Annotated in this window: 39 protein-coding genes and 1 tRNA gene; 11 read left to right on the plus strand and 29 right to left on the minus strand. The window is 45.4% G+C overall.

The annotated features are described in order from the left end of the window. Nucleotides 1–633 precede the first annotated feature (633 nt). The 5 genes from QUB51_RS08850 (at nucleotide 634) to QUB51_RS08870 (ending at nucleotide 11,589) form a co-directional block, all read left to right on the plus strand. Nucleotides 634–999 carry a response regulator gene (locus QUB51_RS08850; protein ID WP_333231571.1) on the plus strand — a complete coding sequence of 122 codons (366 nt, stop codon included), beginning with the start codon at nucleotides 634–636 and terminating at the stop codon, nucleotides 997–999. 256 nt (nucleotides 1,000–1,255) lie between these two features. Further along, on the plus strand, nucleotides 1,256–1,759 hold the full coding sequence (locus QUB51_RS08855) for a chemotaxis protein CheW (protein WP_333058426.1): 504 nt from the start codon (nucleotides 1,256–1,258) through the stop codon (nucleotides 1,757–1,759). Between the two features lie 90 nt (nucleotides 1,760–1,849). Beyond that, nucleotides 1,850–7,642 (plus strand): PAS domain S-box protein, encoded by a 5,793-nt coding sequence (locus QUB51_RS08860; protein ID WP_333260825.1) that lies wholly within the window; start codon nucleotides 1,850–1,852, stop codon nucleotides 7,640–7,642. A gap of 373 nt (nucleotides 7,643–8,015) precedes the next feature. Then, nucleotides 8,016–10,931: a hybrid sensor histidine kinase/response regulator gene (locus tag QUB51_RS08865; protein WP_333260821.1), complete on the plus strand. Its 2,916-nt coding sequence runs from the start codon at nucleotides 8,016–8,018 to the stop codon at nucleotides 10,929–10,931. 178 nt (nucleotides 10,932–11,109) lie between these two features. Then, nucleotides 11,110–11,589: a chemotaxis protein CheW gene (locus QUB51_RS08870; RefSeq protein WP_333058420.1), complete on the plus strand. Its 480-nt coding sequence runs from the start codon at nucleotides 11,110–11,112 to the stop codon at nucleotides 11,587–11,589. Between the two features lie 65 nt (nucleotides 11,590–11,654). Here the strand turns inward: QUB51_RS08870 and QUB51_RS08875 are convergent, their stop codons facing one another. The 5 genes from QUB51_RS08875 to QUB51_RS08895 form a co-directional block, all read right to left on the minus strand. Further along, nucleotides 11,655–12,902, minus strand: coding sequence for an adenylate/guanylate cyclase domain-containing protein (locus tag QUB51_RS08875; RefSeq protein WP_333058419.1), 1,248 nt, complete (start codon nucleotides 12,900–12,902; stop codon nucleotides 11,655–11,657). 234 nt (nucleotides 12,903–13,136) lie between these two features. Further along, complete coding sequence (locus QUB51_RS08880; RefSeq protein ID WP_333260818.1) at nucleotides 13,137–13,721, minus strand: PepSY domain-containing protein; 585 nt, start codon at nucleotides 13,719–13,721, stop codon at nucleotides 13,137–13,139. Between the two features lie 316 nt (nucleotides 13,722–14,037). After that, nucleotides 14,038–14,535, minus strand: coding sequence for a Fe2+-dependent dioxygenase (locus tag QUB51_RS08885; RefSeq protein WP_333055592.1), 498 nt, complete (start codon nucleotides 14,533–14,535; stop codon nucleotides 14,038–14,040). A gap of 46 nt (nucleotides 14,536–14,581) precedes the next feature. Next, nucleotides 14,582–15,979 (minus strand): HAMP domain-containing sensor histidine kinase, encoded by a 1,398-nt coding sequence (locus QUB51_RS08890; protein WP_333210694.1) that lies wholly within the window; start codon nucleotides 15,977–15,979, stop codon nucleotides 14,582–14,584. Next, complete coding sequence (locus QUB51_RS08895; protein ID WP_333055594.1) at nucleotides 15,945–16,622, minus strand: response regulator transcription factor; 678 nt, start codon at nucleotides 16,620–16,622, stop codon at nucleotides 15,945–15,947. The genes QUB51_RS08890 and QUB51_RS08895 overlap by 35 nt, the downstream gene beginning before the upstream one ends. Before the next feature lie 185 nt (nucleotides 16,623–16,807). On the opposite strand from QUB51_RS08895, the gene QUB51_RS08900 reads away from it, so the two are divergent. After that, entirely contained in the window at nucleotides 16,808–17,530 is a 723-nt protein-coding gene (locus QUB51_RS08900; RefSeq protein WP_333055595.1) for a pentapeptide repeat-containing protein, read from the plus strand. Nucleotides 17,531–17,738: 208 nt separating this feature from the next. Here QUB51_RS08900 and urtE read toward each other — a convergent pair whose 3' ends face one another. The 19 genes from urtE to QUB51_RS08995 form a co-directional block, all read right to left on the minus strand. Next, nucleotides 17,739–18,437, minus strand: a complete 699-nt coding sequence (gene urtE, locus QUB51_RS08905; protein WP_333055596.1) for an urea ABC transporter ATP-binding subunit UrtE — start codon at nucleotides 18,435–18,437, stop codon at nucleotides 17,739–17,741. Between the two features lie 211 nt (nucleotides 18,438–18,648). After that, complete coding sequence (gene urtD, locus QUB51_RS08910; RefSeq protein WP_333055597.1) at nucleotides 18,649–19,395, minus strand: urea ABC transporter ATP-binding protein UrtD; 747 nt, start codon at nucleotides 19,393–19,395, stop codon at nucleotides 18,649–18,651. Between the two features lie 179 nt (nucleotides 19,396–19,574). Next, nucleotides 19,575–20,303 carry a TIGR00266 family protein gene (locus tag QUB51_RS08915; protein ID WP_333055598.1) on the minus strand — a complete coding sequence of 243 codons (729 nt, stop codon included), beginning with the start codon at nucleotides 20,301–20,303 and terminating at the stop codon, nucleotides 19,575–19,577. Nucleotides 20,304–20,489: 186 nt separating this feature from the next. Beyond that, complete coding sequence (gene urtC / locus QUB51_RS08920; RefSeq protein WP_333055599.1) at nucleotides 20,490–21,632, minus strand: urea ABC transporter permease subunit UrtC; 1,143 nt, start codon at nucleotides 21,630–21,632, stop codon at nucleotides 20,490–20,492. Between the two features lie 27 nt (nucleotides 21,633–21,659). Next, on the minus strand, nucleotides 21,660–22,814 hold the full coding sequence (locus QUB51_RS08925; protein ID WP_333055600.1) for an ABC transporter permease subunit: 1,155 nt from the start codon (nucleotides 22,812–22,814) through the stop codon (nucleotides 21,660–21,662). Between the two features lie 487 nt (nucleotides 22,815–23,301). Continuing rightward, nucleotides 23,302–24,621, minus strand: coding sequence for an urea ABC transporter substrate-binding protein (urtA, locus tag QUB51_RS08930; RefSeq protein ID WP_333055601.1), 1,320 nt, complete (start codon nucleotides 24,619–24,621; stop codon nucleotides 23,302–23,304). 539 nt (nucleotides 24,622–25,160) lie between these two features. After that, nucleotides 25,161–25,233, minus strand: a tRNA-Ala gene (locus QUB51_RS08935). A 120-nt stretch (nucleotides 25,234–25,353) separates the two neighbouring features. Next, nucleotides 25,354–26,082 carry an HAD family phosphatase gene (locus QUB51_RS08940; protein ID WP_333260814.1) on the minus strand — a complete coding sequence of 243 codons (729 nt, stop codon included), beginning with the start codon at nucleotides 26,080–26,082 and terminating at the stop codon, nucleotides 25,354–25,356. Nucleotides 26,083–26,211: 129 nt separating this feature from the next. After that, the gene (locus tag QUB51_RS08945) at nucleotides 26,212–27,111 is read right to left on the minus strand and encodes a class I SAM-dependent methyltransferase (protein ID WP_333210705.1); all 900 of its coding nucleotides are present in this window, start codon (nucleotides 27,109–27,111) and stop codon (nucleotides 26,212–26,214) included. Between the two features lie 252 nt (nucleotides 27,112–27,363). Then, nucleotides 27,364–29,928, minus strand: coding sequence for an ATP-binding protein (locus QUB51_RS08950; RefSeq protein ID WP_333055604.1), 2,565 nt, complete (start codon nucleotides 29,926–29,928; stop codon nucleotides 27,364–27,366). Between the two features lie 295 nt (nucleotides 29,929–30,223). Beyond that, a complete protein-coding gene (locus tag QUB51_RS08955; RefSeq protein WP_333055605.1) occupies nucleotides 30,224–30,949 on the minus strand; it encodes a TVP38/TMEM64 family protein in 726 nt (241 codons plus the stop codon). Between the two features lie 99 nt (nucleotides 30,950–31,048). Further along, nucleotides 31,049–32,035: an arsenosugar biosynthesis radical SAM (seleno)protein ArsS gene (gene arsS, locus QUB51_RS08960; RefSeq protein ID WP_333260810.1), complete on the minus strand. Its 987-nt coding sequence runs from the start codon at nucleotides 32,033–32,035 to the stop codon at nucleotides 31,049–31,051. Nucleotides 32,036–32,266: 231 nt separating this feature from the next. After that, nucleotides 32,267–32,662, minus strand: a complete 396-nt coding sequence (gene arsC / locus QUB51_RS08965) for an arsenate reductase, glutathione/glutaredoxin type (protein ID WP_190732266.1) — start codon at nucleotides 32,660–32,662, stop codon at nucleotides 32,267–32,269. A gap of 36 nt (nucleotides 32,663–32,698) precedes the next feature. Beyond that, on the minus strand, nucleotides 32,699–33,355 hold the full coding sequence (gene arsH / locus QUB51_RS08970; RefSeq protein ID WP_333055608.1) for an arsenical resistance protein ArsH: 657 nt from the start codon (nucleotides 33,353–33,355) through the stop codon (nucleotides 32,699–32,701). A 6-nt stretch (nucleotides 33,356–33,361) separates the two neighbouring features. Further along, nucleotides 33,362–34,513 carry an ACR3 family arsenite efflux transporter gene (gene arsB, locus QUB51_RS08975; RefSeq protein WP_333055609.1) on the minus strand — a complete coding sequence of 384 codons (1,152 nt, stop codon included), beginning with the start codon at nucleotides 34,511–34,513 and terminating at the stop codon, nucleotides 33,362–33,364. 36 nt (nucleotides 34,514–34,549) lie between these two features. Beyond that, on the minus strand, nucleotides 34,550–35,578 hold the full coding sequence (locus QUB51_RS08980; RefSeq protein WP_333260806.1) for a PstS family phosphate ABC transporter substrate-binding protein: 1,029 nt from the start codon (nucleotides 35,576–35,578) through the stop codon (nucleotides 34,550–34,552). A 116-nt stretch (nucleotides 35,579–35,694) separates the two neighbouring features. After that, nucleotides 35,695–36,054 carry a metalloregulator ArsR/SmtB family transcription factor gene (locus tag QUB51_RS08985; RefSeq protein WP_333055611.1) on the minus strand — a complete coding sequence of 120 codons (360 nt, stop codon included), beginning with the start codon at nucleotides 36,052–36,054 and terminating at the stop codon, nucleotides 35,695–35,697. 97 nt (nucleotides 36,055–36,151) lie between these two features. Continuing rightward, on the minus strand, nucleotides 36,152–36,406 hold the full coding sequence (locus tag QUB51_RS08990; RefSeq protein WP_172188171.1) for a hypothetical protein: 255 nt from the start codon (nucleotides 36,404–36,406) through the stop codon (nucleotides 36,152–36,154). A gap of 177 nt (nucleotides 36,407–36,583) precedes the next feature. Continuing rightward, nucleotides 36,584–37,258, minus strand: coding sequence for a HEAT repeat domain-containing protein (locus QUB51_RS08995; RefSeq protein ID WP_333055612.1), 675 nt, complete (start codon nucleotides 37,256–37,258; stop codon nucleotides 36,584–36,586). Between the two features lie 289 nt (nucleotides 37,259–37,547). Between QUB51_RS08995 and QUB51_RS09000 the strand changes: the two genes are divergently transcribed. Beyond that, nucleotides 37,548–38,801: a transposase gene (locus QUB51_RS09000; RefSeq protein ID WP_333055613.1), complete on the plus strand. Its 1,254-nt coding sequence runs from the start codon at nucleotides 37,548–37,550 to the stop codon at nucleotides 38,799–38,801. A gap of 94 nt (nucleotides 38,802–38,895) precedes the next feature. Beyond that, nucleotides 38,896–41,355 (plus strand): CBS domain-containing protein, encoded by a 2,460-nt coding sequence (locus QUB51_RS09005; RefSeq protein ID WP_333055614.1) that lies wholly within the window; start codon nucleotides 38,896–38,898, stop codon nucleotides 41,353–41,355. Between the two features lie 373 nt (nucleotides 41,356–41,728). Here QUB51_RS09005 and QUB51_RS09010 read toward each other — a convergent pair whose 3' ends face one another. The 5 genes from QUB51_RS09010 to QUB51_RS09030 form a co-directional block, all read right to left on the minus strand. Continuing rightward, nucleotides 41,729–44,086 (minus strand): polysaccharide biosynthesis tyrosine autokinase, encoded by a 2,358-nt coding sequence (locus QUB51_RS09010; protein ID WP_333055615.1) that lies wholly within the window; start codon nucleotides 44,084–44,086, stop codon nucleotides 41,729–41,731. 328 nt (nucleotides 44,087–44,414) lie between these two features. Further along, entirely contained in the window at nucleotides 44,415–44,588 is a 174-nt protein-coding gene (locus QUB51_RS09015; protein ID WP_333055616.1) for a hypothetical protein, read from the minus strand. Between the two features lie 536 nt (nucleotides 44,589–45,124). After that, entirely contained in the window at nucleotides 45,125–46,555 is a 1,431-nt protein-coding gene (locus QUB51_RS09020; RefSeq protein WP_333055617.1) for an MFS transporter, read from the minus strand. Between the two features lie 393 nt (nucleotides 46,556–46,948). Then, a complete protein-coding gene (locus QUB51_RS09025; RefSeq protein WP_333055618.1) occupies nucleotides 46,949–47,500 on the minus strand; it encodes a hypothetical protein in 552 nt (183 codons plus the stop codon). Between the two features lie 210 nt (nucleotides 47,501–47,710). Continuing rightward, nucleotides 47,711–48,388 carry an ATP-dependent Zn protease gene (locus QUB51_RS09030; RefSeq protein ID WP_333260803.1) on the minus strand — a complete coding sequence of 226 codons (678 nt, stop codon included), beginning with the start codon at nucleotides 48,386–48,388 and terminating at the stop codon, nucleotides 47,711–47,713. A gap of 57 nt (nucleotides 48,389–48,445) precedes the next feature. Between QUB51_RS09030 and QUB51_RS09035 the strand changes: the two genes are divergently transcribed. The 3 genes from QUB51_RS09035 (at nucleotide 48,446) to nth (ending at nucleotide 50,700) form a co-directional block, all read left to right on the plus strand. After that, nucleotides 48,446–48,607, plus strand: a complete 162-nt coding sequence (locus QUB51_RS09035; RefSeq protein ID WP_333055620.1) for a hypothetical protein — start codon at nucleotides 48,446–48,448, stop codon at nucleotides 48,605–48,607. Nucleotides 48,608–48,642: 35 nt separating this feature from the next. Then, the gene (gene rseP / locus QUB51_RS09040; RefSeq protein WP_333260800.1) at nucleotides 48,643–49,737 is read left to right on the plus strand and encodes an RIP metalloprotease RseP; all 1,095 of its coding nucleotides are present in this window, start codon (nucleotides 48,643–48,645) and stop codon (nucleotides 49,735–49,737) included. 300 nt (nucleotides 49,738–50,037) lie between these two features. After that, on the plus strand, nucleotides 50,038–50,700 hold the full coding sequence (nth, locus tag QUB51_RS09045) for an endonuclease III (protein ID WP_333231660.1): 663 nt from the start codon (nucleotides 50,038–50,040) through the stop codon (nucleotides 50,698–50,700). The last annotated feature ends 190 nt before the right edge of the window (nucleotides 50,701–50,890 follow it).

The following is a 50,890-nucleotide window of genomic DNA, read 5'->3' on the forward strand; positions in this document are numbered from 1 at the left end:
CTCGTCTAATTAATTAAATAAGGATCGCTAATTAAATAACTTACAATTTTATTTGTTATTGTGGGTTGGGCGTCCCGCCCGTCCTTTTTGGACGGGCGGGACGCCCATCCCACTTTCAAAAGTGGAAGTTATTTAATTCTCATTCCTAATAGCGACTGCTCAGGGAGATTGTGCTGTATTTTAACAAGAAAAACTTATTTGAATACCTGTAGTAATCTCGCTATGGCTCCTTTTAAATTGCTATTAATTCCGATACTTAAATATTTTAGCACCCTCATTTAGGCACTGTCCACAACTAGATTATTGGGAATCAAGCTAAAAAAAATACGTAGAATATCCGGCTTTTGTCTGCTTAGGGAGCTTTCTACTGAGAGTAGTTGGTTTCAAAACAGCGAATTACCACGAATCAATTACTAATTGCCGATTAATTTATTCAGAGCGATTCTGTTAGTCAAGTAAATTTTTATCGTTTTTTATCGCTGACAGCTAACCTTCAGCCCTAGGATCGGCTATATAATGTATTTGGAAGTACATTAATTTGTCCGCAAAGCGGTATAGTCCCATCGCCGCCGATCGCGTCAGCTTCTAAATAAACATAGTCCGCTGTCAATAACAGCAAGGAAGTGGGGAATCATGTCCAAAATTTTAGTAGTGGACGACGTTAAGAGCGAACTAGAAATCATCTGCCGCATTCTTCAAGATGCCGGATTGGATGTGATCCGGGCAGGTGACGGCGAAGAAGCGATCGCCATGATCCGCAAAACCCGTCCGGCTTTGGTCGTTTTAGACGTAGTGATGCCGCGAATGAACGGGTTTGAAGTGATCAGAGAATTGCGGGGCGATCGCACAACTGCCAAATTGCCCGTAGTATTTTGTACTCATAAAAACACCGAGATCGATAAAGCTTGGGGAACTGATTTAGGGGCCGACGCTTACGTCAGTAAACCCTTTGAACCTCAACAACTCGTCCACATAGTGCAGCGCCTGCTTTCAGCGTAAACCGAATATAAAGCGATCGGCCGCTTCCCAAAAAACATTATACCGACAAACCCCGTTTTTTTTAATAAACTGGGTTTTTGAATTCCATAAAAGTTTATGTTTAATGATAAAAACCTGCTTATTTGCCCAACCGCGATTTATTTAACGGAAACATTTGAGGCACCCAAAGTGATGCTGAAAAACTCGATGGGCGATCGGCTTTAGGGTCAAAGCAACACTCTAATTTGTAAGCTACACTAGAAACTAAAAATAAGCCATGAAAATAACGGCTCCCCCCGCTGGGGGGAATCAGACAAGTGCAACAAAGCAATTTCTCCTGTTCGGTCAAGGAGGCAGTCTGTTCGGCATAGAATTAGAGGCAGTGCGGGAAGTCCTTTCCCTCAAGGAACAACCGATTTCCCTGGTTCCCAATACCCAGCCATTTTTGCTGGGATTAACCAACTTGCGGGGCGAAATCTTAGCAGCGGCAGACTTTGGACTGTTTGTAGGTATTGAGTCGGTTGACACCTACCACCCAAACAGCCGCATCTTAGTGGTAGAAGCGCCCGATCCACGAGACGTGAGATTGTTGTCGAAAATGCGCCTGGGATTAGCCGTCTCCCGCGTCGAAGGAGTTTTACCTCTCAATCCCGATCGCATTGTCTCAGCACTAGATGTCAGTCCTGACCTAGCTCCATTCTTAAAAGGTCTGTACAATTCCGAAGGACGCTTGCTAATGATTGTCGATGTAGAAGCGATCGCCCATTCCGAACGCTGGTAAAAATCAACAATACAGATAAGTCTGCAACGGCTGTGCATGAATAAATTTAACTAACGATCGCCCGCATCCGATTTGCCCATCCTTAATCTTATGATCGAAATTCTCTATACCTGGATCGCAACGACTTTGACTCTGACATTGCCTGACTTTTCCCAATCGGTGGTAATTGGAGCTGCTAATTGCATCATTTGTGTGTGTTACTTTGCCATCGCCTGGATAATCAGCTTAGGTTTGTGGCGAAACCGTCAATTCGGGTTCGACATCTTCGCCACAGCCACAGCAGGCATATTTTGGAGCTGCGCTTTCGGCCACAGCGGCCACGCCGCCGAATACCTAGGGCTGCCCCACTCTCAGGTGGCACAAAGTGTGTTCGATTGGATAACTGTAATGGTGGCGCTCGTTTTTTTGAGTTTGTCCAACCGTTACGGATTCTTAGTAGGTTCCAAGCAAATCTTGAGCTCTAAAAAAGAAACAGAACAAGCACTGAGCGAAACTACCCAGCGATTTCACGCAATCTTCGACCAAGCTTTTCAAGCGATCGCAGTATTAGATCCAGACGGTACTCTGATCGAAGCAAATCAGACAGCGCTAGAATTGGGCGATTTCCAAGCATCAGAAGTGCTGGGGCTGAAATTTTGGCTGACACCAGGGTGGGCATCATCTCCAACCAACCAGCAGCGCCTAAAAACGAACATTAAACAAGTCTCGGCAGGCAAGTTTGTCCGGGAAGAATACGAAATCACTGGCCCCAACAACCATGTGACAGTAATTGATGTGTCCTTTAAGCCCCTGTTAAATGAAACAGGAGAAGTATTTCAAATCCTCGCCGAAGGCCGCGACATTACCCAGCGCAAACAGACAGAAGCGACCTTGCAGCAGCTAACGGCAGAACTAGAGCAGCGAGTGAATGAAAGAACCGAGCAGCTCCTGCAAACTAATGCACAATTGGAACAGGAAATTCGCGATCGCACCACAGTACAAGAGCAATTAAAAGCCTCAGAAAAATTTTTAAACAACATCCTTAACAGCATCCCCGACCCGATTTACGTCAAAGACAAACAGCACCGCTGGTTAATATTAAACGATGCTTTTTGTCAACACCTAGGTCACAGCAGAGAAGAACTAATTGGCAAATCCTACGACCAGTTTTTGCCCAAACAGGAAGCAGAGACATATCGAAAAAAAGACGAATTAGTTTTTTTGACAAATACCAGCACCGAAATCCAAAAAACTATCACAGACCAAGCAGGAAACACCCGCTTTGTCTCCGCCAAAAAATCTACCTTTGTAGATGCCGACGGTAGACAATTTCTCGTTTGCGCGATTAGAGATATCACCAATCGCGTGCAAATGGAAGAACAACTGCGGCAGACACTGGCAGAAGTAGAAAGCTCCCAAAACTTGCTGCGAACAGTCATTGACGCTACGCCAGACTGCATTTTTGTCAAAGATCGAAACTTGCGCTACACCCTAGTCAATGCAGGTTTCGCCGCCGCCTTCGGCAAAACCCAAGCAGAAATTATCGGCAAAGACGACGCAGAAATTGGTATATCGGTCGATCGCATCTTCGCCAACTTCCAGGCCGAAACCGATTCCGAGAACCAAATCCAAAACTTCCGGGCCGGCAACCACCTCGCGCCCGCCTCCAACGACTTAGCCACCTTAGCCGACGGCAAAGTACACACCTTCGACACCCAGAAATTGCCCCTCAAAGATGCAGAAGGCAACATTTTAGGAATGGTCGGCTTCGCGCGCGACATCACACAGCGCCGGAAATCTGAACAAGAACTCTTGCGATTCAAAGCAATTTTAGAAACCACAACAGACTGGGTAGGCATAGCCGACACCCAACAGCGCACCATTTATATCAACCGCGCAGCCAGAGAAATGTTGGGAGTTGGCGAGGACGCCGATTTAACCGGAATCCGCATTTCTGACCTGACATCCCCCAAAAGTATCGACACTCTTGTGAACGTCGGCATCCCCGCAGCTTGCCGGGACGGGGTGTGGAGCGGCGAGACAGTTTGGCAGAGTTTAGACGGCGAAGAAATACCAGTTTCTCAAGTAATTGTTGCCCACAAATCCGAGAATTCAGAAGTTGAATTTATCTCAACGATCGCCCGCAACATTACAGAACGCAAGCGCACAGAAGAAGCCTTGCAGCAGAACTTGCAAATGCTCGATCTTGCCAGCGATGGCTTGATCGTTCGGGATATGGACGGCACCATTAATTATTGGAGTCAGGGAGCCGAACGGATGTACGGCTGGACAAAAAAAGCCGCCATGGGGAAAGTCACCCATACTCTATTGCACACCATTTATCCCCAGCCTTTAGCCGCTATTTCGGCACAGTTAGAAGAGCAGGATTATTGGGAAGGAGAAGTAATTCACACCACCAATTATGCTACCAAAATTACCGTATTCAGTCGCTGGAATTTGCAGCGAGATGAACAGGGAAAACCGAAAGCAATTTTAGAAACTAACAACGACATCACGGAGCGCAAGCAAGCAGAAATCGAAAAGCAAAGATTGATTTCGCTCGTAGAAAGCAGCTCGGATTTTATCGGCACTGCCACCATGGAGGGAGAGGCAACATACCTGAATGTCGCGGGAATGAAACTAGCAGGATTGCCAAATATTGAAGAAGTCAAAAGCAAAAGTATGTATGACTTCTTCTCAGTAGAAAATGGTAAGATTTTCCAAGAAGAAATCGTGCCGGCTACTGTGCGAGACGGTTTTTGGCAGGGTGAATTCCGGTTGAGGAACTTTCAAACCGGCGAAGACTTTCCGGTTGACTTCACCCTATTTACGGTCAAAAACCCAGAAACCGGCGAGCCGATCGGGTTGGCAACAGTTAGTCGCGACATCACCGATCGCAAACGCGCAGAAGAGATGCTGCGCGATCGCGAAAGACTGTTCCGAGCCATTTTTGACCAATCGTTTCAATTAGTGGGGCTGCTCAAACCAGACGGAACCGTTTTGGAAGCCAACCAAACAGCCCTCGACATCGCCGGAATGGAGCGCGAAGACTTCGTAGGCACGCAGTTTGCAGATAATTTGTGGTGGCAAATTTCCCCAGAAGCCAAGCAAAAAGTGCAAGCTGCGATCGTAAAAGCCGCCGCCGGCGAGGTAGTCCGCTACGAAGCCGACGTGCTCGTTGCTGGGGGTGCTGTGATAACTGTGGACTTCTCCCTCAAGCCGATCGTAGACGACAGCGGCAAAGTCGTGCTGCTGATTCCCGAAGCTCGCGACATCACCGATCGCAAAGCCCTAGAACGAGAATTAGTTTTGCGTCAAACCCGGTTTGACGCATTTTTCACAGCCGCCCCGGCCTCAATGTTTATTTTTGACGAGCAGTTGCGCTTCGTCCAAGTTAACGAGAAATTAGCGGAAACCACAGGCGTCTCAGTTGCCGAACACCTCGGCAAGACGGTGAGGGAAGTTGTACCCCAAATGGTCGATACCCTACAGCCGATGTTGCAGCAGATTCTCGCCACCAACCAACCGTTTTTAAACGTTGAGGTGTCGGGTACAACCGTCAACGAACCGGGCCTCGTGCGAGATTGGCTGGCGTCATATTTTCCTTTGCCCGGAGCTGACGGCAAACCCATAGGTGTCGGCGGTGTGGCGATCGAAATTACCGATCGCAAAAAAGCAGAAGAAGAGCGCGATCGATTTTTTACCCTTTCCCTAGACTTGATTTGTATTATAAGTTTTGAAGGCAAATTCAAGCGTATCAATCCCTCTTGGGAAAACACACTCGGCTACAAGGCGCATGAACTCGAAGACAACTATTATATCGATTTAGTCCATCCAGACGATCGCGAATCAACCCGAAAACAAGCGGAAAAAGTAGCTAGTGGCGCCGAATTAAAATCTTTTGAAAATCGCTACCGCTGCAAAGACGGTTCCTACAGGTGGCTGTCGTGGAAAGTGCGACCTGTAACCGAACAACAGCTCATGTATGCAGTCGCTCGCGACGTTACTGAAAGCAAACAGGCGATGGTGCAACTGGAAAAAACAACAGCCCAATTAGCCCGTTCCGAAGACCAATTTCGGCAACAAACCAATCTCTTGCAACTGCTAATAAATAGCATTGGCGACGGCATAATTGCTGCCGACGAAAAAGGCAATTTTGTGTTGTTCAATCCCGCCGCCGCAGATATCTTTGGCACGGGTTCGACAGATACTCTTCCCGACGAATGGTCGGCAAGATACGGTTTATTCTTGCCCGATACGGTAACTCCCTATCCCACAGCCGAGATCCCCTTAACACGGGCAATTAGAGGAGAATCTCCTGAGAACGTAGAGGTTTTCACCCGCCACGCAGGGAATCCAGAGGGCCTGTGGGTGAAAATTACCGGCCGGCCACTCAAAGACGAAACGGGCGCACTCAAAGGCGGCGTAGTCGTTTGCCGCAACGTCACCCAGGAAAGATCGTCCCAGCAGCAAATGCAGCAGTTGGCCGAGACACAGGAACGCTTGCTGCAAGAACTCAAAACGCGGCAAAATGCCCTAGACGAATCGGCGATCGTCAGCGAGACCGATCTGCAAGGCATGATTACCTACGTCAACGACGGATTCATTGAAATCTCCGGTTACAGCATGGGAGAACTCCTGCACCGCAACCACCGCCTCGTCAATTCCGGCTACCATCCCAAATCATTTTTTGAAGAAATGTGGGTGACACTTTCTCGCGGTTTGGTGTGGAAAGGGGAAATCAAAAACCGACGCAAAGATGGCTCGTTTTACTGGGTAGATTCGACGATCTCCCCCATCTTTGATACCAGTGGCACAATAGTCAAATATATCGCCATTCGCTTTGACATTACCGAGCGCAAAGAGGCAGAAGAACGACTAGGAAAATTAGCAGCAGAACGTAAAGCTGAAGCTGATTCTCTGACGCAGCAAGTCCTTAAATTGTTGGGAGAAATTAAAGGCGCGGCTCAAGGCGACTTGACAGTCAGGGCGGAAGTGACTAACGATGTTTTAGGTGCTGTCGCCGACTCTTTCAACTTCTTAATCGGTTCTCTGCGGAAAGTAGTAACGGGAATTCAAACTTTAGCCGAACAGGTAACATCTGCCACCGACGAGTCAATTAACAATACCAGTCAACTCACCCAACAGGCAGAAATTCAAGCAGCAAAAATATCTGCCATCATGCGCGAAATAGAGCGGATTGTGAATTCGATCCGCGACGTGCGAGATGTTTCGGTGCGGGCAGAAACCGTTGCCCAGCAGTCTTCTCAAACGGCTGAAGTCGGCGGTATGGCGGTCGATCGAGCTGTCGAAGGTATTAACGGGCTCCGGTTGACGATCGCCTCTACCTCGAAAATGATGAAGCGTTTGGGCGAATCTTCGCAGCAAATTGGCAAAATTGTGACTTCGATTTCTCAACTTGCTTCGCAAACTAATTTATTAGCTCTGAATGCTACTATTGAGGCGGCGCGAGCCGGCGAACAAGGTTTAGGCTTTGCAGTTGTTGCTGAAGAAGTGCGGAAATTAGCAGAAAGATCCGCCGGCGCTACTGAGGAAATCTCGGAAATTGTCGGTACGATTCAAGAAGAAATCAGCCGCGTGATGAAGGCAATGGAATCGGGGACGCTGGAGGTAGTGGAAGGCACTAAGCTAGCAAGCGAAGCCAAAACTCACCTCAATGCCATCATCGAAGTTAGTCGAGAAATGAATGCTTTGGTGCAGAATATTACTATCGCATCTGCCAAGCAAACTGTTTCGGCTGAGGGAATTGCTAACAGTATGCAGCAAGTCAACGAGATTGCGAATACAACTGCACAAAAAGGTGCGGATGTCAAAGCATCTTTGGACGAGCTGTCTGGTTCTCTGGGCCAATTGCAAAAGTCGGTGGCGAATTTCCGCAGTTAGTTATTCGTCATTAGTCATTAGTCATTGGTCATATTAAATCCGGTTAAATACCACAATTCTGTAGGGGCGGGTTCATCAAAAATCTTGAATTATTACCGACAATCTGCATAAACCCGCCCCCTCTCCCAACGCAAAAAGTGCGCTCGCATTTCTGTCGTTGGGGCAAGAAACCGGGTTTCTCCGAAAAATTCGGGTTGAGTACGATAAATCTAGGAAGAAACCCGGTTTCTCCGAAAAATTCGGTTTGAGTACGATAAATCTAGGAAGAAACCCGGTTTCACCAGATTATTTGAGTGGTGCGGGTTGAAATGAACCGGACATAATCTAAGAACTGACTAATGACTAATGACTGCTAACCAATGACTAATTTAATATGAATGATGACGATTTAAACGAATTAATAGATGCTTTTACCGCAGAATGCGAAGAGTTTCTTCAGTCAATGGAGACGAATCTGCTGGCGATGGAAGCTGCGGGTTTGAAAGAGCGACAAGCTGCCGTTAAAGAAATGTTTCGGGCGGCTCACTCGATTAAAGGTGCGGGTTCGATGTTGGGCTTTCAAAACGTATCGGCGGCGGCTCACACGCTGGAGGACTGTTTTGTCATTTTGCGCGATCGCACAGACTTGGCGGCCCTGGAACCGACTACTGTGAGTGTTTTGCTGCAGGGGGTGGATGCTCTCAAAAAGATTACGCTCGAATCAGTTCAACACTCCGATGTCACAACTCCCGATCAAACCGAAAACTTGGAGGCGATCGCCCAAATTTTCGCCCAGTTCCAGGCCAAGTACGGCAAGTCAGAACCGTCGCCAGTCACCGCAGCCAGTCAATCGCCCGCCCAGGAAACCCTGAAACTGATTTTTGAACAGCAAGTGCCGGCACTCTTCAATCGCCTAGAAACCGAGCTTTCCCAAGCTGACGAGGCAGATTTGGCAACAACTGTCACCGCCCTCAAGCAGGTTTACTACCAACTCTCCGGTTTGGCTGGAATGCTGCAATTGCCGGATTTTGGGAAAGTCGCCGCCGCCCTCAGCGCTTTGATCGACTCTCCCGACTTGACTCTACAACGGTTGCAATCCGACGGTTGGGCGATCGCCCAAAACTTGCAAACCGCACGCCAACAAATATTGGAAGGAAGGGCGATCGACCTCCCCGAAATCTCCCCCTCCCCGACTCCCCCCGACTCCCCCCGACTCCCCGACTCCCCCCGAATCTCCCCCTCCCCTTCCCCGACTCCCCCGGAAATCTCCCCCTCCCCGACTCCCCCCGACTCCCCCCGACTCCCCGACTCCCCGACTCCCCCGGAAATCTCCCCCTCCCCCTCCCCAACTGTCCCCCCCTCCCCGACTCTCCCAGTCCCCAACCTGCAAAGGCCAACAATCCGGGTAGACTTAGAACGCTTAACTGAATTGGTGAATTTAGTCGGGGAATTAGTCATCAACCGTACAAATTTAGAACTTCAAGAATCCGAACTGCGCGGCGAAGTCAAGCGCATCCGCCGCAATATCGTAGATTTAAACCAATTCGGCGGTCAGTTGCGAGAAGAATACGACAGACTGAGCTTTGCAGAATGGAGAGGGGGAAACGGGAACTCTGGATTGGGAAAACTTGCAGCAGCAGAACCAGAATTCCCCATGATTGCTAACGGCAAATCCTCTCCGGTTCATGCTCACTTCGATATCTTAGAGATGGATCGTTATACAGAGTTCCACTCGACAGCCGCAGAAGTCATCGAAACTGCCCAAGCAATTTCTCACTCCGCCACCAAATTAGACACCTTAGCCATGAAATTCGAGCGCAGTACCGACCAACTGCGCCGCATTACCGAACAACTACGCAGCCGCGTCATGCAGTTGCGAGTCGTGAGTTTCAGTCGCGCCGTCGATCACTTGCCCAGAGCGCTGCGGGAGATGTGCCTCACATACGATAAAGATGTCAACCTGCTGCTAGTGGGAAGAGATACCAAAATTGACGAAAGTTTGCTCGAGGCTTTGCGCGACCCCTTAATACACTTAGTGAGAAACGCTTTCGACCACGGCATCGAAATGCCCGAAGTTCGGCAGGCAAGCGGCAAGCCGGCCAGCGGTCAAATAGAAATAGAAGCCCGCCACCAAGGCGGCCAAACTATTATTACTGTCGCCGATGACGGCAAAGGCATTGACCCGGAAATGATTCGCCGTAAAGTTGTCACAAAGGGTTTGGCTACGGAGGAACAAGCTCAAGAATTTTCCATTGCCGAACTCTACGATTTTCTGTTTTGGCCGGGTTTCAGCACTACAGAAGGGGTCAGCGACCTTTCGGGGCGGGGAGTCGGGCTCGACGTGGTGCGAACAAATTTGCGGACTGTGCGGGGGACTGTGAAGGTAGACTCTCGCCTGGGAAAAGGTACGAGTTTTATCATTAAACTGCCACTGCTGCTGTCGATTACTGATGCTTTGATGGTGAAGACAGATCACAATAAAATAGCAGTGCCACTGGATGCAGTCGAGGAAATTCTGCACATTAAAGCGTCGGAAGTTCACATTGCCGGCAATCAGCCGATGCTGTGGTGGCGAGAGGAATTTATTCGTTTGGTGAGGATGCAAGATTTGCTCGAATACAGCGTCCTCCCGCCGGATGCCCCCTCTCCTGACCCTTTGACCCAAGAGGAAATTCCTGTCCTGGTTTTGGCTTCTACCGAAGGAATGCTGGCGGTGGCCGTGGAACGGCTGATCGGTCAGCAGGAAATTGTGGTTAAACCTTTGCCACCGCCTCTATCCAAGCCTCGCGGCGTTTTGGGGACTACGATTTTGGGGGACGGGCGCGTGGTGAATATTCTGGATGTGGACGATTTGGTGGGCCAACCTGTGGTAAATAGTTCGATCGCCGCTGTCTCCGGTAAAGTGCAGGAGATGCCGGCGAGTGCGAGTCGGTCACCGCAGATTTTGGTAGTGGATGATTCCTATACAATTCGCCAGTTGTTGTCTCTGACGCTGACTCGTGCTCGCTACCGGGTGGTACAGGCGAAAGACGGCGTGGATGCCCTGGAAAAGTTGCAAAATGGTCTTGATTGCAGTTTGGCGATCGTGGATATTGAAATGCCTCGGATGGATGGATTTGAATTGTTGCGATCGATCAGATCGACCCAGCGGTTTGCTAAGATTCCCGTAGCCATGCTGACATCCCGTAGCGGGCCCAAACATCGGCAAATGGCAATGGAATTAGGCGCCAATCAATACTTCACCAAACCTTACAGCGAAGCCCAACTTTTACAAGCTATACCCAAATTAATCCACCACTCAATAATTTAAGCCAAAATCTCAAATCTCCACTCAAATAATCCCTAATCTCAAACAAAACTTAGATCAAAAGTAATTGCACCAGCGAATAATAGTGGTCAACTACGCAGCCGACTTACCTACTAAAATCCAATAATCTTCAATCCAATAATCCTCAATCTAAAATCTAAAATCTAAAATCTAAAATCGAATGACTCACGCCAATTACAATCGCCGCTTTCGGAGCAAGAAACAAGCCACTGTTAGAATTGCCCCTAAAAAAATGGTTTCCTTTGAACTGGGGAACGTCTACTATGCTGTTCCTATAGAACGAGTGCAGCGTATTGTTAAAGACTTTACTCCCTACGGTTTTTTAGATAGCGGTCAAAGTTTAGTGCGACACCAAGAAGAACTAATTACGCTGATTAGTTTATCTAAAATATTTCCCAGCATCCAGACTATTGCCGACAACAACTACCTGATTGTTTGCAGTTTAAATAAGAGCGATCGCCTGGGAATTCCGGTTCCTAATATGCCGAAAATATTGGAAATATCCGAAGAAAACTTATGCGAAATTCCCGAATTGTACCGCCAAGATCAACTCCCTAACGCCGTAGAAAAGTTAATTCGCTCGCCAGACGGTACAGAAGTTTTTTATCTAAACTTAGAGCTATTTCACCAGAGGATATAATCAGAGTTTTCTGATTGAATATATCGCCATTTTTTTACTCTATGTTCGCAATCCGTGACGGCTAGCTATATTAACCGCCATGCAATTAAAGCTGCTGTTTTACCTTTAGCCACTATCGGTTCACAAGGTTCCACCGTTAGATGTTGTGACATCCCTTGATAAACAGCATCAGAAATAGTAATTGCACCACCAGGCGTGGCACTTTCTAAGCGTTTAGCTGTATTGACAACATCACCAATCACCGTATAAGTCCGAACATCTGCACCGCCAAATAGCCCTTCAATAACGCTTCCGCAATGCACCCCGCATCCCGCACCAATTCCATATAATTCAAGCATTTCTGAAGCAGCTTTACTCATAGATTTAGCCGCAGCAATTCCCTGTTGTGGCGTAGCATAAATAGCCATAATTTCATCGGCTGTAAAAGTTATTCTTAAAGGCTGAAACTGAGAAGCTGCTGGTTCAACACAACGGTAATATTCATTGAGAACCGCTGCAACTGTCTCAGGGGAAGTTTTTTCGCACCAACTTGTAAAACCGCGAATATCCATAAATAAAATCGTGCGATCGCACTTTTGAAAAGCCAAACCTGCTGGATTATTAAGCGCTGTGTCTACTACATGACTTCCCATTCCCCATTTTGCCATATTTCCTAGTAGTTGAGCTGTTTTTTCTAGCTGCTTTCTTTGTTTTACAATCTGTAGTGACTGCAACCCCAAAAGCAAACCGATAAACACCATACTCCAAGTAAGAAACCAGTGCGTTGCCGTCCGCGAAAATGTCACTATCAATTCTAAATTAGCAATTAAATATTGAGACTTAATCCCAATCACAACATAAAAAGCTACCACCATCAGAGCCCTTACCAAACTTTCCAGTGGAATCAGCCAATCATCAATACCCTTAGCCCAATGGAATCGCAATCCTTGCAAAGTAGCAATCATCAGAGAAAATAACCAAAAGACAATGTGACTCAGATTTTGGAAAAAATCTAGCCCGTCTATCGGCACATCAATCAGCGTATAGATACCAACGCAGATCAGGTTTCCCCAAAAACGGTGGCATTTCGAGCTCGACAGATACCAAGCCTGAACAAGCATTGCTACTATCAGTAAATATTCAGTTGGGTCTGTGATAAATTGGAACAAACCCGCTAATATCAAGTCTGATAAAGTCTTCAGAATTAAAAAGTGACCGCTGTTACTTAATACTTCACTGAGAAATGCACTGGTGCGACTTCCTTGTAGCCGACTTTCCCATACATTTTTTGAATTTAGACTTTTTTTTGCCGTTTCAATACCTCTATTCATCATCTTAATTAAAGGTCAGTGACCAGATAATTATTGTATACCAGTTCCCCAAAAAAGATGCAACTGTAAAGAGGATTAAAACCACGATATTCATCAGTCATTCCCGGAAAAAAAATCTATAGCGGTTCTCAAAAAAGTGAGATATGCCCTATGCCCTATGCCCTATGCCCTATGCCCTATGCCCTATGCCCTATGCCCTATGCCCATGAGTACCTCATTTTTCTGAGAAAGGCTATATTAGCTATCTTCCTCTGTTGTTTGCGGGCGACGTTTCCGAAAAATACCAGTCATATTGATTCCTGTTACCAGCAGCAAAATCACACCCAAACCCACCAAAAACACATAGATTGGCATCAAAAAATCTCCCAAATATTCTCCTTGGTGGATATTCAAAAAAACTTCTCCTACCTCTTTCGGCATCTTAAACCAGCTTCTGCCAACTCGATAGATTACACCTGTCACCGTACTGACTGTTAAAGGCAATAAAATAATCGGTGCAGCAATACGGTGAACCTTACGAAAATCAAGTTTAGCACCTGGTCTTTCAGGGCGTGCGCCACCCAAAAATTTGGTCATCGTCAAACCAGTGACTATCAGCCCAATCACTCCCAAAGCCAGCAAAAGCACATAAAAAGGTCTGAGTTCCTTTCCGAGATAGCTTCCTTGGTGAATCACCATAAAAATCTCGGCAGCATCATCTTCTATACCAAACCAACTTTGTGCGATCCGATAGGTAACACCAGTTAATGCAGTCAATAGTAAAGGGATGAAAATAATCGGTGCAACTTGGCGGTGAAGTTTGCGAAAATTAATCCTAGCCATCTATTTATTCTCCTATTTTTTAGAGGTTTTGTTGTTGACAAATCAGATTCTCTTGGACGCACGGGTAGGCAGAAACCGGGTTTTTGCGAAAATATTTTGTGATCCCCGCAGATTCGGTAAAAAACCCGGTTTCTTTGGTCAAAATGGGTAATTCATGTTGCAAATAATTTCATTTTGATAGAAAGTGCCGTCACTTGTGTATCCATAATTGCTAAAACTCCCTGAAGTACCGCTTTGATAACCATAATTACTATGACAAAACAAAGTAAAGAACTCGGAAAGACCTAAAATGTATTTCATCCGCCTCCAAAACCTCCTAAATAGTCCTGGACGCACGACATCTATATCTCGTGTGAATGTAGGGGCAATCCCCCCGGTGGTTGCCCTTATTCCTTGGTCTCTTGCGTAAGTCCTGCTCAACCATTGAACCAGCAGCAAGTTTAAAAGCTTGTTGTCCTTGGGTACTTTCAATCACTAATTCCCCGCCCGTATAACTTGCAGGATAGCTGAGAAATAGAGTGAGAGACAAATCCGATCGCATTAGTTCTTCATCTCCCATAATCGCATTATCAATATGTGTGCCGTAGTACATTCCTCCCTGATAGCGACTCAACATAATCGGACGCATCGCTTTAGGGCGCGCCGCTATTTGGAATAAAGAATTTCGTTTTAGTGCTTGGTTGACTAAATTTCTGAGTTCTTGAGTTGGAGCCGCATCATTTTTTAGTTGAGCGTTATTTTTTACTTGTTGGGCGTACCAACCTGCTGTTAACTTCCCATCAACAAATTCAGCATTGGAGAAAGCGGTGAACAAGGAGAATCTGGGAAGAAGAGTTAAGGTTTTTTATTAATATCAACTCTTAAGCTACTGAGGATAATTTTACATGAAAACAGCTACCTACTCCTAGCTGACTGGTAACGCTAATTTCTCCTCGATGGCTTTGGACAATTGCTTGGGCGATCGCCAATCCCATCCCCAAACCCCCTTCGCGGCGATTTCTGGCTCGATCTGCTCTCCAAAATCTGTCGAAAACTAACTTTACATCTTCTGGAGCAATGCCGATACCAGTATCCTCTACACTCACAATTGTCGATCGGTTCTGTCTGCTCAGAGAAACAGTCACACTTCCGCCCGCTGGTGTGTAATGAATTGCGTTTCCGAGCAAGTTGGAAAACAAACGAGTTAGCTGTGCAGCATCTCCCATTACAGACGTATTAATGGCTAAATTTGACTTGAGAATAATTTGCTTTTCTTGAGCTTGCAGTTCCCACAAATCTAGCAAATCCTCTAATAGTTCATCTAACGGCACCGCTATCCACTCGCGGGCGATCTTGGCTGCTGGTGCATCCATTCTAGTTAATAAAAGTAAGTCTTCAACTAACTGAGTCATCTGTTTAGTAGCAGAGGCGATCGCCGCCATTTTCTTAACATCCGCTGCATGAATTCTCTCTGGATGACTCTGCATAACTTCCACAGAAGTTTTAATCGCTGTCAGCGGACTTCTCAACTCATGGGAAGCATCAGCAGTGAATTGTTTTAACTGCTGAAAACTATCCTCAATTGGCTTGAGAGATTGCTTAGTCAGCCACAAACCACCAACCGCAGTCAAGCTCATAACAATAATACTCCCATAACCCAAATTCCAGCGGAGTCTGCTGAGAACTTCTTCGACTTCTTTAGTAGATTCGCTGGTGCGAATATAACCTTTTAATTCTTGCTTTTTATTATCATAAGAAATGTAAACTGGAATGGTCGCCGAGCGAATTTGCCCGTTTTGTATGGTTTGGAAACCCGATTTTATCGGTACTGGCGGTAAAGTATTGCCGGAATTTCCTAACATTTTACCTGCTTCATTAAACCATTCTACAGCTTGATCTGGTTCCCGCAGATTTTGCCAGGGAATGTCTAAGTCTCCGTCTTTATCTAACTGGCGCGTTACTTTTTTCCGATGGAGTTCAATTTGAATATCATCATTGCGCTGTTCACTTTCTTGGTCAGATTCATCGCCTTTTTTTTCTGGATTTTCTGAAATATGCTGCTTTTCGATCGCAACTAAACTGTGAGAAGCTGCTTGAGCCAAAACCTCCAATCTCTGGTCTAATTCTTGATACAGACTGCTGGCAAATAATTCATAAACAGCAATAGCAGAAGCTCCTAAAATAGCTACCATTACTGTTAAGTAAGATAGCAATAAACGCCATCCCAAAGCTTGAAATTGGGGATTAGAGGTTTTGGTTGAGCCGATAACCGATGCCATAAATAGTCTCAATAAAATTAGCTGGTGCACCTGCAGCTTTCAGTTTTTGCCGCAAACCCCGGAGATGAACTTTTACGGTTTCTTCTCCTGGCGAGTCTTCAAAAGCCCATATATGGTCTAGGATAGCACTCCGTGTTAAAACGCGCCCTCCTGTTCGCAGGAATAATTCTAGCAAACTGTACTCCTTTGGTGTAAGATGCAGCAAATTATCGCGATAAGTAACTTCGCAGGTATTCGGGTTTAAACGCAGATTTTCCCACTCTAATACTGGTGGTAAAGTTGTACTTCCCCGCCGCAGTAAGGCTCTAATTCTTGCTGCTAATTCGGGCAAATCAAAAGGTTTAACGACATAATCATCGGCTCCCGCATCTAATCCCATGACTTTATCATTGCTGGTGTCTCTGGCTGTTAGCATTAACACGGGGGTTTTTAAACCTTGTCGGCGCAAGCGCTGACAAAGGCTAATTCCATCTAATTTTGGCAGCATCACATCTAGCAGAATTAAGTCATAAGTAAAAGCTTCTGCAAAGTTCCAACCTTCTTGACCGTCGGCGGCTATATCTACGGCATAATGTTGGTCGGTGAGGGCTTCTGCTAATGCTTGGGCAATGCGATAGTCATCTTCTACTAACAGAATCTTCATAGCTCGCTGCTAAATACTGACTGCTAAATACTGACTGCTAAACAGCAATATAAAAGATAATTGGCACACCAGACGGTTCCGAAGTATTTGATCTAAGTTGAGATTTATTGATCTCAATGTAGGGCGTTCGCTTTTCGGAGTATCATACAATATCAATGGTATTTTTGCACTCTTGTTATTTATTTATGAGAAAAATCACAATATTATCGATCGCCCTACTAATTTTTGCAGCAACTCTCGAACTGCCGAAGGTGGGGCTGCAACTAAGTGCGATCGGGCAAATAGAAACACCCCAACCAATCCCAACACCCCAACCAATCCCAACACCCCAACCAATCCCAACACCCCAACCACAAACACCCCAACAAATCCAAACACCCCAACAAATCCAAACACCCCCAATCCAAACACCCCAACCAAAAGCAAACGACCCCAAAAAGCTCGGCTACGTCTCCCCACAATTTGCCGAAAATTTCTCCCAGCAACAAATCGACCAAATCAACGCCAACGTCGAAACGCTGCTGCTAACTCAAAGCTGCTCCCGCTGCGACCTCCGAGCCGTAAAATTAGTTAACCTTAACTTAAAAAATCCCATCCTGACAGGATCGGATTTATCAGATGCCAACCTCAGCGGTAGTCGCTTCGAGATATCAGATTTTGTCAACACCAATCTAGCTCGCACAAACTTAAGCGGAGCCGAATTAGTAGGAGCGAGAATCAGCAACGCTAACCTTAGAAAAGCTAACTTGACAAAGACAAATCTAGACGGTGCAGACTTGCGATTTTCTGACTTGAGAGATGCCAATCTTTCCGATGCCAACCTCCGCAATGCTAATATAGATGGCGCTACTATCGATCGAGCAAGTATGGCCGGCACCACAATGCCAGACGGCAGAAAAAATCAATAATATAGTCTCGTTTCCGGCGCGATTGAAATCGCTTCTTGTCAAACAAAGTCCGCATGGTGCGCGGACTGCATCCCTTCCAGGCTCTGCCTCCTTGTCCTTGTTCCCAGGCAGAGCCTGGGAATAAACACCTAGAGGCTCTGCCTCATTTCCAGATTGTTAATTAATCCGTGTATCCGTGTCCAAATCCGTGTCGTGCCTTCCTTCTGAATCAAACAGCCAAAAACCTCTGAATCACCTCATCACTTAACTCGCTAGTGCTTCCCGAAGCCACAATCCCGCCTTTTTGCATAGCATAATACCAGTCAGCTTGCCGCACAAAATGCAAATGTTGCTCCACCAACAAAACAGAAATTCCCCTAGTCGCAACCACACGGCGCACCGCAGCTTCAATATCTAAAATAATCGATGGCTGAATCCCCTCCGTAGGTTCATCCAAAACCAGCAACTGCGGCTCACCCATCAAAGCCCTAGCAATAGCTAACTGCTGCTGCTGTCCCCCGCTCAAATCACCTCCCAGGCGATCGAGCATAGTTTTCAAAACCGGAAATAACTCAAAAATTTCATCAGGAACTTCAGGATTTTTGGTTTTGCTTGGTTTCGCTTCCAAACCTAACAAAAGATTTTCTTTTACAGTCAAACGTGGAATAATTTCACGCCCTTGAGGCACATAACCAATGCCTAATCTAGCCCGCTGGTAAGTCAACTTAGAAGCAATAGATTGTCCGCCAAAAGCAATAGTGCCACTGCGCGGTTGCAGCAACCCCATAATCGTTTTTAGCATCGTAGTTTTGCCCACACCATTGCGGCCGATCAAGCAAACCATTTGCCCAGCATTTACGCTTAAATCGACATCGCGCAAAATGTGACTTTCGCCGTAATAAACATTCAAATTAGAAACTTGTAGCATAGTTTTTAGATGGGTAATGGATAATTGGTAATTGGTAATTGGTAATTGGTAATTGGCCTCGTGTCCGTTGAATTACCCGCGCTCAAATTTGGTCGCTGGGGCGGGTTTCTGTAGATTGTCGGTGAGGATGAAAGATTGTTGGTTAACCCGCCCCTACAAATCTTGTGGTTAATTTACCAAAGATGATACGTCAACTGTCAACTGTCAACTGTCAACTGTCAGGTTTTCCCAAATATACCTCAATTACCCGATCGTCATTTTGCACCTCATCCATAGTCCCCTCACACAAAACCGCACCCTGATGCAACACCGTCACCTGCCGCGCAATTTGCCGCACAAACTCCATATCGTGTTCAATTACCAACACCGAATGACTTTCGGCCAACGAAATCAGCAACTCCCCAGTTAACATCGTTTCCTCATCCGTCAAACCCGCCACAGGTTCATCTACCAACAACAAATCAGGAGATTGAGCCACCAACATTCCAATTTCCAACCATTGCTTTTCCCCGTGAGAAAGCAAACCCGCCGAAATATCAGCCTTAGCAACTAAACCAATGGTTTCTAACAAACCAGAAACCGTGCGTTTTTCAGCAGCAGAAGCAGGCTGGAACAAAGTTGAAAAAACATTTTTGTGGCGACTGCAAGACAATTCCAAATTTTCGCGTGGCGTTAAATTCAAGTAAACTCGCGGCGTCTGAAACTTGCGGCCAATTCCCAAACGCGAAATCCTATCTTCCGACAACTTGCGTAAATTTTGTCCCTTAAATAACACCCTGCCCTCAGTCGGCTGCACCTTCCCAGTAATTGAATCGAGAAAAGTAGTTTTCCCCGCACCATTGGGCCCAATAATAACTCGCAGTTCGCCCGCATCCATACTAAAATTTAAACCGTTGATGGCTTTAAAACCATCAAAACTCACAGTCAAGTTTTCTATTTCTAATACTTTGCCATTCATAGGTAATTTCTCCGGGTAGGGTGCGTCAGTTAAAAGTCTCTCGGTAAGCCAGAAAATCTGTGGGCTGACGCACCTGAGAGCGCTGATTTTCTCTGAGAAGGTGCGTCAGTTAACAGTCTCTGGGTAAGCCGGAAAATCTGCTAGCTGACGCACCCTACACAAGCACATAAATGGTTATTTTACTCTAAACTAAAACTGCTAGAGCTGCTCGAAATAGGAGGTGGAGAAGCAGCTAAAATCCGTTCAGCTAACTTCGAGAGTGGCAAACTTTGCACGTATACTTTTCCCGGCCCAGTCATCTTTGCCAAAAACAAGCCTTCACCTCCAAATAAAGCATTTTTAAACCCGCCAACAAACTGAATATCGTAATCTACAGTCGCTGCAAAAGCTACTAAACAGCCGGTGTCTACTCGCAACACTTCGCCAACTCCCAAATTTTTCTCAACTATTGTTCCTCCCGCATGAACAAAAGCTAGCCCGTCACCCTGCAACTTTTGCAGAATAAAACCTTCTCCGCCAAAGAAACCGGCACCGAGCCGCTTCGTGAAAGCTACCTCAATGTCAATGCCGTTGGCCGCACAGAGAAATGAGTCTTTTTGACACAAAAATTTACCGCCAAGTTGGCCTAAATCAAGGGGAATTACTTTACCCGGATAGGGGGCGGCAAAAGCTACGCGGGCTTTACGATTTCCGGCGTTGACAAAGGTGGTAATGAAAAAACCCTCTCCTGTCAGCATTCGTTTGAAACCTTGAAATAAGCCGCCGCCTGTGGATGTTTGCATTTGGATGTCGCCTTCCATGTATGTCATGGTTCCAGCTTCAGCCCTGACGCCTTCTTTGGGGTCGAGTTCAATCTCGATGAGTTGCAAATCGTCGCCGTAGATTTTGTAGTCAATAATATCTGCCATATGTTGTCCCTCAAGTTAAAGAACGAAGCTACTTGCTACGGATATCTAAGTAGGTGGACATATATATTGCGTCTCCTCAGAGAGAAACGCAGATTTTCCCAAGTCTATTGCGATTGCTTTGTTTGTCTGTTGTAGGTGACATTTATTTATGTCAGCCTACTTATAAATTACACGATATTTTTGCACTCAATGTTCAAGTTCTTCTTTTTCGAGCTGCACTTGGGGGTCTTGTTCCAGGCTGGGGTAAGTAGATACGTACTTCGGTTTTCTGAACAAGCTGCGGATTTGGTCGAAACTTTGATCTTGCAGCCATCCGACTATGCCGTCGGGCAGGACTGTGACTACTATTAAAAATAGCGCGCCTTGGAAAAATAGCCACACTTCGGGAAATTGTTCGCTCAAAAAACTCTTGCCAAAGTTGACTAGCAGCGCTCCTAATATTGCTCCAGATAATGTGGCGCGGCCTCCCACTGCGACCCAGATTACCATTTCAATTGAAAAGGCAATATCCATTGCTTTTGGCGAAATGATTCCGGTTTGTACGGTAAATAATGCGCCGGCAATCCCGGCTAAACCGGCGGAAATTGCAAAGACTAAAACTTTATATCCTGTGGGATTGTAACCTGAGAAACGCAGGCGCACTTCGTCGTCGCGAATTGCTACTAGCAGGCGACCGAAGCGTCCGCTGGTCAGCCATCGGCAGAGGGCATAACTTGCTGCTAGAAATAGTATGGTGAGAATGTAGAAAATATATTGAGTATCTCGGTCATTGACTGTGGCTCCGAACAAGGTTTTAAAGTCGGTGAGTCCGTTGGTGCCGTTAATCAGTTTTTGCTGACCGTTAAAGAAGTTGAAAAATACAATGGTTGCTGCTTGGGTAAGAATTGAAAAGTAAACGCCTCGAATCCGATTGCGGAATACTAAATAACCTAAAAGTGCACCCAAGATGGCGGGGATGAGAACTATTGCTAATGCTGAGAAGGGAAATGAATAAAATGGTTGCCAAAACCAGGGGAGTTCGGTAACGCCGTAGAGGTTCATAAATTCTGGCAATTGACTGCTGGCGGTTGGGGGAATTTGCAGTTTTAGGTGCATGGCGAAGGCGTAGCCGCCGATCGCAAAAAACACCCCATGTCCTAAACTAAGTAAACCCGTGTATCCCCAAATTAAGTCTATGCCGAGGGCTGCAATTGCTAGTGCTAAAAATCGCCCTAATTGATTGAGCCGAACGTCGGGGAGTATTCCTGGGAGGAGTAAGATGAATGTGAGGGCGATCGCGCTGACAATTGCCGCTTCTTTTACCCAGGGTTTTTGATGTTTTTTCTGCATTTTTCGCTACACTCGCAGTTGTAATTTTTAATTTTCTACCGTCCGCCCTTTTTGCGGGAAAATCCCTCCCGGCTTCACTTGCAGAAAAGCCATAATTAAGGCGAATACCATTACTTTTGCCATGCTGGTTGTGGCGAAAAATGTGAAGAAGTCGGCTAAAGGCTTGATAGGAGCGAACATTAATGCTAGAGTTCCCGAACCGATCAGGTAATTGGCAGTGCCGATCGCGATCGCAGCAACTACACTCCCCACAATCTTGCCAACACCGCCCACAACCACCACCATAAAGGTATCGACTATATAATTTTGTCCGGTATTTGACCCTACCGAACCAATCAAACTAATCGCGCACCCAGCGACACCAGCCAAGCCTGAACCCAAAGCAAAAGTCAGCGCGTCTACTTGTTCGGTAGGAATACCCAAACACGCACTCATGCTGCGATTTTGCGTCACGGATCTAATCCGCAATCCCCACACAGACTTTTGCAAAAATAGGTAAATTCCCGCCAAACAAATTCCGGTGAGGACAATAATAAAAATTCGCGCGTAGGGCAACTGAAAATTGCCCAGCGGTATGCCGCCCCGCAACCATTGCGGTGCAGTCACGTCCACATTTTGAGCGCCAAACCAAGGTTGAGTTACGGCCAGTTTGTAAGTTTGCCCTAAAAAGGTGCTCACCGCCCAGGAAATACCCAAAGATAAAGGCAAAATTATGGCGATAATTGTGCTGCGAATGCGATCGAAATCCAGGCGCGATTTCAGCACCCGCAAACCGCCAAAAAACAGCAAACAAAACACCGCAATCCCAATTACCAACACCCAACTCACGCTGCGGACAAACTGCTGCAAAATTAAACTTACGCCCCAAGTTGCCAGCAGAGTTTCTAGCGGCCGCCCGTAAAGATAGCGAATCACTCCCCGTTCGAGAATTAATCCTACCAATGCAGCCACTAAAAAAGCTAGGGGAATTGCAAATAAAATGTAGGTTTCAAAAGCAAATCCTCCGATACCTTTGAAGACATTTTGCACTACGAAAGTTGTATAAGCCCCCAGCATCATCAACTCGCCATGAGCCATATTAATTACGCCCATCAGCCCGAAAATAATCGCTAATCCCAGGGCTGCAATTAGTAAAACAGCGCCGATGCTAAGGCCGTTAAATAAACCATCTAATATCGCCAATTGTGTTACTCCTGCATCAAGTCGGTTAACTTTGTTCGCGGATAATTAGGGGCTGATTTTACCCCATTGGTGTCAAGTTAAGCATCGAGTTTTATATAAAAAATGCTTAGATTCAGTATCTCGATTCCCCTAAATCCCCCTTAATAAGGGGAGTAGGGGTTGACTTTGAAGAGTCCAGTTCCCCTATATTAAGGGGGAATTTGAAGACTCCGGTTATATCATGTCCGATCGAGTGACTGCGATTAAAAGGGCGGGTTTTTGAGATTGTCAATTATTGGCAGATATTTTTCGTGAACCCGCCCCTACCGTATTAGGAGTAATCGACCGGACATGATATTACCTCTTATTAACGGGAGTAGGGATTGACGAAAGAATGCTCTTACTCCCCCCTTGGTAGGGGCGGTGCTACCCCTACTCCCCGTGCCCGCCCTTGGCTAGGGGGGATCGGGCTTCACCCAAGCGTATTGAAATTGGTATTACCTACTTATCAAACTTTGAATTTGCCACCTTTTGCGGGGTCTGACCAATCGCAAGCAAAGCCTTGTGTTTCAGCAACAAATTGATTCCAAGGCACCGGCTTCACTGCTTCGGGTGTAGCAAATGCGATGTTAAATAAACCGTCATCTCTAACTTCGCCCAACCGCACAAATTTAGAAAGGTGATGGTTAACTTCCATCGTTACTGTGCCCCCCGGCGCGTCAAAGGTTTGACCCAAAGCGGCTGCCCGTACTTTTTCCAAATCGTCGGCTGTCCCTGCTTTTTCGACAGCTTGCTTCCACAGGTAAACCATGATATAAGCTGCTTCCATCGGGTCATTGGTCACTCTATCTTTGCCGTATTTTGCCTTGAAAGCTTCCACAAATTTTGTATTGGCCGGAGATTCCACAGTCATGAAGTAATTCCAGGCGGCGTAATGGCCTTTAAGATATTCTACGCCGATCGCCTTTACTTCTTCTTCTGCAATACTGACTGACATTGACGGATATTTGTCCGGGCCCAAACCTGCACCCTGCAACTGTTTGAAGAATGCTACGTTGCTGTCGCCGTTGAGGGAATTAAAAATGACGCCGCCGTCTGGCAAAGCTGCCTTAATTTTACTAATAATTGGCGTGACTTCTGTCCCACCCAAAGGAATGTAATCTTCCCCAACTAATTCGCCACCTTTGGCTGCTAGCTGGGCCTTGATAATTGTATTGGCAGTGCGGGGAAAAACGTAGTCAGACCCGACTAAGAAGAATTTTTTGCCTTTATTTTCTAGCAGCCAGTCCACTGCGGGTTCGATTTGTTGGTTCGGGGCAGCCCCAGTATAAAAGATATTTTTGGAACACTCTTGACCCTCGTATTGTACGGGATACCAGAGCATATGATTTTTTTCTTCAAATACTGGCAATACTGCTTTGCGGCTAGCGGATGTCCAGCATCCGAAGACGGTGACAACTTTATCTTGGTCGATCAATTTTTTGGCTTTTTCGGCAAAAGTCGGCCAGTCTGAGTTGCCGTCTTCTATTACTGCTTCGATTTGTTTTCCGAGAACGCCACCAGCTTTATTGATTTCTTCGATCGCTAATTGTTCGGCATCGACAACGCTTTTTTCGCTGATGGACATCGTGCCGCTCAAGGAATGCAAAATTCCTACTTTGATCGTGTTTCCGCCCCCGGCTGCTGCTGGTGTAGTTCCTGTTGATGTGGGAGAAGCGGCTGGAGTTGCTGTTGGAGTTGGAGTTCTACAAGCTTTTAGAAATAAACTTGATGTTAGGGTAGCAGAACCGTATAAAAGGAATTTCCGCCGATCGAATCGCTTTGTCATTTTTTCTTGTTACTCTTGAACAGATGAGTCTGATGATTGAGAATAATAACACATAGCGACTTGATATTAAGACTCGCGTCAGCAGACTGTTGTATTTTTAGCTACAAAACTTATTGTTTTTGACAAAATGAATGTTTTGTGGGGATTGAGGGCAACTGCGGCAGAAACCGGGCTGATACCATTTTAGATTTTAGATTTTAGATTTTAGATTGACTGATGACATCAGGGTGGGGATCGCGGGCTTACCGGATTTTTTGGGGAAACCTGGTTTAGACACCAAAATACGTCTTTTCAGCAATTACTGTGTAATTAGAAACCGGTTTCTTTACATAAATTATCTTATTGATGCTACCAGTTAGGCAGCAACCGGGTCGATCGCACACTCATAGAAAGCGGGTTTCTCGCTCTCGACAGGTTATTGATGCTAAAACTTAAGCAGCAACCGAGTCGATCGCACTTGCATAGGCGAGTATCAAAGCAGGTGACGATCGCACTTCGCTTTGAGTACGATCGTCACCTGTAGAAATACCCCTAATTTATGGAGAATAGCGGACTCGAACCGCTGGCCTCTGCGGTGCGATCGCAGCGCTCTACCAACTGAGCTAATTCCCCTGATTGAGTTTTAATTTAGCATTTTAGATGCGAGATTGCCGAATCTAAAAGGCTGACAGGTTTTGCTTGCTCTCACGTTCGCAGACCGTCACTTACACTAGCACGTAACTGCTAAAAAGGTCAAGTGTTTTCCGCAGCCGGCTCAGTGGGGGCGATCGAGCAAAATGCCGCCACTCTATCCAACTCTAAATCAGCAAAATAGTCCACCGTCCAATTAGCTTGGCGCTGAATCATGTGAAACGGGTAAGTGTGAGTCACCCCCGCAACCTGAATCCCCGCTTTTTTCGCCGCTTCAATCCCCGCAAAAGTATCTTCTACCGCCAAACACTCGATGGGTTGCAGGTTAAAGTCGGGATATTTCTGGTTGAGAAGTTCCACAGCCAATAGATAGCCGTCGGGTGCTGGTTTGCTTGCCGTCAAGTCATCGCCTGCAACAATTAACTCAAAGTTTGCTGCCAAACCGGCCCGATCTAACACCAATTCTATATCCGATCGCAGTGCCCCGCTAACTACGGCCATTTTCAGTCCGGCGGGCCGAATTTTATCAATAAATTCTGCCAAACCCGGATAAATCGGCAGTTTCTCCAAAGTATCTATTTGAGCTTTGTAAGCTTGGGCCTTGCGCTGCAGCAGTCGATCGAGATATGTTTCTGTTAGATATCGTCCCCGGCGCTTGAGCAGTTCGGTAATGCAAGCGCGATCGCTCCTTCCCAAACAAATTTCTCGAAACTCCCCACGTTTGAGCTGGAGATTTTCATCGAGCATCAATTGTGCGATTATTTTCTCGTGAATTGGCTCGTCATTAACAATCACACCATTAAAATCAAATAAAACTGCTTTTAGAGTCATTAGTCATTAGTCATTAATCATCAGTCATTAGCAAGTTAGTAGGGGCGGGTTTTACCAACCATCTCAACCTAAAACTAACCATCTATGAAACCCGCCCCCAAAGGGCGAAAAATACACCTCAACAATAAGTCAAGCCGGAGCTGGAATGCCCGGTAAATCGCCATCAAAATCAGGAGTTCGATCGCCCCAATTCCACCCCCTCGCCACCTTAGCCTGTTCCAAATCTTCCCCCGGCAAAGGTTTCACGCCCTGCGTCACCTGATTCACCCACCAGTGTTCGTGAGTTTGCACCCCCGCGAATCCTGCAGCCCCCACCCAAGCATCGAGGCTGCCAGCCGCGTAAGACTTAATATAAGGCTCTTCAAAGATATCAGTCAGCCACTCTGTCTGCCGCAAAGTTTTTTGGTTTCCGTCCAAAATTGCCACTTGTCCCCCAACCTTCAGCAGTCGGAAGCTTTCTCGCAAAATTGCCCGCGATACAGCAGGTGGCGTCTCGTGAAACAGCAAGGAAGCTGCGACTAAATCGAAGCTAGCATCGCCAAAAGCAACGCTTTCGGCATTTCCGTGCAACCACTGGATATTTAAGCCGGCTTTTTGCGCTTTCATGTCGGCAACTACCAGCATATAAGGCGACAAGTCCAGGCCGACAACTTCCGCTTCGGGAAAAGCCTGCTTGAGCATGAGCGTTGTCGAACCGGTGCCGCATCCCAAATCGATGATTCGGCGCGGTTTCACCCGCACAGCGTCAATTAAGCCTTGCCTGACGACTGTTTCGTGGGGAGGCAAAACATATTGCGTGATGGGATCGTAGGAAACGGCGGCACTGGGGTTGAGATAGCCGCGTTTAATGCCGTGAAAGTTTTGGCTGCTGTAATATTCGGGATAAACTAAGTTGGGTTGTCGGTAGCGATCGCCCGCTGTTTCCCAGTCGATACCTTCGTAGAGTCGTTTCAGCGCTTCTTCGTCGATCGCCAGTCGCATCAGGGGCGACAAAAAGCGCTCGAAAATTGTATCCTTGCCAACAGCCATAAAACACCTTTAACAAAAACTATTCTAATTTTAGCCAACCGCCGTAAATTTAGCATTAATTAAAACTGTTTAGCCCCTCTTCCCTCTTCCTTCTATCCCTTACCTCCGTTAAAACTTTACAAAATCTGCGGGCTTCCTTTCCCACTTCCTACTTGTACGAGTTTAAACAAGGCAACTGTAGACAAGCTATAAACTCTTATTTTATCAGTCCTTCCCAAATCTAAAATCTAAAATCTAAAATCTAAAATCGTTTTACTTTCCGTTACTAATAGGAATTTTAACCAAAAATTCCGTTCCTCCCCCCGGAGGTTTAGCAATTGTGATGCTACCACCATGTCCATCTACTACAATTTTGTAGCTAATTGCTAACCCCAAACCCGTGCCTTTACCCACATCTTTAGTAGTAAAAAATGGGTTAAAAATTTGGTCTTTAACGCTGTCGGGAATGCCGGGGCCGTTGTCGGCGATCGCCACTTTCAGAAATTTACCGCCATGTTCGCGAACTACCCCCGTGGAAATAGTAATAATTTTATCCAGGCGATCGATCTCGTTCAAGGCATCGATCGCATTACTCAGCAAGTTCATAAACACCTGATTTAGCTGAGACGGATAGCACTCGACTGAAGGCACTTTTCCGTATTTCTTGACTATATAAATTCTATTTTTAATGCGGTTGGAGAGCAGCAGCAAGGTATTTTCTATACCTTCGTGAATATCCGCTAGCTTTTTGTCAGATTCATCCAGGCGAGAAAAGTTCCGCAAAGAAAGAACTATGCTGCGAATGCGTTCGCTTCCTATTTTCATAGAATTCAATATATGCGGCAAATCCTCCTCGATAAATTCTAACTCGATTTCTTCGCTAAATTCTGCGATTTCCTGGGGAACCTCTGGGAATGCTTCTTTGTATAAACTCACCAACTCTAATAAATCTTTAGTATATTTGCTGGTGTGAGGCAAATTAGCCGAAATAAAGTTAACGGGGTTGTTGATTTCGTGCGCTATTCCAGCCACCATTTGACCTAGGGATGACATTTTTTCGCTCTGCACTAAATGAGTTTGAGTTTTTTTCAGTTCATTTAAGGCACTATTAAGCAGTTTTACTTGGTCTTGGGTTTGACTGTAAAGGTGAGCTTGAGTAATTGCGATCGCCAATTGGTCTGCTACAGCTTTTAACAGTTGAATTTCCTCCCGACTCCAAAGCCAATGAGTAGCGTGGCTACAAATTAAATAACCCTGCGGCTGGTTCTGAGTCTGGACAGGTACGGCTAAATAGCTATTAGCTTTAAGTTCCGGCGGTTGAGTTACACCCTCCGCCCAAGTGTCGCTCGAAAGAATAATTGGTTCGCCTTGACCACTCCGTACTAACACATTTTCGATAAAGTAAGACTCAAACTTTAGGGCTTGTGTCGGAGAATCAGATGGGCAATATTCCCACAGGATTTGTAACGTTTTTTCTTGCGGTTTGTACCAACCAAAAGCCGCCCGTTCTAGGTGCAGCAAACTTACTATTTCTTCGACTGTACTTTGCACAATCTTGTCTAATTCAAGAGAAGCGCGAATGCGTCCGGCAATCCGGTTGAGCATGGCTTCTCGCTCCGCTTGAGCGCGATTGTTTTCGGAGGAGTAAATTAGCCAAATGGCTGCTAGCATTGCCGGGATGAGCAGTCCGGCGACTACGGATGTCAGCAAATTTAATGCTTGCAGTTGGGATTCAATATTTTCGCGGGGAATTACTAAAGCCATCGACCAGTTAACTTCCTTGAGGGGAGCATAGGCTACATACACCCATTTGTTATCTATTTTTACCAGTTCGATGTTCGTCTGGCGGTCGATCATCTGCCGCGCAATTGTGGAGAGAGCGGGGTCTTTTGACTGTAAAAAGCTTGGGGCCTCCTGGTCGATATTTCCGATTAAGTTATTGTTGGGATGAACAATTGGCACTCCTTGTGAATTGAGCGCAAAAGCATAACTTTCGGAACCGTACAGTAAGCTGTTAGCGACAGATGTTACTCGGTCTAATTTAATGCTGCCCGATAGGACTCCAATTACTTGATTGGGAGCGGGAGGTAATGCCCAAATAGGAGCTGAAATAATAATCGTAGAAACTTTTGTACTGCGGCCGATCAGCGGGTCGGAAACGTTGAGCTGTCCGGCCATTGCTTTTTGAAAGTGTTGGCGGTCTTTGCTGTTCGCGCGGTTGCCTAGAGTATTGATAAATGAGCCGTCGGGTTGAATTAATGACAGGATGAAATACTCTTTTAACCGGTATATTTCTCCTTGCAACCGGGGTTCGACTAATTGCCAATTGAGAGTGCCAACCGTAGGATCGTAAGCAATGGTTTCTATTTCTGCTTTGCGGCTGCTTAGCCAGCGGTCGATTTCATCGGTGCCTTTTTCTAGTTTTAATAGTGCTATTTGCTTTAAATTGTCAAGGATTAGTCCGCGTACAAAAAAATAGCTGATGCAAGCTGTTGTGCTAATGGTTAAAGCGGTGGTACCCAGAATTAGCAGGGTCAGCAAATGGCGGCGCTGCCGTCTGTGTTGCCAAAGACTGTGCGCTTGCTGCCACTGCGATTGAGCAGAATTGCTAATGTTGTCCCAGATTTGGCGCAGCTTTTTTGTTTGGTGTGGCGGCGGCGCAGACACAGATCCGGCTTGATTTGCTGGGTTTTGCATCATCAAATGTTCTCTCCGAATCAAATTCATCAAACTGTATTGGTCATTCGGCAGAATTAATATCAGCCAAGTCGTGAAACCAGTTTCAGAAAATAATGCAACTGTAGACCGGTGCTGCCAACCCTGGTGGTCATCAGTCATTCCCAATCTAAAATCTAAAATCTAAAATCTAAAATGGTAAGACTTACATTCCGGATTGCAAACAATTTTTCTTATGGTTGGGCACTCGCCTTCTATTTTGGCATCAATTGTATATTTCGACGTTCGATTTACCTATTTGAGGTTTGTGCTTTACGATATCTTTAATATCTATCTCGTTTGTATAACAAAATAATTGTAAATAACACAGAGAAAATACGGAGTTTTTTAGATTTCTAATGTATTATAATGTATGAGCAAAACTCTATTGACAATTTTACTGATTTGTGCTTTGGTTTCAAGGGGAAATTTTTTCGTCTAAAGCTTTTTTAGCCAAGCGGGTTGCATAAACGGTGAGGGCGATCGTTGCTACCAAACCAATGCCGTAAAGAGTCCACTCAGCAGCAGTGCGCGATCGCCCGCTAGATCCAAGTGCAGCCAAACTCCCGGCCAGGGAACCGATATAAACATACATGACTGTTCCGGGAATCATGCCGATCCAAGATGCCAAAAAATAATCTTTTAGAGATACCTGCGTGACTCCAAAAGCATAGTTAAGCAAATTAAACGGAAAAATGGGAGAAAGTCGCGTCAGCAGCACAATTTTCCATCCTTCAGAAGCAACTGCGGAGTCGATCGCCTTAAATTTTTGATTGCCCTCTATCTGTTTGGAAACCCAGTCGCGAGTTAAATACCGCCCTACCAAAAAAGCGCAAGTTGCACCTAAAACTGAGCCGATGGAAACACAAACCGAACCGCCAACGACTCCAAACAAAACGCCAGAACCGAGAGTCAGCAAAGAACCGGGGATAAATAGAACGGTTGCGACAATGTAAATGAGAATAAAAGCTGCCGGGCCCCACGGGCCGAGACTCGCGATCGACTCCAAGGCATTTTTCAGAATTCCTTGAAAGTTAAAAAACCTAGTCGCTGCAATTAAAGCCACAGCTAAACCAATCCCTAAAATCAGTTTCCACCTATTTGATGGCGGCGGATTTTCATCGGGCGATCGCGAATCATTCATTACCTAAACTCTCCACTCATTCATTGCATACACCGTAAGGTCTATAGTTGCGCTTTAGCGCTAAAAAACTTTGTAATAAAGCGCAACTTTTCCCTTAAATTAAATCAAAGTACCGCCACAGCTAGAACCGCTACCCGCCGTACAGCCGTAACAATAAGCAGCCGTTTGCACATCTTGAATCACATCTAAACTGCCAGATGCAAGCAATTTAGCAGTATTTATCTTTTCCCCACTGCCAGTTTTCGCCGGCAGATTTTCCATTTGGTTAAAATCGCAGTCGTAGACATTGCCCAAATAGTCGATCGACAATTCGTTACGGCACATTAAATGTTCCAGAGTACCGGGATTAAAATTATCCTCCAAAAACCCCAGATAAGACTTGTGAAGTTTCTTATGTTCCAAATGAAACTTAGTCCGTCCCACCGGCAAATTAGTAATCGCGAACAATTGATTAAAACAAATCCCAAAATGTTCGGCTAAATAAACCTTGTAATCTTGCTCTAACTTGCCTTGTTCCGGTGTTAGCGAAAACTTGTCTGTTGCCGGCACTTGTGGATTGTACACCAAATCCAGAATTAAATTTGGCTTTTTCCCGTATCCCAACTCATTTAGCTTTTGCAGCGCCCGAATCGAACTGTCAAAAACACCGTTGCCACGCATTTTGTCCACATTGTCAGCTTGGTAGCAGGGAAGCGACGCCACAATTCTGAGTTGGTGCTGCGCGCAATATTCGGGAATATCTTCAAAACCTTTTTCAAAGTAAATAGTCAAATTAGAACGAACAATTACCTCTTTACCTGCAGCCCTGGCAGCTTCCGCTAGCGGTTTAAAACCGTAAAGCATTTCGGGAGCACCGCCGGTGAGGTCAACAGTTTGAATTTGAGGAAAGCGGCGAATGATTTCAATTAATTGGTCGCAAATTTCCGGGGAAAGTTCTTCTGTTCGTGTCGGGCTAGCTTCAACGTGGCAGTGAGTGCAAGCGAGGTTGCAGCGTTTGCCGAGATTTATTTGTAAAACTGTAATCTGCTTTTTAGTTAAAGCTGAGTGAAGTTTGTTTTTGAAAGGCGTGACTGCGGTCTGAATCATGTGCTAAACTTTTTAGTCTCTGCTCGCAACGGATTTAGAGGCGTTCCGGCGGAACGCCTCTCATAATTTAGCACTAATTCTTTGGATGCGAAAGCGACAAATTTTAACTGTCGCTACAAAGTTAATTGAAACTCACATCTTGCACCATTCTTAAGAACAGGCTTTTCGGCCTGTTCCACAAAAGTTAATTTTATTGTGGGGTGGGCATCCTGCCCGCCCGTCTACTTAATCTTACTTGAGAGAGTCCACTAATGTTTCAACTCGTGCTTTAATTTCATCTCGAACGCGGTGAAAAGTTTCGATGGGTTGTCCGTCGGGATCGTCGAGTTGCCAATCTTCAAATACTTCTCGCAATACCCACGCTTCGGGTAAATTCACGCCGCAGCCACAGAGAGAAATTACGGCATCGTAGTCTTCTGCATTGAATTCGTTTAATGGATTGGATGTTTGATCGGTGATGTCAATGCCGATTTCTGACATGACTTGAATTGCTGTTGGATGAACTCTGCTTGATTCTAACCCGGAACTGGTGACTCCAATCTTGCCGGCGCCGATGGTTTTAGCGAATCCTTCTGCCATTTGCGATCTGCAGGAGTTTCTTTTGCACACAAACATTACTTTTTTCATGGTTTTTGTTGGTTGTTAGTTGTTAGTTGGTGGTTGTTAGTTAGATGTTTCAAGGGCGCGATTTGCTAGGGCGATCGCCTCTTTAGCTGCTTGTTCTTTGCGTTCGCTGTAGCGATCGGTCAAATAGTCGGTTTGCTCCCGCAACAGCAAGGTAAACTTGTACAGTTCCTCCATTACGTCGATCGCGCGATCGCGATAAGGCGAATCCTTCATCGTCCCATCTTCATTAAATTCCTGATAAGCTTTCGCAACCGAAGACTGATTCGGAATCGTAAACATCCGCATCCAGCGGCCCAAAATTCTCAAAGTATTGACTGCATTAAAAGACTGCGAACCGCCGCTGACTTGCATCACCGCCAAAGTCCTGCCTTGAGTTGGTCTGACAGCCCCAATATTTAAAGGAATCCAGTCAATTTGATTTTTCATAATGCCAGTAATATTACCGTGCATTTCTGGACTAGACCACACTTGACCCTCCGACCACAGGCTCAATTCCCGCAATTCTTGAACCTTCGGATGCGTATCGGGAACGCTACCGTAAATTGGCAGTTCCAGAGGATTAAAAAACCTAACCTCTGCACCGAACCCCTCAATAATTCGAGCCGATTCTTCCGCCAACAAGCGGCTGTAAGAACGCTCTCTTAAAGAGCCGTATAAAAAGAGAATTTTGGGTTTATGAGTGAATTCGTTCATGAGATTCTAGCAATTGGAATTGGGCAGACAACGAGGGTCTCGCAGCGATGCAGTTTCTGGTTTTCGGGGAAACCAAAATGCTGTTCGCTTGCAGATTTCTACCAACATTAACATCACTGGAACCTCAATTAAAACACCGACAACTGTAGCCAAGGCTGCACCTGAGTTTAAGCCAAACAGCATCACAGCCGTAGCAATCGCTACCTCAAAATGATTGCTGGCCCCAATCAGCGCGGCAGGTGCTGAATCTTCGTAGCACAAGTTGAGTTTTAAAGCTGCTACATAAGAAATCAGAAAAATGAAGTTTGTCTGGATAAACAGAGGCACAGCAATTAAAAGAATGTGCAGAGGATTGTTGACAATCAACTCTCCTTTGAAGGCAAACAAAAGAATTAGCGTAATCAAAAGGGCCGCCGTAGCAACTGGACTCAGATATTGCATAAACTCTCGTTCAAACCATTCTCGCCCTTTATGTTTAAAAATCCAGAAACGGCTATACATTCCGGCGGCTAAGGGCAAACCGACATAAATCAATACAGACAATACTATTGTCTGCCAAGGAACAACTAAATCATTTGCTGCTAACAGCCATCTGCCTAATGGTGCATATAAAAACAGCATTGCTAGGGAATTAATGGCAACCATAACGAGGGTATGTCCTTGATTGCCGTAGGACAGATATCCCCACATTAAAACCATCGCAGTACATGGGGCAATTCCTAATAATATTGTACCTGCAATGTAGGAACTAGCGATGGAGACTTCACTGCCACGAATTATTTCGGTGCCGGTAATGAGGGGGCGAAATAGCCAACCTAAGAAAAACTGAGAAAAGGCTACCATTGTAAATGGTTTGATAACCCAGTTGACGACTAATGTTAAAATCACTGGTTTGGGCGTTCGCGCTGCATTAGCCGCCTGGGTAAAGTCTATTTTTACCATGATGGGATACATCATAAAAAACAGACAGATGGCAATAGGAATTGACACCTGATAAAAGCTGAGAGCATCAAGGGTGACGGCGACGTTAGGGAATAGTCTACCGAGAAGAATACCGCCTAAAATACAAAGAAATACCCAAAGGGTGAGGTATCTTTCAAAAAAACTGAGTTTGCTTCCTGCTTTGACAGGTGAGTTAGTTGCTTGAGGATGGTTCATTTAGTTAACTGGTAAGTGAAACTTGATGAGAAAAAATTAAAATTTTGCCTCTTTTCGTAATAACTCTCCAATGGTTAAGTCAAACCTAGCTTGACCATCGAAGAAAGTCCCAACTTTGCCATTGTAGAAATTCTTGTAAATCAGTTGATAGCCTTCGCTTGGTAGGGGAATGTAACCGACCGACTGGACTAAAGTTGGTGCTTTTTTCATGTAGAATTGCACAAACTCGCCCACCTCTGGTTTATTTTGGACAGCGGTGTAACTGACATAGATAAAAAGAGGTCTACCGAGGGGTTGATATTGAGCGTTTTCTACAGTTTGTATGCTGGGTAGAACTGGCCCTTTACCATTGTCTATTCCTAATGCTTTTAATTGATTTTGATTGGTTTCGTAATAGCTTAATCCAAAGTAACCCAAGGCATTTGGATCTTTGATAACTCCTTGGGCTAAAACATTATCATCTTCACTAGCTGTATAGTCGGTACGGCTGGATTTCGCAGTACCTACTGTTGCTTCTGTGAAGTAGTCAAATGTACCGGAATCTTTGCCTGCACCGTAAAGGGTTATAGGTTGATTTGGCCAATTAGGTCGAATCTGATTCCAGCGGGTAATTTTTCCTTGGGCGGCGGGTTCCCAAAGTTTTTTTAGTTCGGCTACTGTGATGTCTTTTGCCCAGCTATTGTTGGGATTGACTACTACTGTGAGCGCGTCAAAGGCGACTGGTAATTCGTAGTAGCGGATGCCTGCTTTGTTGCAGGCTTCCATTTCCCCTGCGCTGATGGGGCGCGAGGCGTTGCTGATGTCTGTTTCGCCAGCACAAAACTTTCTAAATCCTCCACCAGTACCGGAGAATTCAACAGTAATTGATGCTTTTTTGGGATTGGTATTTTGATATTCTTTGGCGATCGCATCCGTAATTGGATACACGGTGCTGGAACCGTCTATTTTAATGCTTTGCGATTCTGGCGACTGGACTTGTCCGCAGGAGCTGAGAAGCCCGATCGCACCTATGGTCAAAGCAATTATACTTAGTGCGGAAACCTTGGCCTTTTCTGCTCGGTTCATTGACCTCACCCAATGCCATAACTAAGGGGTACACTGGAATCATATCAATAAAATTTGATATGTCAAGTATGAGGGAAGACAAACAGGCAATCAACACATTAAGAAATGTTGATGGGTTAATCTGCGTCAGAACAGGGGCGTGCCGGCAGGATCTGGCTGAAGCGGCGGTATTCGGCGAGGTACTGTTCGAGGGCGACAAACTGAGCTAAATTGAGGCTGTAGTAAATCCAGCGGCCTTCTTGGCGGCTGCGGACTAAAGCTGCATCCTTCAAGGCTTTGAGGTGAAAAGAGAGTTTAGGCTGAGGGACAGAAAGCCGATCGCACAATTCGCAAACGCACAACTCCTGTTCTCGCAGCAACTCCAGAATCTGAATCCGCAGGGGGTCAGAAAGAGCGTGAAAGCCGGAGGAGACAAGTTTTTCCGAAATCTGTCGCTGTGAAATGCGATCGGGCGCAGCCGTAGAATTTTTAAGCATCAATTATTTTGAAAACATCCATACAAAACATCATAGTTACTCAAGCTTCATCCCAGAAAATCAGTGCATTCAGCATCGACAGATTCTTCGGAGTTGATTACTTGGGATTCTGTACCCTTGCCGGCACATCAGTGAGTCCGGCTTTCTGCATCAGCGAAATCACCCCTATAGATAGAATTCCCCCAATAATTGCCCCGACAACTACCAGGATGATAAAGACTTTTTGCAGAGTTTTTTTAGTAGCTGGGTGGTACTGTCTTGGCAATGCTTCACCTTGCTCGTCAACTTCTTGCTCCAAGGGGTCTAGCGGATTGGAGGGATTTGAGTTAAAGGGATTGGGCGCTTGATTCATGGTTAGTTTCGGTTAAAGGAGATCGACAACTATTTTAACTTGCGATTTAGCCTCGCAGCTTAAATAATACATTCTGGTTTTACTGAATAGTCTATAAATTTTATTAAGATTGCTAACATACGGATTAACCCGGTTTATTGAATAAACCGGGTTTTTTAACATACTAAAAGTTTTATGTCACACTTCTGCTTTTGACAAACGATCGAGAGAAATTGTTGCCGCCTCAGATACTTGAGAATTGCTATCTTTTTCTAGGTATTTCAAAGCCGAAACGCTCTTAACACTCGGCAAATTGCCCAAAGCTTCAGCCAGCCTCTGGCGGATCAGCCAATCTTCCGACTGAGCAAAATTGAGGATGCGATCGATCGCCCCAATATCTTTAATTTCCCCCAAAGCCGAAATTGCCGCCTGCTGGATCACCACTTGATCGCTGTCGAGAGCTTTCAGTAGCACATCGCGGGCCCGGGGATCTTTGAGATTTCCCAGAGAAACAGCAGCGCTGAAGCGCACCAGCCATTGAGTATCTTCGTAAAAAGCGCGCACCAAAGCATCAAAAGCTCTGATATCTTCGAGATAGCCCAAAGCACCCGCAGCGTCAGCGCGAATGCCGTAATCCGGGTCTGTTTCTAGCAATTTGACTAGAATAGGATAGCACTCTGCTGTCGGTTTGACCCCAAGAGCAAACACAGCCATCGATCGTACCTGCAAACTTTCGTCGTTCAACACCTTTTTAATCAAAGGCACCGCCTCTGCAGCAGGCACATTCCGCAAGTTGGCCAAAGCCACCATGCGATCGGCGGAATTTTGGCTTTCTAACTTGGCTGCAATTTGCTCTAAGCTTAAAGTTGTCATTATGGATAAATCTTGTAGTAAAACTTTACATTCGGGTTATTTTGATTATAGGGGAGTCTCAGGGGAAAAGCAGGCCGTAAAAACCGCCCTGCGTATTTGAGATGAATGAGATTGCGGATTATTTCCATTAATCTGAAGCTCAGATTAATGGAAATAATCAATTAGAAAGTCTATTATTTAAGTCGCAAGCATAGGCGAGGTGTTACACTATATCGGATAATCCCAAGACTTTATTGTACAGTGCTTAACAAAGCAACAAAAAACTTTTCGTTTATCCCCCAAAAAAATTATGATTGTCGTTGAAAGGCATTACATAGATCGGCAGCATCAGTTTTTTAAACAGTTTGATGACTTATCTTTCCTGTCCAAAAAACTCTACAATTATGGTAACTCTTACATGAGGCAACACTTTTTTAACTCTGAGTCAAAAGTTGGCGCTGCCAAGAGTCTAAAACAGTTATATGCCATCCTAAAACCCACAGCCGACTATAAATCCTTACCTGCTAAAATTAGCACTCAAGTTCTCAAACAAGTTATTCACGATTCGGAGGCTTGGAAAAAGTCAATCAAGGCTTATTACCGAGATATCCATCAATTTTCATCCCCCCCCCGAATTCCCAAATACAAACATAAAACCTGTGGACGTAACTTGTTAATTTATGATAACCAATCGATAGGACAAAGGGGAAAAAAGAAAAATAATGGGCTACTTCATTTATCTCAAAGTGACATAATAATTGCTACAAAAGCGCAAGATGTCATAGAGGTAAGGATAGTTCCTGCCACAGCGACCTACGTTGTTGAGGTTGTTTATAAAAAGCCTGTAACGTTGGTGGATTTAAACCCTCAACTCATAGCAGGTAGAGATTTAGGGATTGATAACCTCGTCGCTTTAGCATCAAATAAGCCAACATTTACTCCAACTCTATATGATGGAAAACAGCTCAAATCAATCAATCAAGGTTTGAATAAGCGCCGAGCATTTTTACAGTCAAAACTTGAGAAAGGGAAATATACCACACATCAAATCCAGCAAATCATCTTTAAGCGAAACAATCGAGTTGAAAACTATCTTCATCAAACCAGCAGTTTGATAGTCAAGCGGTTGGTGGACGCTCAAATCGGGCAGTTAGTTATTGGGAAAAATGTGGGGTGGAAACAAAATTTACAATTAGGAAAAAAAACGAATCAGACGTTTGTAGCAATTCCTGACGCCAAGCTCGTAGAAATGATTACTTACAAAGCTGAGTTAGTGGGGATAAAGGTAACAGTTACAGAAGAATCTTATACAAGTAAGTGCAGCTTTTTGGATTTATATCCTGTCGGTAAGCAAGAGTCTTACCAGGGTAAGAGAGTTAAACGTGGGTTGTTTCGGTCGGGGAATGAAACGCTGATTAATGCTGATGTGAATGCAGCATTAAATATGATTAGAAAAGTAAACGGAAACTCACCCTTTGAGGAGTGCAGCAACCGTATAGAGGTGTTTGCAGTTTCACCTGTACGGGTTTCACCTGTACGAAAAGAGCCACAAAAAATCCGGTAATGTCAAGTATTGCCCGGTTTTTTGTGAACTGTTTCTGCCGTTCCCCAAGGCTTTGCCCGATCGTTAGCCGCCCTCTGACAACCTGCCATCCACTATGCCGTTCTACCACCCGCCCTTTTACTCCTCAGCCTTAGAACAAGCGATCGATCGCTACCCCCTCACTGCCGGGCCAGAAACTTCCTTAGCAGTGGCGATCGCGCTGATGAGTCAGTTGCAAAACAGTTGTCCCCTAGTCAAAACACCTGTACCCTCAGACCGGGGGGCGATGACCGAAACAGCCGCGCCGGAAAAGGTGCGGGCCCGCTGCGTGTTCGTCGTCCAGAACCAGCAGACTATTACCACAGGCAACTTATCCGACAACCCCAGCCGCGGACTGTTAATCGGCATATTAACTCCCGCCGACCTAGTGAGGCTGATAGCTTCTGGCACAATAGACAGCCAGCACAAAGTAGCCCTGCACAAAATACCAATTTCCGAAGTGATGTCCCCGGTGTCGGTCTCCCTCACAGAATCCGACGACCAAGACGTGTTTACCGCCTTATCCTTATTTCGCCAGCACAAGATTCGCTATTTGCCGATCGTCAATCAATTTCGCCACTTGGTAGGAGTGCTGACACGGGAAAGAATTCGCCAAGTATTGCAGCCTTCAAACATTCTTAAATTGCGGCGGGTAGCAGAATTAATGACTACGCCAATTACAGCGCCTCACACTGCCTCGCTGCTGAGCATAACCGAACTGATGTCAGAGCATCAAGTCAGTTGCGTAGTGATTACAAAAAACAAAGAATTAACAATGGAGAAACCCAAAGATGACTATACCTCCATTTTTCACTATTCCTTTCACCAACCCCTGGGAATTATTACCGAATATGACATTGTGCAGGCACAGTTTCTTGAACTAAATTTCAAGCAAACCCCAGGTCAAAAAATCATGAGAACTCCCCTGCAATTTCTTCAACCCTCCGATTCCCTATGGACGGCGCACAAAGAAATGCAGCAGCAACAAGTGCAGCGGTTAGTCGTGTGCGGGGGGCGCGGAGAACTGTTGGGCATTATTACTCAGACCAGCTTGCTCAGAGTCCTCGACCCCACCGAAATGTATCGAGTTGTCAAACAGTTGCAGCAGTCGGTTTATCAATTGCAAGCAGAAAAAGTGGAACTGTTGCAAAGCCGCAACGCCAAACTGGAACAGCAGGTGCGGGAACGGACGGCAAAACTCCACGAACAATTGCAGCGCGATCGGCTGTTAACTCACATTTCCTTGCGGATTCACCAATCCTTAAACCTCGAAGAAATTCTCAACGCCAGCGTCGATGAAGTCCGCCAAGTTTTGCAAGCTGACCGAGTAGCCATCCTGCATTTAGAGTCGAGCAATTACGGCATTGTAGTGGCAGAATCAGTTGCCGAAAATGGGCCTTCAATCTTAGGAGAAATCCTGCCCGATAATATTTGGCAAGAATCTGCTTCGGTGATAGAACAGGAAATTTATGCCGTCCCCGACATCGACCAAGCCCGTTTGAGTGCCGAAAAATATGCCTGGTTCCACCAAGCGCAAATCAAAGCTTATTTGATTGTACCAATTTTGCAAGACGGCAATTTGTGGGGGATGATGTGTGTTCATCAGTGTTCCCAATCCCGTCAGTGGCAGCCTTCGGAAGTGGATTTGCTGCTGCAACTGGCAACTCAAATCGCGATCGCCATTCAGCAAGCCCAACTCTATCAGCAAGTCCAAAATCTCAACACCGACCTCGAACGCCAAGTCCAAGAACGCACCGCAGAATTGCAGCAAAAAGTTCACGAACTCCAGCATTTAAATGTCCTTAAAGATGAATTTCTCAGCACAGTTTCTCACGAACTGCGGACGCCTTTAGCTAATATAAAAATGGCTATTCATATGTTGAGAATTTCTCCCACGCTAGATCGACGCCAGATTTATCTAGAAATTTTAGAAACAGAATGTACTAGAGAAACAGACTTGATTAATGCTTTGCTAGATTTGCAGCGGCTCGAAGCTGCAACTTGTCCGATCGACCTCGAACCAGTAAACTTAGAACTCTGGCTGCCTACTATTATCGACCCGTTTTACACCCGGGCCCACGACCGCCACCAGGATTTGCGAGTAGAGTGCGATCGTCACCTCCCCACGATCAGTTCCAACCGCGCTAGTTTGGGACGAATTTTAGCCGAACTCCTCAACAATGCCTGCAAATATACTGCCAATGGCGGCGAAATTTTTCTGAAAGTTGAGTGCAAAAACGGAGAGGGGGAACAAGGAGAACAAAGGACAAATTCGCGACAAGCAAGTGCTGTGGCTTCAGAAATCCAATTTACACTCAGCAATCAATCGTCCATCTCAATAGAGGAATTGCCTCGAATCTTTGAGAAATTTTATCGAGTTCCCAACGCAGATCCTTGGAAACAAGGAGGTACAGGTTTGGGTTTAGCTTTGGTTCAAAAACTTGTGGAACAGTTGCAGGGAAAAATTGAGGTTGAAAGCAGCAATGGCTGGACTAATTTTATCGTTACATTTCCTACCAACCCCGATGGAAATTAGTCCGCACTCAGTCAATTTGAGATTTGAGATTTGAGATTTGAGATTTGAGACTTCGGCCTAAGAGGTTGGGCGAGCGCGAGCTTCAAGTCGCGCTCAGTCCAAGGATTTTTGATTTTCGATTTACTCCACAGACAAATCTGGGAGATTGAACAAGAATCTAAAATTTTGGGAGTTCCATGACCGCGAATTTCTTCATGTGGTATCCGCCACGTGATTTATCCGTGGAATCAATCCCAAATCGAAAATCAAAAATCCTCAAGAAAGAGCATTTATCTCGCCCAAGTCAATTCTAAAATCTAAAATCTAAAATCTAAAATCGATTGACTCATGTCGAGGGCGGGCATCTTTTTTTGGGGGTCTTCTTTGTTGGGTTTCACTCTTTTTTTGGAGCTAGTTTGCGGATACGAGACGGTGCTGGTGTCAAATTCAAATATTCACTTTTATCTTCAACAACTGATGCTCTCGATGCTGGATACTTCTTGCGTTTAGGGGCATGATTCGCAACTGTGCCCAAGCATGGTATGCCAAAATTTTCTAATTGACTGAAAACTTTTTTGACTACAGAAAAGGGAACCTGGCGAATTGCTACAACCATCAGTATGCCATCGGTGCGCGCCGCTAAAAAATTCGTATCTTTACTGTCAGCCAGCGGCGGCGTATCGTAGATAACTAAGTCAAATTTTGCCTGAAGTTCTTCCATTAAATACTGCATCTGAGATGATGCCAGCCGTCTGGCAGTACCAGGATTCGGGATACCAGCAGTTAATACAAAAAGATTATCTGCTAGATGCGATCGTTGGATAATTTCATTGGGTTCGTTTTTATGGTCTAGCAAGTTGCTCAATCCCTTGACATTAGGCACTTCCAACAGCAAGTGCAGGCTGGGGGAATGCAAATTCGCGTCTACTAACAGCACTCGCTGACCCGCCAGCGCTGCCACGTGAGCTAAGTTTAAAGCAACGGTAGATTTGCCTTCGCCAACTGTAGCCGAACCAATTGCCACAGAGCTAATCGTTCGATTTGAAGAAAGAAAGCGGATATTAGTATAAAGAGAGTCAAAAGCTTCTATAAATTCCGCAGCAATTTTCTTATTACCCTCTTTTCCTTCAATATAAGCATAGGCATTAGCAATAGAAGGCGGCAATTTTCTAGCATTTTTGTCCAGAGGAATTGCTCCCAATAAAGGCACATCAACCGCATCTTTCACGTCATCAGCACAGTAGAAAATATTGCGAATTTTTTCAATGAGGATAGCAGTTCCCAGACCCAAAACTAGCGCTCCAACAACTGCCATCACTAATTTGTTTTTAGCTTTCGATGGAACTGGCATCAGGTTGCCCTTCTCATCTAGCGGTATCCGTGGTTCAGAAATTATTTCCCAAGGTACTTGGCTTTGAGCTGCTTGGACGCGCAGAGTTTCCCGCTGGCTTAGAAGTTGATCGCGGGTGCGGGCGGCTACTTCTAATTGCTGTTGCAGTTCGTTGTAGCGGCGGGCTATGGTGGGAAATTCTGTTGCTTGCCTGTTTAAATTGTTTTTAGTTTGGCTGATGGCCTGACGGCGAGCTTCTAAGACCTCAACTTGGTTAGCAGTATCAACCAATTGTTTAATCAAGCCTATGCGAATAGAATTTTGAAAATTCTGAACTTTAGAATTGGCTTGGGTACCGACTAAATTTTGCCCCAAAATTCTATCAGTTTGCTGGTTGAGCAAAGCTACTAAATTTGCCCGCTTGCGCTCTAAAGCTTCCACTATAGGGTTAGCAGATTTAAACCGAGCTGTTTCTACAGCAATCTGACCTTCTACTTCCTTAACCTTGGTCAGCAACTCTTTATATTGAGGTTCTTCGCTTAAAGCAGAAGCAGCAATAGCTTCATTTGGTGTAAAATCTAATTGTTTTTGCAAGTTAGCGTACAGCGTTTTCTGTTCTTGCAGTAGCCTTTGAGTTTCTAACTCTAAAGTTTCTACGGCACGAACTTGCTGGATTAATTGCGCGCCTTGTTCTTGAGGATTGGTAATCTGTTGCTCCTGCTGTATCACCTGTAACTCCGATTTCAGGTCGTTTACGCGCTTATTGAGTCCCGGAAGCTGGTCTTCAATAAATTTAACACCTTCACCAATCCGAGTCTTGCGTTCATCAAGACTGTACTTTAAATATTTCTTTTTAGTTTCTTGTAAAACGAACTCAACAAATTCAGGCTCATTCCCCATGAAGCGAACTTCCAAAATTTTAGTCATCGTCATCTGATCTTCTCCGAGCCGCAAAACGACTAATTCTTTTTGAAGCATTTTCTCAGTGAATTTTGGATATCGTTTTTGGACTTGTTTAACAATAGCTGACAGCATCTGAGGACTCTGGAGAATTTGAAGTTGAGTTGCGTAGTCCAAACTAAAAAAATCTCTACTAGGTACTCCTCCCCCCTCGCTGCGATTGGCTAGGGCAGAGGGGTCAGCAATTCTTGCCTCCGTTGTCACGGGTTCCACTAGCATCCGAAAATCGCCTTGATATGTTTTCTTGGCTCCCTTGATCTGATAAACAACTCCGCCGACTACTAGACCTATAATCCCAATAATGATTAGGGCTTTTCGCTGAACAGTCCTCAACAACGGCTTTACATTCAATCCTTTCTGAGGCTGCGCGCTTAAATCTTCTCCCTCGTCAACGGAAAATTGCTGCACCTGTCGGCTCTGGTTGCTAATGGGTACGATATGAGCGTCCTGTTCTCTTTCCATGTTGACCTCTTTGATATTTTGTGGGTAAAATCAGCTTTCTTCTGCGAGCCTTCAGGTTGATACTTTGAGCATTGGCTTAAGGATATCACACGAAATTATTGGTTGGTCGATCCCACTTCCTTCTAATAGTTCTCACTACTTTCACATAGTATACAAAAATCACTAAATCCTTATGCTAGGCCGGCGGTAAAAGTTCTTTTACAACTGCTGGAGAGTTAGATCGGACTGCATTTGGCTCGGCTGCGTTGTGCTTGTATTTAGGGTTTCCGGGCGACGAAGCCAACTTTTTCAGGTGTTGCTCAGCTTCGCGACAGCGGGTTCCATAACTTTACCAAACTTTTACAATTGACCGTAACACCTCAGCCGCCGCTTGCGCTGGTATTGGTTTGTCCTCTATGCCATTTTTCGGTTCGGAGTCAACGACAAAAGCACTTGTTAACTTACGCGCTAACTGATCGGCTAAAAAGTGTTGCATTTCCCCTGTAGATATAATTAGCCACATTCGGCAGATTTTTGGGAACGGCAACTAATCGAATCAATTTCCGAAAAAAATCTGTTTCTTCTTTTAATTATAAACTTTTTGAGGAGTTAGATGAATGATTAAGTGTATATACTTATTTTACCGTGGCGATCATATCGCAAACTCATTTCGATAGTGCGCGAGCGACATAAAATTTAATAATTTGTGTTCTCAAGCTCGATCGACATTTAGAACAACTCAAGCATTCGGGGTTTTTCTACTGGGGCGGATGGCGCGGCGCGATTTATGTATTTTCGTAAAAAAAACTAGGTTTCTGCGTTCCGGGGCTATTACTAAAACTATCGCTTTTATTCGCCCTCCGAGCAAGCTATAGCAATCCTTTCAGGAAACGCGCAACGTTTTTTTTAAATTAACCGATGCCATAAGAAGATGACACATTGTTCAAGAAAAAAATAGTTTGCATAGGATGGGAGGATTGCTATTAATATCGCCCGGATTAGCTATCGGTAGTTGTTATTTTTCGATTTTACGAATTACCAACTATTGGTTATTAGCGCTTACTGATTTTGTGCTTTTCTTTCTCGCAGCTTCAACAATATTTCTGCATGAACTTCGCGGGTTATGGGATAAAAGTATGTGAGAATCATCCCAGCAATTAAAGCAATTGTGGGGAGCGGCCCGATCGCAACTCGAATCGCAAACAGTGCAGACTCTGGCTGTACGGGTGCAGGCTGTCCCGGCACTGTAGATAGAAATCCAGCTCCTTCTAATGCTTGACCTACCAACCACAAACCCCCTGCCAATCCGATTTTTTGCAGCAGTACCATAAACGAATAGAAAACCCCTTCGCGTCTTTCTCCTGTTTGCAGTTCGTCTAGTTCGATCACATCCGGTATCATCGACCAAGGTATTAGATAAGCCGTGGAAACTCCGACACCTGCCATGACTGCTAATAAGTACATCTGCAATACTTGTCCTGGTTGGAGAAAAAATAGTCCAGCTTGAGCAATAATCCACAGACTCATGCCCATAAAATATACGGCTTTTTTGCCGTATCTCTCGCTGACTTTACTCCAAACAAATAGCATGATTAATGCAGTGCCTTGAACTGCGATCGCCACCAAGCTAAAAACGTACTGTGGCTGTTGCATCCAGTTAACAACAAAGTAGGGAATAATAGTAGCCGTCAACTGCACTCCCAGCCAAGAAAAAAGATAAATTCCAATGACGTACAAAAAAGGGCGATTGCTAAATGCAATCTGCAACTGTTCTTTCAGTGGCAAGGATGTAGAATTATCGAGTTCGGCGTTTTCTAATAGTTGGGCTGCGACGTGCTTGCGAGTTCCCAAAACGCACCAGTACAAAGGCAAGACAGAGATAACTGCACAGATTGCACCTAATACTAAATATTGTTGATTCGGGTCTTTTTCAAATACACGAAAGATAATTAGAGCTAAGATTAATGAAAAGATGCTGCCGCCAATGGAGAAAGCAAACCGAAAACTATTAAGGCTAGTGCGTTCGTTGTAGTCTTGAGTAAGTTCTGGAGTCAGGGCAGTGTAGGGAAGATTGACAGCCGTGTAGGCGGTGTTGAACAAAATACTGATTGCAACATAGTACCAAAATAACACTGTGTGATCCGTGCTAGGTACTATCCACTGCAATAAGAAGAATATGCCGAAGGGAATGCCACCATATATTATCCAAGGATATCGGCGGCCCCAAGGGTGAGAAGTGCGATCGCTCAAAACCCCCACAATCGGGTCATTTATAGCATCCCAAATCTTGCCAACTACCAAAATATTACTGGCTAAACCGGCAGGTAAACCAGCAACATTGGTAAAGAAAACTAGGAGGTAAAATGCCAAAACATTAGCGGTAATTGCCGGGCCGAGGTCGCCGGCACCGTAAGCTAATTTTGTTGAGAGGCTGAGTTTTTGTGTTTTGGGGTTGTCGGCTGCAGGTCGAAGCCCGGAAGTGTTGCTCATAAACTTTGATGTCGAGATTTTTTGGCAGTCACAGTCTTTCCAGTAGGAGTATAACTCGCGCTACGCCCTAATACTAAGTTTTTTGTAGCGATCGGGATTATTCTGAATAATTGGTAATTCATAATTGGTAATTGATAGATTTGTTGGGGCGGGTTCACCAACAATAATCGCCCCAAAACAAACAATCTCAAAAACCCGCCCCCACCCAACTTTCCCAGCTAAATGTACGTTCAGATTTACGGTGGGGTGGGGGCGGGTTTATATGAATTGTCGGTCATTGTTATGTATGGTTTGTGAACCCGCCCCTACAACGTTGTGGTAATTAGTATAGTCCCGGACTACTTTAAATCCCAAATCCCCAATCTAAAATCTAAAATCTAAAATCTAAAATTGCTATGTCAGCAATCTCGATTTAGCTGTAATTGCTCCCACACACCACAAAATGGCATTGACAATTTCCGATCGCTGAATATCTTCTGTGTCTAAAAAACTTGCAAACTCTTCCTCAATATTCAAATGGTCGGCAAAATCATAAAGTATGCGCTTGTATTCAGTTGGCATCGGTATTAAAGTAGCTTTCACTAAATCGAAAAGCGCGTTCAAACAGTTGAGGATAGTAGCTGACTCGTCAAAATCTTCGGCATCGAGCAGGTATAGCGTTTCTGCAATGTCGCAAATAGCGTCTATTTGTGTGGGTGGCTTTCCCAGTTTGCTGACATCGATATTGCACAATTGGAGAGCGTTAATCGCTAGTTCTGGACGGGTAAAAAATACAAGTTGACCGCCGGCTACTAAGGGCGGCTCTTGTTCTCCATAGACAATTAGAGTATATAGATTTGGTATTTCGGTGCCAGGGTCGATCCGCAAACCAAACAGCCACAACAATTTTTCTGTATTTGGGTTTGCTGTTTGCAGTGTTGTTGGGAAAATATTTGGTTCTGACATTAATTTTTAATCCCTATAATACGCTCTTAAACTCGGTTTCTACGCAAATTTTTTGTGTTTTAGGACTTACGCCATCATTCCAGGTATGGGGGCAACCACGGGGGTTTGCCCCTACAAAACACTATATATTGAGGCGGTGCGTAAGTCCTGTCTTTGTGAGAAATCTAGAGATAAACCGGGTTTATAAGGCAAAACTGCGTAATTTTTTTGCTATAAATTTTGCTGGATGATGTCGCAGCATTCGGCAACACTTGCTCTTTTTTCCATGGCTGCTACTAGGGCTTCGTAAGCTGATTGGTGGCTTTCGATCAGGTTTTTTGCTCGCAGCAAACCCCAGTTTTGTTTGAGTTGAATTTCGGAAATTGGACGGCGCAGTTGTGTTAAAATTGCACTGATTTTGGTGCGGTCTTCTGCTCCTCCTTCTGCACGGCCGTAAACAAATTTTTCTGCGACTATTCCGGCCATCCACACGGTGCAGTATTGGTCTAAAAGTTGGGCGGAAAGAGTGCCACTTTGGAGTTGAGATGCTAATTGTTGGTCTTCAAATCGGACGCCGCCTTGGGCTGTTTGGCCTTGTTTAAATGCTTCCCAAGCATTGAGGGCGTAGCTGGTTACGGGAATTCCCAATAGGTGGGCGACTAGGAAGTGTCCGGCTTCGTGGTGAAGGATACGATCGCGCTTTTGTTTGGAAGTTCCTCCCAGCAAATCTAATAAAATTGTACCGCCTTGACCTTGCCACTGGAAACTGTCGAGGGTGGCTAGCCCCAACAGGCAAAAAGTGGCGATCGCAGGTACGGCTTCTGGCAAGTTGAATAGGGGGCCCAACAATATGGAAACGGTGATGGCAAAGATAGAAATAGCGATAATATTCAAAGAAGTGTCTTTCATAATCGGGAATTGGTAACTGGGAATTGCTAATGGGGAATTTGTAATAGGGAATTGGTAATGGGAATTGGTTTTAGAGGTAAACTCAGGTACGATCGCGCGATCGGTTTGGCAGCGTCGGGTCGATCGCAGCAGCCGGGACTTCCGACAAAAACTCCATCTTCCAGTTTGACTGAAAATTGCCGCTCCGAAGCCACCGATATTAAAAAGATATTAAAATAAATCAAAGTCCAGTAAAAGTGTTAGTGGAATCCTTCATGTCAGTTTTGGCAGCGATCGCAGTTTTAGGTATCTTGATTGTCGTTCACGAACTCGGCCACTTCTTGGCGGCGAGACTTCAACACATCCACGTCAACCGGTTCTCTATTGGTTTCGGGCCCATCCTCTGGAAGTACCAAGGCCCGGAAACTGAATACGCCCTCCGCGCCTTTCCCCTGGGAGGTTTCGTGGGTTTCCCGGACGACGATCCCGACAGTACAATTCCCCCAAATGACCCGAATTTGCTCAAAAATCGCCCCGTGTTCGATCGGGCGATCGTCATTAGCGCAGGGGTAATTGCCAACTTAATTTTTGCTTACTTCCTTTTGGTGGTGCAATTGAGCACTGTCGGCGCGGCAGAAATGAACTACCTACCGGGAGTTAAAGTCCCGGAAGTCGCCGCAGAAGTCAGTTCGGCCGCCAAACAAGCGGGAATTCGATCGGGCGACGTTGTTCTGTCTGTTGACGGCAAGGAATTGGGCGCTTCCGGCGAAGCAGTCAAATTATTGGTCGCAGCAATCCAAGATCATCCCAACCAACCCCTAGCGTTGGAAATTCAGCGCCAAGAACAAAAATTTGTGGTGACAGTAACTCCTGAAGAGTCGCCCGACGGCAAAGGTCGCATTGGCGTGCAGCTAACTTCTAACGGCACTGTGGTGCGGCAGAGGGCCGGATTTGTAGAGGCGTTTAGCAAGGCCGCCAAAGAATTTGAGCGGATTGTGGTGCTGACGGTTCAAGGTTTCGGGCAGTTACTTAGCAATTTCAGCCAGACTGCCGACAAGTTGTCCGGGCCTGTGGCGATTGTGGCGATTGGTGCAGGGATTGCCAAATCGGATGCTGCGAGTTTGTTTCAGTATGCGGTGTTAATTAGCATCAATTTGGCTGTGATTAATATCTTGCCTTTACCTGCTTTGGACGGCGGTCAGCTAGCTTTTCTGTTAATAGAAGGACTGCGGGGCAAGCCTCTGCCGAACCGCATTCAGGAAAATGTCATGCAGACTGGTTTGGTGTTGTTGCTGGGTTTGGGAGTTTTCTTGATTATTCGCGATACTGCTAATTTGGCTGGCTTTGATTTGCGAAATTTCATGCAATAGTAAATGAAGGAAGAAGGAAGAAGGAAGTTCGGCAACGGATTCGCTCGACGGATGTAACGGATGTAACGGATGTAACGGATGTAACGGATGTAACGGATTTCAGGAAGAAGGAAGAAGGAAGATTTATGTCTAGTTTTCCGTTTTCCTATTTTCCTATTTTTCCCTCTCTTTTTTTCCTACGCAAGCGAGGCAGAGCCTCTGGTTATGGGTTCCCCGGTCGTGCCTGGGAACCATTTAAAAACAAATAACAAATGACTAATGACTACTGATTACTGACTAATGACTAATGACTACTGACTAATGACTAAAAAGTTAAGTTTAAAACAACGATCGCTCGAAATTCTGATTCGCCTCAAGCGCCTCTATCCCGAAGCTCCTTGCACTCTCAACTACGAAACTCCCGTGCAGTTGCTGGTGGCGACGATTCTCTCGGCTCAGTGTACGGACGATCGCGTAAATTTGGTAACGCCGGCTTTGTTTGAGCGTTTCCCCGATGCGGTGGCTTTGGGAAATGCTGATTTAGAAGAATTGGAAAGTCTGGTGCGATCGACTGGTTTCTACCGGAATAAGTCTAAAAATATTAAAGGTGCTTGTCAGGCGATCGTCAATAAATTTAACAATCAAGTGCCGCAGCGGATGGAACTGCTGCTAGAATTGCCCGGAGTAGCCCGCAAAACGGCTAATGTCGTTCTCGCCCACGCTTTTGGTATTAATATGGGCGTGACGGTAGACACTCACGTCAAACGTTTGACTCAGCGGTTGGGATTGACCGAACATACCGATCCTATAAGGATCGAGCGGGATTTGATGATATTGTTACCGCAGCCGGATTGGGAAAATTGGTCGATTCGGTTGGTTTATCACGGCAGGGCAGTTTGTAATGCGAGAAATCCGGCTTGCAATATTTGCGAACTGGCAGATTTGTGTCCTTCTGCTAATAGTTTGGTCTTGCACCAAGGTTAAGTACAGGCAAGATGCCTGTACCACAAAAAAAATGAGTTATTGCAGATTTTTACCCTTCTGCTAATAATTAGGTGTTGCACAAATGCTAAGTACAGGCAAGATGCCTTTACCACAAAAATGTAGAGTTATTGTGGAACAGGCATCTTGCCTGTTGCTAAAAATGTAGAGTTATTGTGGAACAGGCATCTTG

Source organism: Microcoleus sp. AT8-A3 (assembly GCF_036705675.1).
Lineage (GTDB): Bacteria > Cyanobacteriota > Cyanobacteriia > Cyanobacteriales > Microcoleaceae > Microcoleus.

Excerpts from the sequence above, each read along its gene's own strand:
- QUB51_RS08980 (WP_333260806.1), bottom strand. The coding sequence starts at position 35,578 with ATGAACCGAGCAGAAAAGGCCAAGGTTTCCGCACTAAGTATAATTGCT.
- QUB51_RS08875 (WP_333058419.1), bottom strand. The coding sequence starts at position 12,902 with ATGATGAATAGAGGTATTGAAACGGCAAAAAAAAGTCTAAATTCAAAA.
- arsS (WP_333260810.1), bottom strand. The coding sequence starts at position 32,035 with ATGATTCAGACCGCAGTCACGCCTTTCAAAAACAAACTTCACTCAGCT.
- QUB51_RS08900 (WP_333055595.1), top strand. The coding sequence starts at position 16,808 with ATGAGAAAAATCACAATATTATCGATCGCCCTACTAATTTTTGCAGCA.
- urtA (WP_333055601.1), bottom strand. The coding sequence starts at position 24,621 with ATGACAAAGCGATTCGATCGGCGGAAATTCCTTTTATACGGTTCTGCT.
- QUB51_RS09015 (WP_333055616.1), bottom strand. The coding sequence starts at position 44,588 with ATGTGGCTAATTATATCTACAGGGGAAATGCAACACTTTTTAGCCGAT.
- QUB51_RS08945 (WP_333210705.1), bottom strand. The coding sequence starts at position 27,111 with ATGGCTGTTGGCAAGGATACAATTTTCGAGCGCTTTTTGTCGCCCCTG.
- QUB51_RS08915 (WP_333055598.1), bottom strand. The coding sequence starts at position 20,303 with ATGGCAGATATTATTGACTACAAAATCTACGGCGACGATTTGCAACTC.
- QUB51_RS08950 (WP_333055604.1), bottom strand. The coding sequence starts at position 29,928 with ATGACTGATGACCACCAGGGTTGGCAGCACCGGTCTACAGTTGCATTA.
- QUB51_RS08855 (WP_333058426.1), top strand. The coding sequence starts at position 1,256 with ATGAAAATAACGGCTCCCCCCGCTGGGGGGAATCAGACAAGTGCAACA.
- urtD (WP_333055597.1), bottom strand. The coding sequence starts at position 19,395 with ATGAATGGCAAAGTATTAGAAATAGAAAACTTGACTGTGAGTTTTGAT.
- QUB51_RS09010 (WP_333055615.1), bottom strand. The coding sequence starts at position 44,086 with ATGGAAAGAGAACAGGACGCTCATATCGTACCCATTAGCAACCAGAGC.
- QUB51_RS08850 (WP_333231571.1), top strand. The coding sequence starts at position 634 with ATGTCCAAAATTTTAGTAGTGGACGACGTTAAGAGCGAACTAGAAATC.
- QUB51_RS08865 (WP_333260821.1), top strand. The coding sequence starts at position 8,016 with ATGAATGATGACGATTTAAACGAATTAATAGATGCTTTTACCGCAGAA.
- QUB51_RS09030 (WP_333260803.1), bottom strand. The coding sequence starts at position 48,388 with ATGAAAGACACTTCTTTGAATATTATCGCTATTTCTATCTTTGCCATC.
- arsB (WP_333055609.1), bottom strand. The coding sequence starts at position 34,513 with ATGAACCATCCTCAAGCAACTAACTCACCTGTCAAAGCAGGAAGCAAA.
- QUB51_RS08860 (WP_333260825.1), top strand. The coding sequence starts at position 1,850 with ATGATCGAAATTCTCTATACCTGGATCGCAACGACTTTGACTCTGACA.
- QUB51_RS09035 (WP_333055620.1), top strand. The coding sequence starts at position 48,446 with ATGGGAATTGGTTTTAGAGGTAAACTCAGGTACGATCGCGCGATCGGT.
- QUB51_RS08990 (WP_172188171.1), bottom strand. The coding sequence starts at position 36,406 with ATGAATCAAGCGCCCAATCCCTTTAACTCAAATCCCTCCAATCCGCTA.
- QUB51_RS09020 (WP_333055617.1), bottom strand. The coding sequence starts at position 46,555 with ATGAGCAACACTTCCGGGCTTCGACCTGCAGCCGACAACCCCAAAACA.
- urtE (WP_333055596.1), bottom strand. The coding sequence starts at position 18,437 with ATGCTACAAGTTTCTAATTTGAATGTTTATTACGGCGAAAGTCACATT.
- rseP (WP_333260800.1), top strand. The coding sequence starts at position 48,643 with ATGTCAGTTTTGGCAGCGATCGCAGTTTTAGGTATCTTGATTGTCGTT.
- arsC (WP_190732266.1), bottom strand. The coding sequence starts at position 32,662 with ATGAAAAAAGTAATGTTTGTGTGCAAAAGAAACTCCTGCAGATCGCAA.
- QUB51_RS08940 (WP_333260814.1), bottom strand. The coding sequence starts at position 26,082 with ATGACTCTAAAAGCAGTTTTATTTGATTTTAATGGTGTGATTGTTAAT.
- QUB51_RS08985 (WP_333055611.1), bottom strand. The coding sequence starts at position 36,054 with ATGCTTAAAAATTCTACGGCTGCGCCCGATCGCATTTCACAGCGACAG.
- QUB51_RS08995 (WP_333055612.1), bottom strand. The coding sequence starts at position 37,258 with ATGACAACTTTAAGCTTAGAGCAAATTGCAGCCAAGTTAGAAAGCCAA.
- QUB51_RS09000 (WP_333055613.1), top strand. The coding sequence starts at position 37,548 with ATGATTGTCGTTGAAAGGCATTACATAGATCGGCAGCATCAGTTTTTT.
- QUB51_RS08890 (WP_333210694.1), bottom strand. The coding sequence starts at position 15,979 with ATGGCATCGGTTATCGGCTCAACCAAAACCTCTAATCCCCAATTTCAA.
- arsH (WP_333055608.1), bottom strand. The coding sequence starts at position 33,355 with ATGAACGAATTCACTCATAAACCCAAAATTCTCTTTTTATACGGCTCT.
- QUB51_RS08955 (WP_333055605.1), bottom strand. The coding sequence starts at position 30,949 with ATGAATGATTCGCGATCGCCCGATGAAAATCCGCCGCCATCAAATAGG.
- urtC (WP_333055599.1), bottom strand. The coding sequence starts at position 21,632 with ATGCAGAAAAAACATCAAAAACCCTGGGTAAAAGAAGCGGCAATTGTC.
- nth (WP_333231660.1), top strand. The coding sequence starts at position 50,038 with ATGACTAAAAAGTTAAGTTTAAAACAACGATCGCTCGAAATTCTGATT.
- QUB51_RS08895 (WP_333055594.1), bottom strand. The coding sequence starts at position 16,622 with ATGAAGATTCTGTTAGTAGAAGATGACTATCGCATTGCCCAAGCATTA.
- QUB51_RS08870 (WP_333058420.1), top strand. The coding sequence starts at position 11,110 with ATGACTCACGCCAATTACAATCGCCGCTTTCGGAGCAAGAAACAAGCC.
- QUB51_RS09025 (WP_333055618.1), bottom strand. The coding sequence starts at position 47,500 with ATGTCAGAACCAAATATTTTCCCAACAACACTGCAAACAGCAAACCCA.
- QUB51_RS09005 (WP_333055614.1), top strand. The coding sequence starts at position 38,896 with ATGCCGTTCTACCACCCGCCCTTTTACTCCTCAGCCTTAGAACAAGCG.
- QUB51_RS08880 (WP_333260818.1), bottom strand. The coding sequence starts at position 13,721 with ATGGCTAGGATTAATTTTCGCAAACTTCACCGCCAAGTTGCACCGATT.